Raw genomic sequence first — 56,403 nt, 5'->3', positions numbered from 1 at the left:
GACCGTGGACTTGTCCTTGCCCGCCTCGGTCTGCTCCTCGCTCGGCGCGGACGCGGCCGGCGCGGGCGTGGTCGGCGTGGGCGCCGTACCACCGGGCGCGGGCGCGGAACCGCCGCTGTCCTTGCCGAACACGACGTCCGAGCAGGTGTAGAAGGCCTCGGGGGAGTCCGAGCGCTGCCAGATCGAATAGATCAGGTGCCGCCCCGACCTGCCCGGCACGGTCCCGTCGAAGACGTACTCCCCGTTCACCAGCTTCGGGTCGGTGACCTTCGCGAACGGCCGCGCCTCCAGGTCCGACCACGTCAGCGGCCGCGAGGGGTCGTAGCCGTCCTTGGTGACGTACAGCTCGATGGAGCCCTTGTGCGGGGCGGTCGCCTTGTAGCGGAACGTGTGCTTGCCCGGGGTGAGCTTTGACGCCGGCCAGTCGGCGCGCGGCAGATCCAGGCCCTTGTACTTGTCCCGGCCCGCGCTGCACAGCTTGCCGTCCGTGATCAACTGCCGGTGGTTGCCCGCCGCGTTCGCGATGTTGACCTCGTTCCAGTCGTAGAACGCCTGCGCACCGCTCGCCGCCACCGCCGCCTTGCACGCCTGCGAGTCCGGGCTCTCCGGCCCCTCGGCGTAACAGGCGGACACCCGGCTCACCGGATCCGTCATCGACCCGTGCGCGACGGCGGACCCCGCGGCCAGCCCGGTCAGCGCCAGCGGCGCGATCCCGAGGGCGGCGACAGCGGCGGCCCTACCGGCCCTACCGGTCTTACGGCGAGCGGTCATGGCGACGAACTCCTTCAACAGCGGCGGCGTATGGGGGTGTTCCGGGCGGGGTCGACAGCGGCGGTGCAGCCCCCCGAATGAACGGCACCGACGCCTGGGACCCCGCCCCGGTGATCAGCAAGCTAGCCGCTCGGAAGGGCGAATTCCGCTGTTGGGAGCGGGTGATGGTGATCCTTATGCTCGCTTTAAGGCGGGGGTAAGAAGGGGCTCAGGAAGCAGCCGGTGCCCCGCTCGACCAGGGCACGGCCCCGCGTGCCGCCGCCGGTCAGCCGAGGCGGCGGTAGCGCCGCTCCGGCCGCCCCGTACCGCCGTACCGGAGCGTGACCTCCGCGCGGCCCGTTTCCGCGAAGTACTCGAGGTAGCGGCGGGCGCTCACGCGGGAGAGGGAGCCCGCCTCGGCGCACTCCGTCGCCGAGAGGCCCTCCGGGTGATCGCGCAGGATGCGGTCGACCAGGTCGGCCGTGTGGGCGGCCAGGCCCTTGGGGAGTTCGCGGGAGCCGGGCGGGCGGGTGCCGAAGAGCTGGTCGACGTCCTCCTGGCGGGCTTCGTCCAGGTCGTCGAGACGGGTGCGCAGGGAGACGACGTGGCGCAGCTGTTCCTGGAGCGCGGCCTGGCTGAACGGCTTGATCAGATAGTGCAGGGCGCCCGCGCGCAGCGCCGAGCGGACCGTGCCCGCGTCCCGGGCGGCCGTGATGAACAGGGCGTCGGCCGGCGGACGGTCCGCGTCGCGCTCCTCCGCCGCGCGGAGTTCGCGCAGGACGCTGATCCCGTCCATATCGGGCAGATAGATGTCGAGCAGCACCACATCGGGACGCAGCCGCTCGGCCGCGCGCAGCGCCTCGGCGCCGCTGTGCGCCACCCCGACGACCGTGAAACCGGCCATGGCCGACACATAGCGGCTGTGCAGCTTCGCGACCATGAAGTCGTCGTCCACCACCAGCACGTTCACCAGGAATCACCTCGCGAGGCCGGTCTGCTGCCGGGGGTCAGGGGGCCGGGGGCCGTCCCCGGGAAAGCGCGGTACGCCGACACGGTAGGGGGCGACCACAACGACCACAACGTCCGTTGATTCCGGAAGAGAGACAGCTTCTTGACGCGCAGGCAACATGTGGGCCACCTCACCCGTGCACTGCTCACACCGAAAGGCGGCCGACGTGCGTCTGCGCACTCCCCTCGCCCTGCTCGGGGCGGCGTTGCTGCTGCTCGTGGGGCCGCCGCTGCTCACCACGGGCAGCGGCGCCGACACCGGCACGCAGATACCGGGCCTGCGTTTCATGGTCCCCAACACGCCCGGCGGCGGTTACGACATCACGGCCCGTACGGCGGCCAAGAACGCCGAGGACGCCGGGCTCACCCACAACATCGAGGTCTTCAACCTCCCGGGCGCCGGCGGCACCGTCGGCCTCACCCGTCTGGTGAACGAGCACGGCAACGGCAAGCTCGCCATGTCCATGGGCCTCGGCGTCGTGGGCGCCGTCCACACCAACAAGTCCCCCAAGACCCTCGCCGACACCACCCCCATCGCCCGGCTCACCGAGGAGCAGGACATCGTGGTGGTCGGCAAGAACTCCCCGTACAAGACCATCCAGGACCTCCTGGAGGCCTGGAAGAAGGCCCCGGGCAAGCTGCCCGTCGGCGGCGGATCGTCGCCCGGTGGCCCCGACCACCTCGCCCCGATGCTGATGGCGCAGGCCGCCGGGATCGCGCCCGGAGCGGTCAACTACATCCCCTTCGACGGCGGCGGCGAGCTGCTCGCCTCGATCCTCGGCAACAAGGTCGCCTTCGGCGTCTCGGGCGTCGGCGAGTACCTCGACCAGATCACGTCGGGCGAGCTGCGGCTGCTGGCCGTGACCGGCCCGCAGCGGGTCCCCGGCCTGGACGCCCCCACGCTGCGCGAGGCCGGGCTCGACACCGACTTCACCAACTGGCGCGGCATCGTCGCCCCGCCCGGACTGTCCGACGCCGAACGCGACAAGCTCGTCGGACTCGTCCGGAAGCTCCACGACTCGAAGAAGTGGCAGGAGTCGATGCGGAAGAACAGCTGGGAGGACGCCTTCCTGCCCGGTGAGAAGTTCGGCGACTTCCTCACCGAACAGGACCAGCGCGTCGGCTCCGTACTGAAGGAGCTGGGACTTTGACTCCTCCCACTCGAGAGTGGGATTCCTGGCTCACACGGCTCAGACGTTCAGCGAACGACTGAGACTGACGCGATCAACACCAACCGGGTTGAGACCAGCCCGGGTTCGTCCACAAGCTACGGGACTTGACATGCGTGCTTGGCTCTCGCTACGCAATGCACGACTCTACCACTGGCTGCGCGAGCACTCCGAACTCGGCGTCGGAGTCCTGCTCCTCCTCATCGGCGTCCTCGTCCTGACCGACGCCCTCACCATGGACGTCGACCTCACCCAGCGCGGCCCGATCGGTCCCAGGACCGTCCCCGTCGTCGTCGGCACCGGCCTCGTGGTGGTGGCCGTCCTGCTCGCCGTCGACGTCCTGCGCGGCGGCCGCGGCGAAGCCGAGGGCGGCGAGGACATCGACCTGTCGGAGCCGGGCGACTGGCGCACGGTGCTGCTGCTCGCCGGAGTCTTCCTCGCGGGCGCCGTCCTCATCGGCCCGCTCGGCTTCCCCCTCGCCGGCGCGCTGCTCTTCTGGGGCTCCGCGTACGCGCTCGGCAGCCGCCACCACGACCGCGATCCGCTGATCGCCGCCGTGCTCTCCCTCGTCACCTACGTCGTCTTCAACAACCTGCTCGGGGTTCCGCTGCCGGGCGGCCCGCTGATGGGAGTGCTCTGATGGATTCCCTCACCTCCCTCCTCGACGGGTTCGGAACGGCCCTCACCCCCGTCAACCTGCTCTGGGCGGCGATCGGCGTCCTCCTCGGCACCGCCATCGGCGTCCTGCCCGGAATCGGCCCCGCGATGGCCGTCGCGCTGCTGCTGCCGGTGACGTACGGTCTGGAGCCGACCGGCGCGTTCATCATGTTCGCGGGCATCTACTACGGCGCGATGTTCGGCGGCTCGACCACCTCGATCCTGCTCAACACACCGGGGGAGAGCGCGGCCGTCGTCGCGGCCATGGAAGGCCACCCGATGGCCAAGGCCGGCCGCGGCGCCCAGGCGCTCGCCGCCGCCGCGGTCGGTCACTTCGCGGGCGGCATGATCGGCACGATCCTGCTCGTGGCACTCGCCCCGGCCATCGCCGAACTCGCCGTCGGCATCGGCGCGCCCGACTACTTCGCCATCATGGTGCTGGCGTTCATCGCCGTGACGTCCGTGCTGGGCTCGTCGCGGATCCGAGGCCTCGCCTCACTCCTCATCGGACTCACCATCGGCCTGGTCGGCCTGGACCAGATGACCGGCCAGCAGCGGCTCACCTTCGGATCCCTCCAACTCGCCGACGGCATCGACGTCGTCATCGTCGCCGTCGGACTCTTCGCCATCGGCGAGGCGCTGTGGGTCGCCGCCCATCTGCGGCGCACGACCGCGCAGGCGATCCCCGTCGGACGGCCGTGGCTCGGCCGGGAGGATGTGAGGCGCACCTGGAAGTCCTGGCTGCGCGGACCGGCCATCGGCTTCCCGTTCGGCGCGATCCCGGCCGGCGGCGCGGAGATCCCGACGTTCCTGTCGTACGTCACCGAGAAGCGGCTCTCCCGGCACAAGGACGAGTTCGGCAAGGGGGCGATCGAGGGCGTGGCCGGTCCGGAGTCGGCGGCGTCCGCCTCGGCCGCGGGCACGCTCGTCTCCATGCTCACCCTCGGCCTGCCGACCACCGCCGTCGCGGCCGTGATGCTCGCCGCCTTCCAGCAGTACGGCATCCAGCCCGGCCCGCTCCTGTTCGCACGCGAACCCGACCTGGTCTGGGGCCTCATCGCCTCGCTCTTCGTCGGCATGGTCCTGCTTCTCGCGCTCAACCTGCCGCTCGCCCCGCTCTGGGCGAAGCTGCTGCGCATTCCCCGGCCGTACCTCTACGCGGGGATCCTGTTCTTCGCGGCGGTCGGCGCGTACGCGGTGGGCGGGGAGACGCTGGACCTCGTCATCCTGCTGATCATCGGCCTGATCGGATTCGGAATGCGGCGCTACGGGCTTCCCGTGCTGCCCGCGGTGATCGGCGTCATCCTCGGCCCGGCCGCCGAACAGCAGCTGCGCCGCGCCCTGCAGATCAGCGACGGCTCGCCGGCCGGCCTGGTGAACACACCCTTCTCGGTGACGGTCTACGCCGTGATCGCGATCCTGCTGGCCTGGCCGCTGCTGAAGAAGGTGATCGTCCGCCGTCGTAACGTGTCGGCATGACACAGGACATCCGCCTCGCCATATCCCCCGACGTCCCCCGGGTGAAGGCCGTGACCGACGCGGCCTACCACCACTACATCGAACGGATCGGCCTCGTGCCGGCCCCGATGGAGGCGGACCACGCGGCGGACGTCGCCGCGGGGCGGGTGTTCGTCGCCGGTGACCCGGTGGTCGGCCTCGTGGTCCTCAGGACCGAGGCCGACCACCTCTATCTCGACAACATCGCCGTCCACCCCGACGCCCAGGGCACCGGGCTCGGCCGCCGTCTGCTCGCCTTCGTGGAGTCCCGCGCCCGCGAACTCGGACTCCCCGAGGTGCGGCTGCTCACCAACGCGATGATGTGGGAGAACCAGAAGATGTACGAGCGGTACGGCTACGAGGTCGTCGAACGCCGCAAGGAGGGCCCGTACGACCGCGTCCACTACCGCAAGCGGCCGGCGTGACCCTCCGTCCGCGACCGGACGGGACCTAGGGCGTGTTGCGAAAGTCCCTCCTGGCCCGCGACGCCTGGCACGCGCGCTCGCTGCGTTGTCGGAGTCATCCAAGTACGTCCAGTACGAGGATGATCCTCCGCCTTGCGATCGCACGCACCAGACGCCGCAGGCCCCGCCCTTCGGGCGGACGGAGCTACTTTCGCAACACGCCCTAGTCGCGGTCGCCGTCGAGAAGGCCGGCGAACCGGCCGTCGCGGGCGAGGAGCTCGAGGCCGTCCAGGGCGCGGACGGCCTCCTCGGCCGCCTGCGGGTCGGTGTCCGCGAGGCCGCTCGCCGCGAACTCGTCCTCGTCGAGACGGAGTATCTCCGTGGCGTCCGCCGACACCCACAGGTCGAGGTCCAGGTCCTCGACGGACAGTTCCGTTCCCCGGACGGCGGCGGGACGGGTGATGTCGCAGTACCAGCCCTTCAGCGTGCCGTCGCCCGTGCGCACCTCCTTCACGGCGTACCAGCGGTCCCGCCAGTAGTGCTCCGTGAAGACGTCACCGGGCTCGAAGCGGACGAACCCGAAGTCCCGTACGCCCTTGGCCGCCCAGGGCGCGCGGACGGTGATGCGGGTGCCGTCGTCGGAGACGACGTCCGCCGGGTAACGGATCTTCGTGCGGCCTGCCTTCAGCAGGACCACTTCAACCGAGGGTGTGGACATGACGTACCTCCGTGGCGCACATTTCGTAGCCGAACCATGTGTTGATCGCGAGCATCGGGCGGTTGCCCGTGTCGTTTCCGGTGAACGCCTCCGTGAAGCCGGCCGCTCGGGCGCGGTGCAGGGAGGCGTTCTTGGCGAGCTTGGCCAGGCCCCGGCCGCGGAAGGCGCGGGCGGTGCCCGTCATCACCGTTCCGTAGCGGGTCCCGCCGTCCGTACGGGCCGCGCTGAAGGCGGCGGGCCGGCCGTCCACCACGGCCACCGCGGTCAGTTCCGGGCTGAAGAGGGGATGGTTCCAGGTCTCGGTGAGCCACTGCTCGTAGTCCGTGCACTCCGTGTCGACATCGCCCGGCTCGTCCGCCGCCGTCTCCGCGTGCAGCGCGAACAGCGGCCGTGGGCCGTCCGCGAACGCCGAGCCGGGGACGAGCTCCACTCCGGCCGGCGGCCGCCGGAGCGGTGGCAGGGTGCCGCCCGCCAGGTCGAGGCGCAGGAAGTGGGCCGAGCGGCTCGGCCGGTAGCCGCGCCGTTCGGCGAAGGCCCGGTTCGCCGGATCGTCGAGCACCCAGGAGTACACGGCCGTGGCCCCGGCGCCCGCCAGGTGCTCCTCGGCGGCCCGGACGAGCAGGGATCCCGCGCCCTGCCGCAGCCGCTCGGGGTGGACGTAGACGTTGGCGTGACCGACCCGTGGTCCGGGGCTGTCGTAGGCGATCCCGGCCTCGGCGGTGCCGATGACCTCGCCGCCGTCCGCGACGGCGACCAGGAGTCGGTAGCGGGCGTCCGGATGGGCGTGGGCGGCGTCGAAGGCCACCGACGCGGCGCTGGTCAGCATGAAGGGCATGGCCACCTGCCGGACCCCCGCGAAGGCCGCCGCGTCCGAGGGCCGGAAATCACGCACCATCACTGTCACGTGAGGGCACGTTACGTGCTGCCGCGGCGCCGGTGCCTGCCATTTTCCGCCGGTCGGAGTGGGTGGTGGGGGACAATCGGGCCCGTGACCCTGAAGATCGTCATCGATACGGACTCCACCACCGCGCCCTTCGAACAGCTCCGCGCCCACGTCGCGGCGCAGGCCCGCTCGGGCGCGCTGCCCGTCGGCTACCGGCTGCCGACCGTCCGCGGCCTCGCGGAGGAACTGGGCCTCGCGGCCAACACCGTCGCCAAGGCGTACCGGGCGCTGGAGGCCGACGGCGTGATCGAGACCCGCGGCCGCCACGGCACCTTCGTCGCCGCCGCGGGCGACGCGGCCGAACGCCGGGCCGCGACCGCCGCCCAGGCGTACGCCGAGCAGGTCCACCGCCTCGGGCTGTCCCGCGCGGACGCCGACGCGGCGGTCGAGGACGCGCTGCGGGCGACGTACGGGGAGTGAGCACCGCCACCGCCGCGAGGCCCTGGGGAGTGTCTTCAAAGTAGCGTCGTCCGCCCGGAGGGCGGGCTCGGCGGCGTCTGGTGCTGGGGGCACCTCCCGTGCCCGGAGGGCTGCGGGGGAGTACGTGCCAGGCGTCGCCGGGCAGACGGGACTTTGAAGGCACGACCTAGAGGTAGAGCCCCGCGTCGGCGCCGTCCGGCTGGGCCGGGACCGAGGCCGGGGTCGTGCCGCGGCGCAGGGCGTACAGCTCCGCCAGCGTCGCGCCCTCGCGGCCCACGCCCTCCTCCGTGCCCAGCCAGGTCACCGCCTCCGCGCGGGTGAGGGCGCCGACCTCGATGCGGGCGAGGCAGCGGCCAGGCCGGACGACCGCGGGGTGCAGCCGCTCCAGGTCCTCGTTCGTCGTGACGCCCACGAGCACGTTGCGGCCCTGGCCCAGCAGTCCGTCCGTGAGGTTGAGCAGCCGGGACAGGGCCTGGCCCGCCGTGTGGCGTGCCTCGCCGCGGATGAGTTCGTCGCAGTCCTCCAGCAGGAGCAGCCGCCAGCGGCCGTTCGCGCTGCCGTCGTCCTCGCCGATCGCGATGTCCATCAGATAGCCGACGTCGTTGAACAGCCGTTCAGGGTCCAGGACGCAGTCGACCTGGCACCAGTCCCGCCACGACCGCGCCAGCGTCCGCAGCGCCGACGTCTTTCCCGTACCCGGCGGACCGTGCAGCAGGAGCAGCCGCCCCGCGATGTCCTCGGGCGTGATCTTCATCAGCCGGTCCATCGCATCGGCCACGGGCTCCGTGTAGTTGGGCCGCACCTCCTCCCACGTGCCCGCGCTGATCTGGCGGGTCGTGCGGTGCGGGCCGCGCCGCGGCGACACGTACCAGAAGCCCATCGTCACGTTCTCGGGCTGCGGCTCGGGGTCGTCCTGGGCGCCGTCCGTCGCCTGCCGGTGGATCTTCTCGGCGAGTTCGGACGTGACCGCGGTGACCGTCACGTCCGCGCCCCGGTTCCACCGGGAGACCAGCACGGTCCATCCGTCGCCCTCGGCGAGCGTCGCGCTGCGGTCGTCGTCACGCGCGGCGCGCAGCACGGTGGCGCCCGGCGGCAGCAGGGTGGCGCCGGACTTGACCCGGTCGATCGTCGAACTGTGCGAGTACGGCTGCTCGCCCGCCGCGAAGCGGCCGAGGAACAGCGCATCGACGACGTCCGCAGGTGAATCGCTGTCGTCGACGTTGAGCCGGATCGGCAGTGCGTCCTCAGGGTTGGCAGACATGGCGCCCATGATCCGGCACGAGGGCGCCATGCGCACGGTGTTTTGCGGGCCTCATGCCCGGATCAGCCGCACGGCCCCGCGAGCCCTTCGGACGATCGCGTATCCCCTCGTCAGGGCCCGGTCCTTGGCGAAGTTCCGAGCGAGCGCGCGGCCTTCGACAAGCCGCTCGAACTCCTCGATGCCGGTCGAGCGCCTGACCGTCACCCGTTCCAGCGCGTACGGCCCCTGGCGGCGGCGCGCCAGGGCGTTGCCGACGGCGAGCGACTGGGCGAAGCCCGCCGCCCGCACCACGTGCCGTACGCGCCGGCTGGAGTAGCCGTACGGATAGGCGAACGAGACCGGTGCCGCGCCCAGCTCGCCCGCGATGATCTCCTTGCAGCGCAGCGTCTCGTCGCGCAGCCGGACGTCGTCGAGCTGGTCCAGTTGCGGATGGGTGTGGCTGTGGCCGCCGATCTCCGTACCCGCCGCCGAGAGCTCCCGCACCTGGTCCCAGTCGAGCATGGTGTCCAGGGCGCCGCCCGTCTCGTGCTCCCCGCGCAGCCACCCGGTCGACACGAACACGGTCGAGGGGAAGCCGTGCTTGGCAAGGACGGGGAGGGCGTGGCGGTGCACGCCCTCGTAGCCGTCGTCGAAGGTGATCAGCACGGGGCGCGGCGGCAGCGGCTCACCCCGCCGCCACGCCCGCCCGAGCCGCGCCGTGGTGACGGGCGTGAACCCGCGCTCGCCGAGCACCTCCATCTGCTCGGCGAACGCCTCCGGAGACACGGACAGCCCGTACGCGGCGGGCGCGGGCCGGGGCCCGACCGCGTGGTACATCAGGATCGGCACGGCCGCCTGGTTCACCGCGGGTCACCTCCGCCGGCCGTGACCGGCCCCGCCGGGCCCGGCACGACGCGACGACCAGCGGCGGAGGTCCCTGCCCCGGGACCCCCGGCCGGCCCGGCCGGCCCGGCGGCCCCGTCGGAGTCCGGGCGCCCCGCAGCGGCGGGCGCCGAACGGCGCGGTGGCGTGCCGGTCGTGCGCGGTGGTGCGTACGCGGTGATCGGGGCGTGTGAGAACGCCACCCCGGAGCGCGTGCGGACGCTCGCCAGCGCGTACCCCGCGGCCGCCGTGGCCACCCCCGCCACGATCGCCCCGGCCCGCCCCGCCCCGCCCCGGCGGGCGAGGAGGGCGTCGCGCAGGCCGCGGGCCACACCCGCCGGGAGGACCCGGGTCGTGTACCGGCGCTCGGACTCCAGGCCCTTGTCGGCGCCCACGCTGCGGGCGACGAGAGCCTTGGAGAGGCCCTCGGCGTACGTGCGCGTACGGAAGTAGCCGAAGCGCTCCCGCCCTGCGGGGACCTTGTGGTGGATGACGGCGCGGTCGTCGATCAGCAGCACCGCGTGCGGGAGGGCCCGGCTGAGCCGGATGCACAACTCGGTCTCCTCGCAGCCCAGCGGGCGCTTGTCGCCGTCGCGCCCGATGCCGGTGGCGAAGCCGCCCGTCGCGTCGAACGCCGTGCGCCGGAACGAGGCGTTCCCACCGAGCACGTTACGCACGCGCACCCGGCCGGGCGGCAGGCCCCGGTACGTACATCCGACGACCCAGTCGAACTCCTCGGGGAACCAGGCGGGACGGCGGCCCGACGCCCAGGCGGGCAGCGTCCGGCCGCCCACCGCCATGACGCGCGGATCGTCGTAGCCCTCGTCGAAGTACCGCAGCCAGTCGCGCTCGGCGACGGCGTCGTCGTCGAGGAAGGCGACGATCTCGCCGCGCGCGGCGGCGATTCCGGTGTTGCGTCCGGCGGAGAGGCCGCGGGGGCCCGCGTTGGCGAGCACCCGCACGTCGTCCCCGTACGCCTTGAACTCGGTGCCGAGGCGTTCCCGCAGTGCCGGGTTGTGGTCGACCACGAGCAGGATCTCCAGGGGTGGGAGCGACTGCCGCCGTACCGAGTCGACCGCCGAGAGGATGTCGTCCCAGCGGTCCTCGGTGTAGACGCAGATCACCACGGAGTGGGTCCGTCGGCTCAAGAGACTTCTCCCCGTGGGGCCTTGAGGGTGAGCGGGGGCGTGCGGCGCGACGCGGTGCGGCGGCGGACGCCCTTCTCCTGCAGGATCACTCTGAGGACCCGCAGACCGTCCCGTACGGCGCTGAGGTTGCTGACGCCGTGGATGCGCAGGTACTCGTGGCTGGGCACTTCCTGGACCCGCAGTCCGGCCTTGACGACCCGGATGTTCATCAGGGTCTCGATCTCGAAGCCGGTGCAGTCCAGGGTGATTCTGTCGAGGCAGTGGCGCCAGAACGCGTTGTAGCCGTAGCAGAGGTCGGTGTAGCGGGCGCCGAACTTGGCGTTGACGACGGCGCACAGCATGCGGTTGCCGAGTTTGCGGATGGGCGTCATGTCGTCCGTGCCGCCGCCGTTGGCGAAGCGCGAGCCCTTGGCGAAGTCGGCGCCGCCGACGAGGGCGGACACGTAGCTGACGATCTCCTGGCCGTCGGCCGAGCCGTCCGCGTCGACCATGACGATGATGTCGCCGGTGCAGGCGGCGAATCCGCTGATGAGCGCGTCGCCCTTGCCCTTGCCGGCCTGCTTGACGACCTTGACGTCGGGCCACAGTTCTCGGGCGACATTCACGGTGTCGTCCGTGGAATTGCCGTCGACCAGGACGACTTCATGGATCCATTCCGGCAGCGTCTTGAAGACGTACGGAAGGTTTTCCGCCTCATTCATGGCGGGGATCACGACGCTGACCGGTGGCGTGATCGCGAGATGCGAGGAGATCGGACGGTACTGGGTCGGTATTCGACCCAGGGTGGCCGTGGCCACGGCTGTCGAGGTGGTCCCTGGGACCCCCGGGCGCAGGAACGAGTTCATGAGTCGGTTTCCCTCTCGTCCGGTGGACCGCCCGCCCCCGGGCAGTCCGGATGTGTGTCCGGTTCGAAAGGGGGGTTCTCACCCCGGCCATGACGGAATGGAACTCCGTGCAGGCTGCGTACGAGCTCGGTACAGGCCTCGTACTGCTGGGTGAGCTGGCATTGCTGACCGCGCGGCCCGCGACTCGGCCACACGTGCGTGACCGAGTACGGCACCCCCCTACCGCGCCCCGCCTCGGATTCCTCGCGACGTCGAGTGACCCCTCCCCTGGAGTCGCCGTTCATGAGGGACCGTTGCGGGTGGATGTACGACGGTATTGATGATTAGGACTGTATGGCAAGACCTGGAACGAGGCCCCGCATTTTTACTTCTTTTTCCCTCCCGGGAGGAAATGCGTAAGCCTGTTCCGTATTCCGATAAGAAAGAGAAAGAAAGTGACCACTGCGACGGATGTGACACCGAGTTCGATGGACCGGACATCCGTCATTCGCATGATCTGAGCTACGCAGAGGTCGACCATGAGCGCGCCGGCGGCCGACACGGTCAGCCGGGCGGGCCGCGCCATCGGGCGCAGCGCCACGGCGAGACCGGCGGCCGGTGCGACGACGAGATAGAAGAGCGCGAACGGCGCGCGCAGGGGTGAGTCGAGACCGCCGAGCGCGAGCGCCGCGCCCACGCCCGATACGGCCAGGGCCGCTCCGGCGAGCACCGGCGCCGCCACCTCCATGCGGAGCGCGTGCGGTCTGCGGGTCATCGTGGGCACCACCGACTTCCCCCAAGGCGCCGGATGGGCGGCCTTCATGCTGGGGCGGTGTCCGACGGACCGTCAAGAAGTGTGCGGCCGATCCCGTTTGTTCTTGGCATGGACACTTCCGGTGAAGTATGGGGAGTGCTACGACAGTTGAGGCAGAGATCCTGCTAAAGGGAGGTTCCATGAAACTGTCCCGAATCGTGGCGTTCTCATCCTCACTCCTCCTCGGCGCCGCCCTCGCGCTCACCGGAGCGGGCCAGGCGCAGGCCGCACAGTCCGCCGCCGCAGTGGACTATGTGGCCCTCGGTGACTCGTACTCCTCGGGCCTCGGCGCCGGTGCGTACATCAGCTCCAGCGGCAACTGCAAGCGCACCAACCGTGCCTATCCCGCCCTCTGGGCGGCCGCCAACTCCCCCTCCTCGTTCGCCTTCACCGCTTGCTCGGGCGCCCGAACGGGTGATGTGACGGCCAACCAGCTCACCCCCCTCAACTCCGCCACCGACCTCGTCTCCCTCACCATCGGCGGCAACGACGCCGGCTTCGCGGACGTGATGACCACCTGCGTCACCCAGTCCGAGAGCTCCTGCGTCGCCCGCGTCGAGGAAGCGAAGAGATTCGTCGACACGACCCTGCCCGGACGCCTCGACTCGGTGTACCGGGCGATCAGATCCAAGGCGTCGTCGGCGCACGTCGTCGTGCTCGGCTACCCCCGGTTCTACAAGCTCAGCGGCTCCTGCATCGCCGGCCTCTCGGAGCGGGAGCGTGCCGCGATCAACAGCGGCGCCGACCATCTCAACGCCGCCACCGCCAAGCGCGCCGCCGACCACGGATTCACCTTCGCCGATGTCGTCCCGCCCTTCACCGGGCACGAGATCTGCTCCGGGGCGGCGTGGCTGCACAGCCTCAACTGGCTGAACATCTCCGAGTCGTACCACCCCACCGCGTCCGGGCAGTCGGGCGGCTATCTGCCCGCGTTCAGGGCCGCGGCGTAGGCACGAGCGAATCGGTGGGGTAGGAGGGCCCGTCCGTCGGGGGCTCCTCCTCGCACGTCACCGAGAACTCCACCCAGTTCGACCGCGCCACGACCGGACTCCGGACCTCCAGCCGGATCCGGTCGTGGCGCGTCGCGTTCAGCTCGTACGTCAGCTCGGTGTGGTCGACCTCCTGGAGCGTGCCCTTCCCCGCCTCCGCGGCGGGGAAGCCGAGCGTCCGCCAGCCCGGGGCGGAGCTCTCGCCGCTCTCGGTCACCCAGCGGTATTCCACGGAGGCGGGCGTACGGCCCACCGTGACCGTCGCCGTGAAGGCGGGAGCCTCGGCCTCGGGCGGCGGGCAGGCGCCGCTGTAACTGTCCCGCACCCACTTCACGTACACCTGCACGCTCTGCGGGGGCGCCGGCGTGTGGCCGCCGGTGGGCGTGCTGCTCTGCTCAGGGCTCGGTGTGCCCGTCGTGCCGATGGTGCCCGTCGGGTCCGGTGTGCTCGGCGTGCTCGATGGGCTCGACGCGCTCGGCGTGTCGGCGGGCGCGCCGGCGCTGCTCCCCTTGCCTCCGCCTCCGCTGCCGCCGGCGTCGTCCGCGTTGTTCCGGTTCACCAGGGCGTAGGTGAGGCCGCCGATCGCGAGGACCAGCGCGGCCGATCCGGCGACCAGCGCGATCGCGGCGCGCCGGGGGCGCTCCTGCGGGACGGGCGTCGTCGGGGCGGCCGAGGCGACCGTCGGGTCGTACGCGCCGGACGCGCCGGACACGGACGGCGAGGGCACCGGCGGTTCGTACGCGCCCGACGGTGAGGGCGAGGGCGTCGGCGGCGGGGGAGCGGAAGCGGTACGCGGCGTGCCGCCCGCCCCCACGATCCGCAACTGCCGCTCGGCCTCATCGGCGGACAGCCGCTCCGCCGGATCCTTCCGCAGCAGCCCCGCGATCACCGGCTCCAGCGCGCCCGCCCGGCGAGGCGGCGGCAGCTCCTCGTCGACGACCGCGCGCAAGGTGCTCAGCGGAGTGTTCTGCCGGAACGGTGAGATGCCCTCCACGGCCGCGTACAGCAGCACCCCGAGCGACCAGAGGTCCGACTCGGGCCCGGGAGTGCGCCCGAGCGCCCGCTCCGGAGCCAGGAACTCCGGTGAGCCGACCAGTTCACCGGTCATCGTCAGATTCGAGGTGCCCTCCACCATCGCGATCCCGAAGTCCGTCAGGACGACCCGGCCGTCGTTGGCCAGCAGGACGTTCCCCGGCTTCACATCACGGTGCAGTACGCCCGCCCCGTGCGCGGCGCGCAGCGCGGCGAGGACCTCGGCGCCGATGTGTGCGGCGCGCCGCGGGGCCATCGGCCCCTCGGATTCGAGCGCGTCGGAGAGGGACAGCCCGCGGATCAGCTCCATCACGATCCACGGGCGGCCGTCCTGGGCGGCCACGTCGTAGACCGTGACCACGTTGCGGTGCGAGATCCTGGCCGCCGCCCAGCCCTCGCGCTCCAGGCGCGCGTACAGCCGCCGCACATCGCTGGTGCCGAGTTCGGCGGGCGCCCGGACCTCCTTGACCGCGACCTCACGGCCGAGGAGCTCGTCGCGGGCGCGCCACACGACGCCCATACCGCCTTCGCCCAGGTGGGCCAGCAGCCGGTACCGGCCCGCGACCAGCCCGTCGTCACCCCGCCCGCCGTCCGCAGTGCCCGGCACTTCGCTCATCGCGAGCCCCCCATCCGCAGCAGAGCGGCCATCACGGTGGAAACCACTCCAAGTTAGCTCAACTCAGAGCTCCTGCGGCCCCTCTGAACACCAATCCGCAGCCGAGTACGAAAACGGCCACGGCGGTGCTCAACGGAGCGACACGGTGCACGAGCCCGGCCAGCCGCCCCGCGCCGCGCCGCCGGGCCAGCCGCTCGGCCGTCCGAGCCCCGAGCCGCACGACGGCGAACCCGGCGGCGGCGAGCGTGAGCGCGAGCCCGGCGCCGTACGCGACGACGAGGAGCAACCCGAACCAGGCGTGCCCGAGCGCCGCGGCGCCGACCAGCACCACGACGGCGGACGGGCTCGGCACCAGCCCACCGGCGAACCCGAACAGCACGGTCCGCCGCAGCGTCCGGGCCCGCTCTCCGGGCTCGCCCCCGGCGCGCCGGCCGCCGCCGGGGCCGGGACCGAGGCCGGGGCCGTGCGTGTGCCGGTGGGTGTGCCCGTGGGCGTGCTCCCGCTCCGGCCCGGCCGCGGGCTCGTGGGGGTGCTCGTGCCCCCGGCCGGGCGCGGGCATGTCGGGGTGCTCGTGCGAGGGCTCATCGGCGCCGTGAGCGTAATCGTGACGGTGGACTTGCCCGTGCGCGTGCGCGTGCGTGTGTACGTGCCCGTGCCCGTGTACGTGTCCGCCGTTCGCCCAGGCCCGCCGGATGAGCAGGGCCCCCGCCACCGTGACCAGGGCACCGCTTGCCACACCCAGCCAGCCGACCACCGACGGCGTCACCGCCGAACCCGCCGCCACGAGCGCGCCCAGGACGAAGACTCCGAGGGTGTGGGTGACGGTCACGGAGGCGCCGAGGGCGAGGACGTCGCGAAGGGAGTGCCGGCCGCCCGCGGCCGCCGCCGCGGCCATCAGGGTCTTGCCGTGGCCGGGCGCGAGGGCGTGCAGCGCGCCGAGGGCGAGTGCCGTCACCAGTGCGAGCGCGACGAACGGCGGCGTGAGCTCGCGCCGTTCGACGAGCCCCGTCAGCGCCTGGGTCCAGCGGTCCGCGCCGCGCGGCAGCACCGACGCGGGCGCCGCCGGGGCCGGAGCCGCCCCCAGGGCGGGGCCGCCGGGGACGGCCGTCACCTTGGCCGTCGTCCGGCCCGGCGGTGACTCGAGCAGCCCCTCCGGGTACGCGGACAGCCTGCGCGAGACGGAGTCCACGGGCACGTCCGAGGAGGCCAGGGTCCTGCGGTCGCCGCGCGCCGTGATCTCCCGCCAGCCGGGGCCGCCGTCGGCGTCGGCGGCCCGGAAGTCGACCGACGTCCGGCCCTCCGGCAGCGGCGCGGTGAGCCCGCACTCCACCCGCAAAGTCGGCAGCCCCGCCTGCCCCGGCCGTACCTCGGCCCGTGCCCGCCCGGCCCGCAGCCGCACCGGCCGCCCGTCCACGCGTACCCGTGCCTCGCGCGCGACCGCCCCGCACCGCTCCCTCGCCCACGCTGCGATCCCGCCCGGCGGCAGCCCGTCCGGCCAGATCCTGGCGGTCGGGATCTCCGCCAGGTCCTCGACGTGATCGACCGCCAGCTCGCGTTCACCGAGGACGAGTCCGTCGTACCGGTTCACCGTGAAGTTGCCGAGAGGGTGCGCCGCTGCGGGCGACGCCCCGGCCGTGAGCAGGGCGGCGACGGCGAAGAGCACCGCGGTGACCCTGCGCCGCCACCTCATGGCCTCTCCAGCGCGTCGAGCGCCCGCCGCGCCTCGCGCGAACCGAGTGGTGAGAAGGCGGGGTTGAGCGCCAGCGCGCGGGACAGTGAGGCCCGCGCACCGGCCTTGTCGCCCACCGCCCGCTGGATCATGCCCCGGTGGTACAGGAACGTCGCGTTGCGATACCCGGTCGAGGTCGCCCGCCCGGCGTGGGCGAGCGCCTCCTTCGACCGTCCGGACCGGTGCAGGGCCCAGGCGAGGGCGTCCTCGGTGTGGACGGTCCTGCGGCGCTGCCACTCGGCCCGCGCGGCGCGCAGGGCCTCCGCGCGGTCGCCGTGGTCGGCGGCGGCGAGGGCGGTGTCCAGGTCGGGGTTGACGCCGCCCGCGCGGGCGAGGCCCGTCCAGGTGCCGACGACCGCGTACTGCTGCTCGGCGCGGCGCCGCTCACCGCCCGCCTCGTACAGCTCGCCCAGGGCGACGAGCCGCCCGGGCAGCGGTGACCTTTCGACGATCTCCTCGAACTCCCGTGTCGCACCCGCCGGATCACCCGTCCCGGCGAGCGCGCGGGCCCGGCACTCCCGTGCCTCCAGATTTCCGGGCTCGGCCCGCAGCGCGTGGGCGCAGTGCCGCAGCGCCTCCTCGTACGCGCCCTCGTTCCAGGCGAGTTGGCCGAGCGCGGTCGCCGTGTACGCGATGTCGGCGGGGCGGGCCGCCGAGCTCAACGCGAGTTCGAGGATCCGCCGCGCTTCTTTCGCGTCGCCCCGCAGCTCATGGACGTACGCGAAGCGCGTGAAGACCGGGATGCCGGGCCTTCGGGCATCCGCCTGCCGTGCCGCGCTCAACGCCTCGCCGTAGCGCCCGAGTTCGACAAGCGCGTCGATCCGTACGGCAAGGGCGCGTTCGCTGTACGGATTGACGGCGAGAGCCCGCTCCGCGTCCCGCAGCGCCGCCGGGAAGTCGTGCCGCGCGGCCGCGAGGGCACCGCGCCCGGCGAGCGCCTCGGGGTTGTCGTCCGCCTGCCGCAGCCGCAGGGAGCGGGCGAACGCGTCCTCCGCCCGCGTGTAGCGTGACGGATCGCCGCTGACTCTGGCCTCCTCCACGTATCCGGCCCCGAGCTCGGCCCAGGCGCCCGGATCCCTGCCCGCGGCCGCCGCCGGAGCGGCGGGGCCCTCGGGGCCCTCGGGGCCCTCGCCGCCCACGACCGCCCCGGCCGCCGTCAGCGCGAGCGCCAGCCCCGCCACCCCGGCCACGAGTCGCCACGCCGGCATCACAGCACCCCCCGGCCGCGCCGCCGCATACGCCACCACGCGAGGCCGAGGCCCACGAGCACGATCCCGGCCCCCGCCGCCGCCAGCGAGGCGGCCAGCAGGGTGCCGTCGCCGCCCGCCGCCGACGCGGTCAGTTCGGTGGCGCCGCCCTCCAGCTGACTCCGGCTGCCTCGGGCCGACGTGCCGTCCGAGCCGGACGTCGGCAGCGCCACATACGGGAACCGGTCTCCGAACTCCTGGTCGTTGGCGTCCACCGCGTCGCCCAAGTCGTTCTTCTGGCCCAGCAGTTCGCCCTCCACGACCTGGAGCGAGATGTCGATGACGTCGTCGGTCAGCCGCCGCCCGTTCGGGAACCCGGCGTTGTCCCCGTCCAGCACGCCCAGGCGCTTCGGCGCGGCGGACGGCGGGATCGCGGTGTTCAGGCGCAGGGCCTCCGCCGGGCGGACGTTCGGCGGCTGGTTGAGGTCCTTCACGCCGGTCAGGAACACGGACACCAGATCGTTCCGCGGCTCCGCCGGAGCCTTGATCTTGTAGATGCCCTCGATGAGCTTCGGCAGCTCCGGCCCGGTCACGAACGGGAGGAAGTCCGCGTCGTTCCACGGCGACGACGCGTTGAAGGAGTCCTTGGCCTTCAGCGGTACGACGACCTCGTTGACCAGCGGCATCCCGAGCCGCGACACCTGCGTCCAGCCGCCGCTCGCGTTCCTGCGGTGGGTGGTCGACCAGACGCCGATCACCGGCTGCCCGGCCGACTGCCGGATGTGGTCGGACGGCACCTGGAGCGCGATGGTGTTGACGTTGTACCCCTTGAGCGTGTCCCGGCCCACCTCGGAGAGATCACCTCCGTACAGCAGGTCGAAGACGCGGAGGTCGAGGAAGAACGGGTCGTCGGCCTGACCGGCGAACGCCGCGCCGCCGTCCGGGAGTTGACGGATCGCCTGCTCGCGCAGCTGCGCGCAGTCCGGCATGGACGCTTTGCCCACGTTCGAGGGGGCGACCGGCACATCCTCGGCGATCTTGGTGGTGGAGATCACATGCTGGTTCCGCAGCCGGAGCAGCTCGATGTCGTAGGTCTGCGTGATGTTGAGGTCCGGGTCGTCGAGAGCGGTCACCGGACCGGTGTTGTGGAGGAACGTGTCGCCGTTGCGTACGTGGTCCTCGAAGGTCCAGCGATAGAGCAGATCGCCCTGTGCGTCCCCGTCCGAATCGATGTGGATGTCGTAGCGGGCGTCATGGGCGAACCGGTAGAAGTTCGGCCCGCCCGCGGGCTCCTCGAACGGCAGCCAGTTGGCGACGATCGTGGTGGTGTCGGGCTTGTCGGGGCTGACAAAGGCGTACACATCGGTGTTGTCGTACTGCGGCTGCCCCGAGATCAGCGGGGCCTCGCGGTGGCTGGAGGCGTTCGCCGCCCCCGGCGCGAGAGAGGTGGTGACTCCGGCGGCCGCAAGCCCCCCGGCGGCCAGTGCGCCACAGATGAGCGCGCGAAGACTCGCGCGCCCCCGCGCGCTCCATTTCACAGTGGTCATCGCATCCGTCCTGTTCCTGAGCGAGGAATGACGAGGAATCCGGAACTGCCTGATGACCTGTGTTCGAAGCCGCTGGCGCGGTGGATTGGTCGTTGTCCAACTCGCCCTGGAATCAGATGGATTCGGAGAGTGACCGTCAACCCCCGTACAGGGGTGGTGAATCCCGCGCCGGGATACACGAGTGTCACTGCGGGGCGATAGGGTTAACCTGCCCGGGCTGGGTGCCCTCGTACGGGTGGGGAGTGACATGGAACAGATAACGGTGCGGAGCAGGCCGCGAGTGCCTGCGATCACATGCGGGAGCAGCGCGACCAGCTCGCGTCTCGACCGCCATCTCTCGGTGCTGGGCGGGCCTGCCGTTCCGCAGCGTGAGGCGGCCGAGGCGACATTGCTGATGCGTGAGCTGACAACCCGTAACGTGGCCCACACCCGCAGCAGCAAGAGCGCGCGCGTCTCGCTCTTCGCGCCGCTGCGAAGGCTGCGGCGCTCGCTGTTCGGCAGCCGCGGTCAGTAAGCCGGCGGGTTCGCCCGCCGGCGCCGCCGGGGTCGCGTGAATCCGTTCACGCGGACCCGTCCCCCCTGTTCGTCCGTCAGCCCGGGCCAAAGGCCCTTTCCCCTCGTCCGCCCCGCTCTTGAGCCGCTGAGGTACAGGTCTCCCCACCCCCCTCAGCGGCGCTCGTGCCGGGGCCGCTCCTGTCGCTGCGGCAGAGCCGGCAGCTTCGTCTCGTACAGCCACATCGTGAACAGCTTGTCCAGCGGCCGAGTGGAGTGCCGCTGGGCGAGCGCGATGAACTCCTCCGTGGTCACCAGACCGTGCCGGTGGGTCGCCGCCCACTCCCGCAGCAGCCGTACGAAAGCCGGGTGCCCGATCTCCGTACGCAGCGCGTGCAGGGTGAGCGCGCCCCGCTCGTAGACCCGGTCGTCGAACAGCCGCCGCAGGCCCGGATCCGCGATCCGTACGTCCTGCCGCATCAGCGCCAGCCGGGCCCGGGACCTGCTCGCCATCGCAGCCGCCGAAGGCCCGCCGGACAGCTCGGACCACAGCCACTCGGCGTACTTCGCGAAGCCCTCGTTGAGCCAGATGTGCCGCCAGTCGGCGACGGTCAGGCTGTTGCCGAACCACTGGTGGGCCAGCTCGTGCGCGACCAGGCGCTCGCTGCCCCGCCGGCCGTCGACATGGTTCGCCCCGAAGATCGAAAGGCCCTGGGCCTCGACGGGCACGTCCAGCTCCTCGTCGACCACGACGACCGCGTAGTCGTCGAAGGGGTAGGGGCCGAAGAGGTCCGTGAACACGGTCATCATCTGCGGCTGCCGGGCGAAGTCGCGCCCGAAACGCTCCAGCAGCGTGTGCGGCACGGCGGCCGGCTGCGGCACGGCACCCGCGCCCTCCACCTCGACCAGTTCGTACGGCCCGATCTGGACGGTCGCGAGATAGCTCGCCATCGGCGCGGGCTGCTCGTACACCCAGGTGGTGGTGGAGGCGCTGATCGTACGGGAGACGAGCGTGCCGTTCGCGACCACGGTGTACGGGGACGGCGCCGTCACCGCGATCCGGTAGGCGGCCTTGTCGTCAGGGCGGTCGTTGCACGGGAACCAGGAACGCGCGCCGCTCGGCTGCGAGGCCACCAGCGCGCCCTCGTCGAGCTGCTCCCAGCCCAGATCGCCCCAGTCGGGCGTGCGGACGGGGTGCGGGACGCCGGTGTAGCGCACCTCCACGGTGAAGGGCGCGCCTGGGGGCAGTGGCCGGGCCGGACGTATCCGCAGCTTGTCGGCGCGATGCGTGTAGCGGGCCGGGCGGACGCCGTCGACCAGGACCTTGGTGAGGCGGAACTGCCCGAGGTCGAGGACGACCTCGGGCAGCGCGCGCTCGGTGACGGCGCTGATCGTTGCCCGGCCGGCGAGTCGGCCGGTGTGCGGACGGTAGTCCAGCTCCAGGTCGTACTGGGTGGTCCGGTAGCCGCCGTCACCGAGCTGCGGAAGGTACGAATCCGTCACCGTGGTGGTTCCTTCGGTCGTGCCGTGCGTCGTGCGGTGGGTCCTGCCGTGCGCGGTGCCGTACGTCGTGCGGTACGGCCTGCCGTACGTCATGCCGTGCCTCGTGCCCTCCTCACCGCTTCCATGCCGCGATCGGGTTGCCCAGCCAGCGGGTGTCCGCGGGCACGCTCTCCCCGCGCATCACCAGGGACGCCGGGCCGACCGCCGCGCGGTCCCCGATCACCGCGCCGGGCAGCGCGATGCCGTGCGGGCCGAGCGTCGCGCCCGCCCCGAGGACGACATTGTCCATGCGCATGATCCGGTCGTGGAAGAGGTGTGTCTGCACGACGCAGCCGCGGTTGACGCTCGCGCCGCTGCCGACGGTGACGAGGTCGGCCTCGGGGAGCCAGTACGTCTCGCACCAGGCGCCGCGGCCGATACGGGCGCCGAGGCCGCGCAGCCACAGGTTCATCAGCGGAGTGCCGGTGCTCGCGCCGACCAGCCACGGCACGGCGAGCACCTCGACGAAGGTGTCGGCGAGCTCGTTGCGCCACACGAAGGACGACCACAGCGGGTGCTCGACCGCCGTGAACCGGCCGACCAGCAGCCACTTCATCGCGATCGCGACCAGGCAGGCCACGAGTCCCGCGGCCGCGAGCAGCGCGCCGCCGCAGAGCACGGCGAGCGCGAGGCCGAAACGGTTCGCCAGCAGATCGAAGCCCGCGAGGGCCAGCACGGCGAGAGCCACCGCGCACATGACCGGCACGATCCGGCAGAGCTCGACGCCCGCGCGTGCCCACTTCAGCCGGTGCGGCGGGGCGAAGGTGCGGCTGCGGTCGCCCTCCTCCACCGCGCGCGGCAGCTTCATCGGCGGCATTCCGAGCCAGGAGGAGCCCGGCTTGGCCCGCTTCGGGGTCGACGACAGTACGCCCACCAGACCGCGCTTCGGCACCCGGCGGCCGGCGGCCGTCATCCCGGAGTTGCCGAGGAACGCGCGCTTGCCGACACGGGCGCCGGCGATGCGCAGCCAGCCGCCGCCGAGCTCGTAACTCGCGACCATCGTGTCGTCGGCGAGGAACGCGCCGTCGCCCACCGTGGTCATCGCGGGCAGCGCGAGCACGGTCGACGCCTCGACCCCCCGGCCGACCTTCATGCCCAGCGCGCGCAGCCACACGGGCGTGAACAGGCTCGCGTACAGCGGGAAGAGATGCACCCGCGCCATGTCCATCAGCCGCTCGGTCGCCCACGCCTGCCAGGCGACCCGGCCGTGCACCGGGTGGTGGCCCTCGTGCAGCCCGAGGCCGAGGGCGCGTACGCCGACGAGGATCAGCAGCGCGTACGTGGCCATCGCGGCGGCCGTCGCGAGCGGCACGGCGGCGAGGGCGGCTGTGAGTGCCTCGCCGACGGTCGCGCTGCCGCGCAGGAACGCGCCCATGACCAGGAGGCCGGGCAGCGCCGCGAGGGCGGGCAGCAGGGTCAGGCCGAGGGAGGTGAGGGAGTACACGGCGGTCCAGCGGCGCCTGCGCACAGGGCGCCCAGCGGGGCGGCGCCGGCCCGCCCGGCCCTTACGGGTCGCCGGGACGCCCGCCCACCGCTCGCCCGCCGGGACCGTCCCGGTCACGCCGGACCCCGGGGCGACCTCGGAGCGCTTGCCGATCCGGGCGCCGGGGAAGAGCGTGCTCCGGGCGCCCACCGTGGCCCCCGCCCCGATCCGTACGGCCCCGACGCGCAGCCGGTCGCCGTCCAGCCAGTGCCCGGACAGGTCCACCTCCGGCTCGACGGCCGCGCCCCTGCCGAGCCGTAGCATGCCGGTCACCGGCGGCAGCGCGTGCAGATCGACGTCGTCGCCGACACGGGCGCCGAGCGCACGGGCGTAGTACGTCAGCCAGACACCGGCCAGGCTGGTCGCGCCACTCAGCTCGGCCAGGCGCTCGGCGGCCCACAGGCGCAGATGCGTGCGGCCGCCGCGCGGGTACGTTCCGGGGCGCACGCCGCGCAGCAGCATCCGCGCCCCGCCCGCCGCGATCACGATCCGTCCGGGCGGGCTGAGGAACAGCAGCCACCCGAGCCCCACCGCCCACCAGGAAACGGTGGGCGCCCAGGGCAGCCCGACGACGTTGTTGACGGCGGCGGCCACGACGCTCCACCGCAGCCCGGCGACGGTGAGCAGCGGCAGCAGGAGCAGCGTCTGCACGATCCCGGTGCGCGGCGCCACCGGCCGTACGGGGCGCGTCCTGGCGCCCCCGGCCGAAGCGGCCTCCAGCGTCCGGGCGAGTCCCGCGAGCGTCGGGTGCTGGTACACGTCGCCGACCGACCCGGTGCCGTACCGCTCCCTGACCCGCGACACGAGCTGAGCGGCGGCGAGGCTGCCCCCGCCGCTCGCGAAGAAGTCCGTGTCCGGCCCGGTGACCTGCGCCCCGAGGAGCTCGGCCCACTGCTGGGCGAGCCATGCCTCGGTCCCGGTCAGCTCCGCGGCGACGCCCGCCGGGTCCGGTCCGCTGTCCGGCAGCGGCCACGGCAGCGCGTTCCGGTCCACCTTGCCCGACGTCCGGGTCGGCAGATCGTCCACGACGGCGATGACGGGCACGAGCGCGGCGGGCAGCTCCTTGCGAAGCCGTGCCATGGCGTCGGCGACATCGAACGCGGCGTGACTCGGGGCGCTGCCCCCGATCTCGGGGGAGTCGGCCGGGCCGCCCTCGACGCCGAGCGCGTCCGCGACCTGGGCGCCGCACGTGGCGCCCGCGCCCCCGTCGCCGCCTGCGGCGACCGAGGCGCCGGAAGCCGACAGCGCGGGCGCATCGGCACTGGCACCGGCTCCGGCACCGGCTCCGGCACTGGCACCGGCTCCGGCACCGCCACCGGCTCTGGCAGTTGCACTGCCACCGGCACTGCAACTGCCTCTGGCTTCGCCGGCGACATCGGCACAGCCACCGGCGCCGGCTCTGGCGTCGCCACCAGCGTCACCTCCGGGTCCGGCACGGCAACCGTCACGGGCTCGGCTTTCGCCCCCGCCACCGGCTCCGGCACCGCCCCCGCCAGGCTGGGAAGCAGCGCTCACCCCGTCACCGTCGGGACGCCACCCATCCGCGGGTGCCTGACCGGTGTCGCGGGCCGGAACGACATAGCCGACCAGCACCTGGTGGCCCGCGGCCGTCGTGCGGACCGCCGCCGCCGCGCCCGCCACGCCCGGGAGGGACTGGAGGGCCGCGTCGATCTCGCCGAGTTCGATGCGGCGGCCGCCGAGCTTGATCTGTTCGTCCGCGCGCCCGAGGAAGAGGAGGCCGTCCGGCTCCGCGCGGACCAGGTCACCGCTGCGGTAGGCGCGGGGCCACCCGAGGGAGGGGAGCGGGGCGTACTTCTCGGCGTCCTTGGCGGGGTCCAGGTAGCGGGCGAGGCCGACGCCTCCGATCACCAGCTCGCCGGTCTCGCCCATCGCCACCATGGCGCCCTCGCGGTCGACGACCGCGAGCTCCCATCCGGCCAGGGGCAGGCCGATACGGACGGGGCCCTCGCCGGTCAGCGGGGCCGCGCAGGCGACGACCGTGGCCTCGGTGGGGCCGTAGGTGTTCCAGACCTCGCGGCCCGCGACGGCCGTGCGTTCGGCCAGCTCGGGCGGGCAGGCCTCGCCGCCGAAGATCAGCAGGCGTACCTCGTCGAGCGCTTCGGCGGGCCAGAGCGCGGCGAGCGTGGGAACCGTCGACACGACGGTGATGCGTTGTTCGACGAGCCAGGGGCCGAGGTCGAGACCCGCGCGGACGAGGGAACGGGGGGCGGGCACGAGGCAGGCGCCGTGGCGCCAGGCCAGCCACATCTCCTCGCAGGACGCGTCGAAGGCGACGGACAGCCCGGCGAGCACCCGGTCGCCGGGGCCGAGCGGCGCGTCCGGGAGGAAGAGCCGGGCCTCGGCGTCGACGAAGGCCGCCGCGCTGCGGTGGGTGACGGCGACGCCCTTGGGGGTGCCGGTGGAGCCGGAGGTGAAGATGATCCAGGCGTCGTCGCCGGGGGAGGGGCGGCGGCCTGTGTCGTCGCGGGGGGAGGGGTGGAAGCGCGTGTCGTCGCCGGGGCCGGGGCGGCGGCCCGTGTCGCAGCCGGGGGTGCCGTACGGCACGACGGCCCGCTCCGCGCCGATCACGGCGCTCACCGCCGCCTCCGTGAACACCAGCTCGGCGCGCTCTTCGGGATCCTCCGCGTCGACGGGGACGTACGCCGCGCCGGCCGCCAGTACCGCGAGGATCGAGACGTACAGATCGGCGGTCCCGGACGGGACGCGGACGCCGACCCGGTCGCCTATGCCTGTGCCCGCATCGGTGAGCCGCAGACGCAGCGCCTCGACCTCGGCGAGGAGCGCGCGGTACGTGAGGGGTGCGACGCCGTCGTCGACGGCGAGCGCGTCGGGGTGGCGGCCGGCGGTCGCGTCGAGGATGTCGAGCAGGGTCCGCTCGGGGGATGCACCCGGCCCGGCGAAGAGCGCCGGACGGAGCAGAGGGACCGGGCTCTGCGGGGCGACGGTCATACAGCCCACCGCTCGTCGGCCGACATGACGCAAGTCCGGTTCTTACGCATCTCTCACTCTCCGTCAGTCGTGTGGAGTGCGCCGCGAATCCTTGGTTCCACGCACGGCAAACGGGGAGTTTATCCAGCGTTCACTCGACTCGCCTGTTGTGACCGGCTTGGGTGGGGTAGTGCGCCGACCGGGTCCATCCGGGCATCGGCCCAGGTCCGGGTGCGATATGAGGGGAACTCAGCACCGCACCGGGCAAAGCCCCGTTGTGGCGAACGGCACGGACGAACCGGCCTAGGCCACTACCCTGTCCCCCCGCAACTCGGCCGTCTCCTCCGCCGTCAGCCCGGCCTCCCGCAACAGCGCGTCGGTGTGCTCGCCCAGTGCCGGAATCGCGCCCATCCGGGGCTCCGGGCCGCCCGGCAGCGTGATCGGGGGCAGCAGGGCCCGCAGCGGTCCGGCGGGGGACGCGACCTCCCGCCAGCGGGAGCGGGCGGCCAGCTGGGGGTGGTCCGCCAGGTCCGCGACCGTGTTGAGGCGGGCACAGGCGATACCCGCCTCCTCCAGTCGGGTGACGGCCTGCGCCGTACCCATCCCGGCCAGCGCCTCCGCGACCACCGCGTCGGTCTTCGCCCGGTTGGCCGTACGCGCCGCGTTGGTCGCGAAGGCGGGGTCGTCCGCCAGCTCCGGGCGCTCCAGCACCGACTGCGCCAGCCGCCGCCACTCGCGGTCGTTCTGCACCGACAGCAGCACCTGCCCGCCGTCCGCCGTCGGATACGCGTCGTACGGCGCGATGACGGCGTGCGCCACGCCCGTACGCGCCGGTGCCGCGCCCCCGTGCATCCCGTGGTGCAGCGGATGGCCCATCCACTCGGCGAGCGCCTCCAGCATGGAGATCTCCACCGGCCCGCCGAGCCCGGTCGTGCCCCGCCGCAGCAGCGCCGCGAGCACCCCCGAGAACGCGTACATCGCCGCCGCGACGTCCGCCGCCGGGATGCCCGCCTTCACCGGCTGCTCGGGAGTCCCGGTCACGGACACCAGCCCGGCCTCGCACTGGACGAGCATGTCGTACGCCCGCTTGTGGGCGTACGGCCCGTCCGCGCCGTACCCGGAGATGTCCACCGCGACCAGCCGCGGGTGCGCCGCGCACAGCGTGGCCGCGTCCAGCCCGAGCCGCTCGGCCGCCCCCGCCGCGAGGTTCTGCACGAACACGTCGGCCCCCGCGATCAGCCGCCGCACCACGGCGAGCCCGCGCGGATCCTTCAGATCGACCGCGAGGGACTCCTTGCCGCGGTTGCACCAGACGAAGTGCGAGGCCAGGCCCAGCGCCGCGGTGTCGTACCCCCGGGCGAAGTCGCCGCCGTCCAGCCGCTCGACCTTGATCACCCGCGCACCGAGATCCGCGAGCTGGCGCGTGGCGAACGGAGCCGACACGGCCTGCTCGACGGCGACGACGGTGATGCCTTCAAGGGGCAGGGGCTGCTGGCTCATGAGCGGTACCTAATCGTGTACGTACCACCTTTGTCACCCCTCCAAGCGCCGTCCCCGCCGTCACCCCTTGGAGTACCGGCGGACGGCGAGCGGCGCGCACACCGCGATCAGCAGCAGCGACCAGGCCAGCGCCCCGGCCACGGGATGCGCCACGGGCCACGCGGCGTCGGCCGGTACCGGCGCGTTCCCGAACAGGTCCCGGACCGCTGTCGTCACGGCGCTGATCGGGTTCCACTCCGCGACGGTCCGCAGCCATCCGGGCAGCCCGTCCGTGGGCAGGTACGCGTTCGACAGCAGCGGCAGCATGAAGGTCGCGCTGCCCAGCTGGCCGGCGGCCTCCTCGCTCTGCGAGGCCAGCCCCAGCAGGATGCCGACCCAGGTCGTCGCGAAGCGGAACAGCAGCAGCAGTCCGAAGGCTCCCGCCGCCTCCCACGCGGACCCCTCGATCCGCCACCCCATCGCGAGCCCGACGAGCAGCAGCGGCACCATCCCCACGGCCGACGTCACCAGATCGGCCGCCGCCTGCCCCAGCGGCACGGCCGTCCGGCTCATCGGCATGGTGCGGAACCGGTCCATGACGCCCCGGTGCGAGTCCTGGGCGGCGGCGAACATCCCGTTCATGATCCCGTTCCCGGCCGTCGCCACCAGCATCCCGGGTACCAGGAACGCGCGGTACTCCTCGCCCGGCATCGCCATCGCGCTGCCGAAGACGTAGCCGAAGAACAGCAGGAACACGATGGGCATGGTCTGCGTCATGACGACGATGGCGGGAGCCTGCTTGACGCGCTGCAGATGGCGTCCCAGCACCGCGGCCCCGTCGTGGACGATCGCGCTCATACGGCAAGCTCCTTCCGGTTGTCGGTGAGGCGCAGGAACACCTGGTCGAGCGTCGGTGGCCGCAGTGTGGCGTCGACGATGAGCACGCCGGCCGCGTCGAGTTCGCGGACCAGCCGGGGCAGGGTGAGCGTGGCGTCGTTGCTGACGGCCCCCACGGCCCGCCGCTCGGTATCCAGCGCCGGCTCCGCCCCGGTCAGCTGGTCGAGCACCGAGGCGGCCGCGCGCAGCCCCGCCGGATCCGCCACGACGACCTCGGCGTAGCTCCCGATCATGGCCTTGAGCTCACTCGGCGTGCCGCGGTGCGCGGCCCTGCCCTCGTCGATCAGCACGATGTCGTCGGCCAGTTGGTCGGCCTCCTCCAGGTACTGCGTGGTCAGCAGCACCGTGGTCCCGTCCGACGCCAGTTCCCTGACGGCGTCCCAGATCCCGTTCCGGCTGTGCGGATCGAGCCCGGTGGTCGGCTCGTCGAGGAACAGCACCTTGGGCGGTACGAGGAGACTCGCCGCCAGATCGAGCCGCCGCCGCATACCGCCGGAGTACGTCCGGGCCGGCCGGTCGGCGGCCTCCGTCAGCGCGAACCGCTCCAGCAGTTCGTCGGCGCGGGTCCGGGGCGCGCGCAGCAGTTTCGCGAACAGCCGCAGGTTCTGCGCCCCGGTCAGCTCGCCGTCGACGGAGGCGTACTGCCCGGTGACGCCGATCCCGCGCCGCACGCCCGCCGGGTCGCGCACCAGGTCGCAGCCCGCCACCCGCGCGCTTCCGGCGTCCGGCACCAGCAGCGTGGTGAGCACGCGCACGGCGGTCGTCTTGCCCGCCCCATTGGGCCCCAGCACCCCGCAGACGGATCCCTCGGGCACCGCGAGGTCCAGTCCGCGCAGCGCACGCACCTCGCCGAAGCGCTTCTCCAGCCCTTCACTAAGTACAGCGTACGTAGTCATGCTCCGCACCATACCCCACTACGTACGCCGTACGTAACTAAGATGGATGCCGAGGTGAGGATCAATGGGCCGAGCGGCCGAACCCGAAGTGATCTGGGCGCGCCCCGAGCGCACGGGCCGCGGCCCCAAACCGGCCTACACGCGCGCCGACATCACGGCGGCCGCGGTGGGCATCGCCGACGCCGACGGCGTCGACGCCGTCTCCATGCGCCGGATCGCGGCCGAACTCGGCTGCGGCACCATGTCGCTCTACAACTACGTGCCGCGCAAGGAAGACCTGTACGAGCTGATGGTCGACGCGGTCAGCGGCGAGTACGAACTGACCGCCCCCACCGGCGACTGGCGGGCCGACATGCTGGCCCTCGGCCGCCAGACCCGGGCGATCATCCACCGCCATCCCTGGCTGACCCGGGTCATGTCGACCCTCTACGGCTTCAGTCCGAACGCCCTGCGCTACCTGGAGCACTGCCTCGCCGTCCTGCAGGGGCTGGACGCGCCCCACGGCACCAAGATGCAACTCATCGCGATGGTCAACGGCACGGCCATGATGACGGTCGCCAACGAACTGGCCATGGCCGAGCGCAGCCGCTCGCTGCCCTGGAGCGAGGAGCGGGAGCAGGCGGTCCGCATGGCCTACCTGCTCCAGCAGGTCTCCACCGGGGCGTACCCCCACCTGGCGGCCGCACTGGCGGAAGGCGGCGCCCCGCCCGACGCGGACGAGGTCTTCGACCTCACGCTCCTGCGCGTGCTCGACTCCTTCGCCCCCTGATCCACAAGACACCCCTAAAGCAGGGCGAACTGCCCCTCGGGGCCCTCCTCGTGATGGTCGAGCACGGACGCGGGCCCCCGGGCGGCGGCGGGAATCACGGGCACGTCCAGGTCCTTCAGTTCCGTACGCGCCACCTCGTCGCCCAGCTCGTCCTGGGCGGACCGCAGTTCGCCGAGGAGGGCCAGTACGGTGATCAGTTCCAGCAGTTCCGAGGTCCACTCCTGTGGCCAGTCCACGGGCCGGACCGCCTCCAGCGTGCCGGGCTCCACCTCGGTGGTGCGCCGCTCGAACCACTGCTCCAGTACGCGTACACCGCCCACCCGGAAGTCCCACGCCGCCGCCGGGACCGGCGAGATCCGCCCCTCGCCGAGGAACAGCGCCTCCTCCTCGGCGTCGTACGCGAGCCCCGTCGGCCGGGCCGGAATCGCGGCCCGCACATAGGGCCGGCGGCCCCCGGGCAGCCGGGGCCGCTCGCCGCCCCGCGCGCCCCTCAGCTGGATCCCGACGATCCGCCGCCCCAGCTCCACCCCCCGGGCCCACACGTCCGGATCGGAGGTGAACGGCACGACGCACCCGTGCGCCGAGCCGTGCCCGACGGCGGCGACCCAGGCGAACACGTCCTCGGCGCCGATCGCGCCGGCCTCGCGCCCGTAACGGCGTATCAGCGCCTCGGTCACCCCCGGGGCGAGATTCGGTTCGAGCCCACCGGGGCGCCGGTACAGCGGCCGGATCCGCCCGGGGCGCCCGGTGGGGGAGCGCCCCTCGGGGAGGACCCCCGAGACGAGCACCACGGGCCCGTCCGCCCCCGGCACGTACCCCTGCTCGACGGCGAAGAGCTGCCGCTCGTCGGCGACGCGCCACAACTCCGGCCTGGCGGCGTCGATCAGCCGGTGATCGGGGATGATCCACTGTTCGTCGAACGCGCCGGGCGCGAACCGCACGGGCTGCGGGCATCTGCCGTCCTCGCGCGTGAACCGTACGGTCCCGGTGGACTGGCGCGGCAGGGCGGCGACGGCGGTGTGCAGACCGCGCGCCCGCGTCTCCCGGAACAGCGCCCGGCGCTCGCCCGCTCCGGACCGTACGAGAAGGTCCCAACGCGACCTGAGTGTGCGCGTATCGGGCGCAACCACCCAGCTCCGCCCCAGCCGCAACGGTCCGGTGGACCAGGGCATCAGGTCGTCCAGCAGCATGGCGCCGATTATTCCGCCTCGACGGTCATTCGGCCTCGACGGTCACCGAGAACGAGAAGCGGTCCCCCCGGTACCGGATCCGTGCCACATCCACGACCCGGCCGTCCTCGTCGTACGTCACCCCTGTGTAGTGCAGGATCGGCGACAGCAGCGGGACCTGGAGCAGCTCCGCCGTCTCGGGGTCCGCGAGCCGTGCCTCCACCGTGTCGGTGATGCGGCTGATCCGCACGCCCACCGCGTCCCGCAGCACCTTCGTCATCGGCCAGCGTTCCAGGTCGGTGACCTCCAGCCGCGCCGCGACGTCCGGACGTACGGCGTTCTCCGCCCAGTTCGTGGGCTCCCCGCTCTCGCCGTCGTGGCGCAGCCGCCGGTACATGACGACCTCGTCCTCACCGGGGAAGTACTCGGCGAGCTCACCGGGCACCGGGGAGCGCCCGTGGTCGAGAACGGTGGTCCGCTCGCCCGACTGCTGGGCGACGATCGCGTCGATCGAGCCGAGCAGCCGCCGTGGCGCACCGCGCCGCGCACCCGGCTCGATGAAGGTGCCGCGTCGCCGGTGCCGGCTGATCAGGCCCTCCGCCTCCAGCTCCTTCAGCGCCTGCCGCATGGTCAGCACGCTCACGCCGTAGTGGGCGGCGAGTTGCTCCTCCGTGGGCAGCCTCAGCGGATCGTGCGGCCGCCGCCCCAGTATGGAGGCGCGCAGCGACTGGGAGACCTGGTACCAGAGCGGCAGCTTGCGGTTCAGGACCAGGGAGTCGGGGGCGAAGGCGGTCACGGCATCTCCGTACTACGACCGGAAGTGGCGCTCAAGACCCTGCCACACGTCGTCGTACCCCCTCTGCAGGTGGTCGGCGTTCGCCGCCTGCTCCGTCAGGGTCATGGGATAGCGGGTCTCGAACATGAATGCGAGCCCGTCGTCGATCTTCTGCGGCTTCAGCTCGGCGGCGCTCGCCTTGTCGAAGGTCTCCCGGTCGGGCCCGTGCGCGGACATCATGTTGTGCAGCGAACCGCCGCCCGGGACGAAGCCCTCGGCCTTCGCGTCGTAGGCGCCCTCGATGAGCCCCATGTACTCGCTCATCACGTTCCGGTGGAAGTAGGGCGGGCGGAAGGTGTCCTCGCCGACCAGCCAGCGCGGCGCGAAGACCACGAAGTCCACGCCGGCCAGCCCCGGGGTGTCGCTCGGAGAGGTGAGCACGGTGAAGACGGACGGGTCCGGGTGGTCGTAGGAGATGGTCCCGATGACGTTGAAGGTGTGCAGGTCGTAGACGTACGGGACGTGGTTCCCGTGCCAGGCGACCACATCGAGCGGGGAGTGGTCGTACGTGGCCGACCACAGGTTCCCGCAGAACTTGCTGACGACCCCCACCGGGCCCTCGACGTCCTCGTACGCCGCCATGGGCGCGCGGAAGTCGCGGGCGTTGGCGAGCCCGTTGGCGCCGATGGGCCCCAGGTCCGGGAGCTGGAAGGGCTGCCCGTAGTTCTCGCACACATAGCCCCGGGCCGTCGCGTCGAGCAGCTCGACGCGGAACCGGACGCCGCGCGGGATCAGGGCGACCTCGCCGGGGCGGACGGCCAGGACGCCCAGTTCGGTGCGGAGCAGCAGTCCGCCGTGCTCGGGCACGATGAGCAGCTCGCCGTCGGCGTCGCTGAACACCCGCCGCTCCATCGGCGCGTTCGCGTGGTAGAGGTGCACGGCCATGCCGACGCGCTGCGTGGCGTCCCCGTTCCCGCCGAGGGTCCACAGCCCGGCCAGCCAGTCCGTGCCGGGCGCGGGCTCCGGGAGCGGATTCCAGCGCAGCCGGTTCGGGTCGGGCACGGTCTCGGTGAAGGGCGCGGTGCGTACGCCGCCGTTGTCGACGCGTACGAAGGGGGGATGCGCGGCCGACGGTCGGATCCGGTACAGCCACGAGCGCCGGTTGTGCGCGCGCGGCTCGGTGAACGCCGAGCCGCTCAGCTGCTCCGCGTACAGCCCGAGCGGTGCCCGCTGCGGAGAGTTGCGCCCGTGCGGCAGTGCGCCGGGCACGGCCTCCGAGCTGTGCTCGTTGCCGAACCCCGACAGGTATCCCAGCCGCTCGGCGGTCTTCCTGGCCTGTTCGACGCCGTACATGCCGCTCGTACCGTTCGTGCCGCTCGTCCCGCTCATCAATGTGCTCCCGATGCGTCCGCTGCGATGCCCAAGGAATCCTATGGTCGACAGTAGGATTGCGCGACCGTCCCGTCAACGGGGACTTGGGCGGCATGATGGAGCGATGCCCCCAGCCCACTCCCTCGGCCTCCGCCGTACTCCCGTGCAGCAGCGCAGCACCGAGCGGCTGACCCGGATCCTGGACGCCTGCGCGGAACTGCTCGACGAGACCGGCTACGAGGACCTGTCCACGCGCGCGGTCGCGGCCCGCGCCCAGGTTCCGATCGGCTCGGTCTACCGCTTCTTCGGCAACAAGCGGGCCATGGCCGAGGCCCTCGCGCACCGCAATCTGGACGGCTACGCGGGTCGGGTCGCCGCCCGTGTCGCCGCACTCCCCGCGGGCGACTGGCGCGGCGCGGTCGACGCCGTACTCGACGAGTACCTGGCCATGAAGCGGACCGTGCCCGGATTCGCGCTGATCGACTTCGGCTACCGGATCCCCGTCGCGGCACCCGCCTCCGGCGCCAACCACACGGTCGCCGACCGCCTCACCGAGCTCCTCGCCGGCCATCTGGGCCGCAGCGCCGACGCCCGACTGCGACGCACCACGCTCATCGCGGTCGAGGCCGCCGACGCGCTGCTGCAACTCGCCTTCCGGGTCGACCCGTCGGGGGACGCGGAGATCATCGCCGAGACCCGGGAGCTGCTGTACGCGTATCTCGCCCGCATTCTCGACTGACTTTTTGGGGGCTCGGTTCTCCCCCCTGCCTTCGGCGGGGGGACCCCCACCGGGGCGCTGAAGTCCCTGTCGACGGTCGATCGTGCTCGGTCCTTCGTTCCTCAGGACCTCCGCCCGCGCGGCGGTAGCCGCACATCGATCGCAGGCTCCCTTTCGGCAGTGACGCGCCCCTTCGGTTCACTCGCCCCGGGCGGCCCCCTCCCCGTTGTCCGTACCGGTCGGTATGCTCGGTCGTGCCCGCGCGCCGTCGCCCTGGGGAGGACGAATGTCCCGCACCGCCCTGCGCATCTGCCCGCTCTGCGAAGCCACCTGCGGACTGACCCTCACCATCGACGGAACCCGCGTCACCGCCGCACGGGGGGACCGCGACGACGTCTTCTCGCGCGGCTTCATCTGCCCCAAGGGCGCCTCCTTCGGCGAACTCGACGCCGATCCCGACCGGCTGCGCACCCCCCTCGTCCGCGACGCAGACGGTGAACTGCGCGAGGCCACCTGGGAGAAGGCCTTCGACACCGTCGCCGCGCGCATCCGCCCGGTGATCGAGGAGTACGGGGCGAACGCCGTCGGTGTCGTCCTCGGCAACCCGAACGTGCACACCATGGCCGGCGGCCTCTACCCGCCCGTCCTCCTGGCGGCGCTGCGCACCCGCAACCTGTTCACCGCCTCCACCCTCGACCAGATGCCCAAGCACGTCTCCAGCGGACTGCTCTTCGGCAGCGCGATCGCCATCCCCGTCCCCGACCTGGACCGCACGGACCACCTGCTGCTCCTCGGCGCCAACCCGCTCGACTCCAACGGCAGCCTGTGCACCGCGCCCGACTTCCCCGGCAAGCTCAAGGCCCTGCGCCGACGCGGCGGCACCCTCACCGTCGTCGACCCGCGCCGCACCCGCACCGCGCGGCTCGCCGACCGGCATGTCGCCATCCGCCCGGGAAGCGACGCGCTGCTGCTCGCCGCCCTCGCCCAGGTCCTGTTCGACGAGGGCCTCGCCGACCTCGGCGACCTCGCCCCGCACGTGGAGGGAGTCGGCGAACTCCGCGCCGCGCTCATGGAGTTCACCCCCGAAGCCGTCGCCGCCGCCTGCGACATGGAGGCCGACGAGATCCGCACGATCGCGCGCGAACTCGCCGCCGCCGAGACCGCGGCCGTGTACGGCCGCATCGGCAGCTGCACCGTCGAGTACGGCACCCTCGCCAACTGGCTCGTCGACGTCCTCAACATCCTCACCGGCAACCTCGACCGCCCCGGCGGCGCCCTCTTCCCGTACGCGGCCACCGACCGGGCGCCCCGCCCGGCCGGTCCCGGCAAGGGCTTCGCGCTCGGCCGCTGGACCAGCAGGGTCAGCGGTCACCCGGAGGCCAAGGGCGAACTGCCCATCGCCGCGCTCGCCGAGGAGATCGAGACCCCCGGCGACGGACGCGTCCGCGCGCTCATCGCGATCGCCGGCAATCCGGTGCTCTCCGCACCCGACGGCGACCGCCTCGACCGGGCGCTGAGCCAGGGCCTGGACTTCATGGTCAGCGTCGACCCGTATCTGAACGAGACCTCGCGCCACGCCGACGTCGTCCTGCCCCCGCCGCCGCCCTCCCGCAGCGCGCACTTCGACTTCGCCTTCAACGCCTTCGCCGTACGCAACCAGGCCCGCTACACGCCCGCCGCCGTGCCGCTGGACGCGGGCGCGATGGACGAGTGCGAGATCCACGCCCGGCTGATTCTCGCCGTGACCGGTATGCACGGAGCCGATCCGGCCGCGGTCGACGACATGGTCATCGAGCAGAGCCTCACCAGGGCCGTCGCCGATCCGCACGCGCCGGTCCACGGCCAGGACCCGAAGGAGCTGGCGGCGAACCTGACGGGGAGCAGCGGCCCCGAGCGGCGCCTCGACATGATGCTGCGCCTCGGCCCGTACGACCTCACCCTCGACCATCTGCTCGCCCACCCGCACGGCGTCGACCTCGGCCCGCTCCGGCCCCGCATCCCGCAGATCCTCAAGACCCGCAGCGGCCGCGTCGAACTCCTCCCCGCGCCCATCGCCGCCGACCTCCCGCGCCTGCGGTCGGCCCTCGCGCAGCGCACCGACCGGCTGGTCCTCGTGGGCCGCCGCCACCTGCGCTCCAACAACAGCTGGATGCACAACGTGCCGGCGCTGAACGGCGGCTCCAACCGCTGCACCCTCCAGATCCACCCCGCCGACGCCACCCGGCTCGGCCTCGCCGACGGAGCCACGGCCCGCGTCACGGCGGACGGCGGCGCGCTGGAGGTCCCGGTCGAGATCACCGACGCCGTACGGACCGGGGTGGTGAGCCTGCCGCACGGCTGGGGGCACGACCGCCCCGGTACGCGGATGTCGGTGGCGGCGGCCCGCCCCGGCGTCAACGTGAACCAGCTGCTCGACGGCTCCCGGCTCGACCCGCTGTCCGGCACGGCGGTGCTCAACGGCTTCCCCGTCGACGTATCCGCCGCTCGCTGACCGTCCGCTCGATGACCGTCCTGAGCTGGGGTTTTGCTCTTATTGCTCACGCGTCAACATCTTGTTAACGCCGATGAACGGAACCTAACGTCATCGCAACCGCCGCTCCGGTGGGAGTTCACGCGAGTTCGATGATGAACGTTAGGTATCCCCATGCTGACACTCCTGGGCTTCGCGATGATCGCGACCTTCCTGGTCCTGATCATGATGAAGAAGATGTCGCCGATCGCGGCGCTGGTCCTCATCCCCGCGCTCTTCTGCGTCTTCGTGGGGCAGGGGGCGAAGCTCGGCGACTACGTCCTCGAAGGCGTCGGCAACCTCGCGCCCACCGCCGCGATGCTGATGTTCGCCATCGTCTACTTCGGCGTGATGATCGACGTCGGGCTCTTCGACCCGATCGTCCGGGGCATCCTGCGCTTCTGCAAGGCCGACCCGATGCGGGTCGTGGTCGGTACGGCCCTGCTCGCCGCGATCGTCTCGCTGGACGGCGACGGCTCCACCACCTTCATGATCACGGTCTCGGCGATGTACCCGCTCTACAAGCGGCTCAACATGAGCCTGGTCGTGATGACGGGTGTCGCCGCCACCGCGAACGGCGTGATGAACACCCTCCCGTGGGGCGGCCCGACCGCCCGCGCCGCCACCGCGCTCAAGCTGGACGCCGGCGACATCTTCGTGCCGATGATCCCCGCGCTCGGCGTCGGGCTGCTGGCCGTCTTCGTCCTCGCGTACGTGCTCGGCCTGCGGGAGCGCAAGCGCATCGGATACCTGACGCTGGACGAGGCGCTGGAGCCGCGGACCGAGACCGTGCTGGTGCAGGCGGGCGGCGGCGCGGAGCGCACGACGGCGGCCACCGGGAGCACGGCCGGCGGCGGCGCCGGCGACGAGGGCTTCCAGGGCCTGGACCCCGAGCGCGAGACCCTGCGCCCCAAGCTGTACTGGTTCAACGCCGGGCTCACCGTCGCCCTGCTCACCGCGATGATCATGGAGCTGCTGCCGATCCCGGTGCTCTTCCTGCTCGGCGCGGCCCTCGCCCTCACCGTCAACTACCCGAAGATGGCCGACCAGAAGGCCCGTATCGCCGCCCACGCGGACAACGTCCTCAACGTCGCCGGCATGGTCTTCGCCGCCGCCGTCTTCACCGGCGTCCTCACCGGCACCGGCATGGTCAAGCACATGGCCGACTGGCTCGTCGGCACCATCCCCGACGGCATGGGCCCGCACATGGCGCTCGTCACCGGCCTGCTCAGCCTGCCGCTCACCTACTTCATGTCGAACGACGGCTTCTACTTCGGCGTCCTGCCCGTCCTCGCCGAAGCCGGCGCCGCCCACGGAGTCTCCCCGCTGGAGATCGCCCGCGCCTCGCTCGTCGGGCAGGCGCTGCACATGTCCAGCCCGCTCGTCCCCGCCGTGTACGTCCTGGTCGGCATGGCCAAGGTCGAGTTCGGCGACCACACCAGGTTTACGGTGAAGTGGGCCGCGCTCACCTCGCTGGTGGTGCTCGGCGCCGGAATCCTCTTCGGAATCATCTGAGCCGGAATCATCTGAGTCGGGATCGTCCGAGAATGAACCGGGCCTGGCTGCTCCGCCTCGTCATCGCCTTCAGCTTCGCGCAGGGGGCGGTGTCGATGGCGCGCCCCGCCGTCTCCTACCGGGCACTGGCCCTGGGCGCCGACGAGCGCGCGATCGGCGTCATCGCGGGCGTGTACGCGCTGCTTCCGCTGTTCGCCGCCGTACCGCTCGGCCGCCGCACGGACCACGGCCGGTGCGCGCCGCTCCTGCCCGTCGGGGTCGTCCTGATATCCGGCGGCTGCGCGCTGAGCGGCCTGGCCGGATCCCTGACCGCCATGGCCGTCTGGAGCGGGGTCATGGGCCTCGGCCACCTCTGCTTCGTGATCGGCGCGCAGTCGATCGTGGCCCGACAGTCGTCCCCCGCCGAACAGGACCGCAACTTCGGGCACTTCACCATCGGCGCCTCGCTCGGCCAGCTGATCGGCCCGGTCGCGGCGGGCGCGGTGATCGGCGGCGACATGGCCCGTACGAGCGGACTCGCGCTCCTCGTCGCGGCGGCCGTCGCGGCGGTGTCGTTCACCTCCCTGTGGCGCATCGAACACCGGGGTGCGTCCGCGCCCCGCACCGCACGCGCCGAGGTCCCCGTCCACCGCATCCTGCGCACCCGGGGCGTGCCCGCCGGAATCCTCATCAGCCTCGCCGTACTGTCCGCGACGGACATCCTCACCGCGTACCTCCCCGTCATCGGCGAGCACCGGGGCATCGCCCCCTCGGTCATCGGGCTCCTGCTCAGCCTGCGCGCCGCCGCGACGATCGCCTGCCGGCTGGTGATGGCCCCGATGATCCGCGTCGTCGGCCGCACCGCGCTGCTGACCGGCAGCTGTCTGCTCGCCGGTCTGCTGTGCGCGGGCGTCGCCCTGCCCGTTCCCGTCTGGGCGCTCGCCGTGATGCTGGCGGCGCTGGGCTTCTGTCTCGGAGTGGGCCAGCCGCTGTCCATGACCACCGTCGTCCGGGCGGCCCCCGCCGGGTCCCGCTCGACCGCTCTCGCGCTGCGGCTGACGGGCAACCGCCTCGGCCAGGTCGCGGCGCCCGCGTCGGCCGGTCTCGTCGCGGGTGTCGCGGGTACGGCGGCGCCGTTCGTGATGCTCGGGGCGCTGCTGCTCGGGGCGGCGACCCTAGGGGTGCGTACTCGTGGCACCGTGCCCTCCCGGACGGCTGTGACGGACGCATCAGCCGCAACTCCCCGGCGGCCCCTGGCACCAAAAAACTAACGGCGCTAGTTTGGTGCGCGGATCAGATGCGGACCACGATGCGGACTACTGTGCCGACTGACGGCAGCCCAGGCAGCCCAGCCGGCGCCCCAGGAGGAATGCGATGAAGGCCCACGACGGGATGTACATCGGCGGTCAGTGGCGGGACGCCGCCGGAGCGGACACCATCACGGTGGTGAACCCGGCGGACGAGCAGATCATCGGCCAGGTCCCGGCCGGTACGGCGGACGACGTGGACGCGGCCGTACGGGCCGCCCGCGCCGCGTTCCCGGCCTGGGCCGCCACGCCGCCGGCCGAGCGCGCCGCCAGGATCGCCGCCGTCCGCGACGCCCTGGCCGCCCGCGCCGACGAGATCGCCGCCACCGTCACCGCCGAGCTCGGCGCGCCGCCCAAGTTCGCCCAGGCGGTCCACACCGGGCTGCCGGTCGCCGTGGCCGGCTCGTACGCCGAACTGGCGGCCTCGTACGCCTTCGAGGAGAAGGTCGGCAACTCCACCGTGCTGCTGGAGCCGGTGGGCGTCGTCGGCGCGATCACCCCGTGGAACTACCCCCTCCACCAGATCGTCGCCAAGGTCGCCCCCGCCCTCGCCGCCGGCTGCACGATCGTCCTCAAGCCCGCCGAGGACACCCCGCTCACCGCCCAGCTGTTCGCCGAGGCCGTGGACGAAGCGGGCCTGCCCGCCGGGGTGTTCAACCTGGTCACCGGGCTCGGGGCGGTCGCCGGACAGGCGCTGGCCGAGCACCCGGGCGTGGACCTGGTCTCCTTCACCGGCTCCACCGCCGTCGGCCGGCGGATCGGCGCCACGGCGGGCGCCGCCGTCAAGCGCGTCGCCCTGGAGCTCGGCGGCAAGTCCGCCAACGTCATCCTCCCGAGCGCCGATCTGCCGAAGGCGGTCGCGGCCGGCATCGCCGACGTCATGCGCAACTCCGGCCAGTCGTGCAACGCGCAGACCCGGATGCTGGTGCACAAGGACCAGTACGACGAGGCCGTCGCCCTGGCCGTCGAAGCCGTCGCCGCGTACGTCCCCGGCGAGCGCATCGGCCCGCTCGTCAGCGCCAAGCAGCAGCAGCGGGTGCGCGGCTACATCGAGACCGGCGTCGCGGAGGGCGCGCGGATCGTCGCGGGCGGCCCCGAAGCCCCGCGCGAGACCGGCTACTACGTCGCACCGACGGTCTTCGCGGACGTCACCCCGGAGATGACGATCGCACAGGAGGAGATCTTCGGCCCGGTCGTCGCGATCCTCAGGTACGAGGACGTGGACGACGCCGTACGGATCGCCAACGACAGCGTCTACGGGCTCGGCGGCGCGGTGTGGGGCGAGCAGGAGGAGGCCGTGGCCGTGGCCCGCCGCATGGACACCGGCCAGGTCGACATCAACGGCGGCCGCTTCAACCTGCTGGCTCCCTTCGGCGGCTACAAGCGGTCGGGCGTCGGCCGCGAGCTCGGCGCGCACGGTCTCACCGAGTACCTTCAGACCAAGTCCCTCCAGTTCTGAGCCATTCCGAGGAGCCCACGACCGTGGTCCGTGCCGCCGTACTTCCCGCCATCGGTGCTCCGTTGGAGATCACCGGCATCGAACTGCCCGAACCAGGCCCCGGCCAGGTGAGGGTCCGCCTCGCCGCCGCCGGGGTCTGCCACTCCGACCTGTCCCTGTCCAACGGCACCATGCGCGTGCCCGTCCCCGCCGTGCTCGGCCACGAGGGCGCGGGCACGGTCGTCTCCGTCGGCGAGGGCGTCACCCATGTCGCCCCCGGGGACGCCGTGGTCCTCAACTGGGCGCCGTCCTGCGGGAAGTGCCCGCACTGCTCGATCGGCGAGGTGTGGCTCTGCGCCGACGCGCTCACCGGGGCGGGCAGCGTGTACGCCGTCTCCGAGGCCGGCACCGAGCTGCACCCCGGCCTCAACGTCGCCGCCTTCGCCGAGGAGACCGTCGTCGCGGCCAACTGCGTCCTGCCGGTGCCGGACGGCGTCCCGCTGGCCGACGCCGCGCTGCTCGGCTGCGCCGTCCTCACCGGCTACGGCGCGATCCATCACAGCGCCCGGGTCCGCGCGGGCGAGTCGGTCGTCGTCATCGGCGTCGGCGGGGTCGGTCTGGCCACCCTCCAGTCCGCCCGGATCGCCGGCGCGTCGACGATCATCGCGGTCGACGTGTCGGAGGAGAAGGAGGCCCTCGCGCGCCGGGCCGGAGCCACCGAGTACGTCGTCGCCTCCGACACCACCGCGCGGGAGATCCGGGGGCTCACGGGCGGGCTGGGCGCCGATGTGGCCGTCGAGTGCGTGGGCCGCGCCGCCACCATTCGTACCGCCTGGGACTCGACCAGGCGCGGCGGCCGCACCACGGTCGTCGGCATCGGCGGCAAGGACCAGCAGGTCACCTTCAACGCCCTGGAGATCTTCCACTGGGGCCGTACGCTCTCGGGCTGCGTGTACGGGAACTCGGACCCCGCGCGGGACCTCCCGGTGCTGGCCGAGCACGTCCGGGCGGGCCGGCTCGACCTGGGCGCGCTGGTCACGGAGCGGATCGGGCTCGACGGGATCCCGGCGGCGTTCGACAACATGCTGGCGGGCAGGGGTGGCAGGGCGCTGATCGTGTTCTAGTGGGGTGTCTTGTGGATCAGGCCCTGGCCGGACCCTCCCGGGCAGGGCCCCGGTCGTCTTCCGGAGGCTCCGCGTCCTCCTTGACATCCCGCGTCATCCTTCGCCGGACGGGTTCACACCGAACCCGTCCGGCGAACTGCTGCGCGAACCGTTGACGCCATACCCACCGGTCGGTACGTTCCCCGCACTCCTCGTCCCCGCACCCATCGGAGTGTGCACGCATGGACACGGCACAGGTCTCCGCCCCCGGCGGCGCCCCCACCGACCGCCACCGCCGCAGAGTCGCCACCGCGGCCGCCCTCGCCTCCGCCGTCGAGTGGTACGACTACTTCGTCTTCGGCATCGCCGCCGCCCTCGTCCTCGGCGATCTGTACTTCCCCGCGGGCAGCGCGTCCGCCGGTGTGCTCGCCGCGTTCGCCACCTTCGCGGTCGGCTTCCTCGCCCGCCCCATCGGCGGCGTCATCGCCGGCCAGCTCGGCGACCAGCGCGGCCGCAAGCCGATGCTCGTCCTCGCGCTCACGCTGATGGGCATCGCCACCACGGGCATCGGCCTCCTCCCGACGTACGAGACGATCGGCATCGCCGCTCCGCTGCTGCTCGTCCTGCTCCGCGTCATGCAGGGCATCGCCGTCGGCGCCCAGTGGGGCGGCGCCATGCTGATGGCCACCGAGTACGCCCCCGAGGGCAAGCGCGGGCTGTACGGCAGCCTCGTCCAGCTCGGCGTGCCGATCGGCGTGGTCACCGCCAACACCGTCTTCCTCGTCGCCGGTTCGCTCACCGACGACGCCACCTTCGCCTCCTGGGGCTGGCGGGTGCCGTTCCTCGTCGGCTTCCTGGTCCTCGCCCTTGCCTGGTACATCCACGCGCGGGTCGACGAGACGCCCGAGTTCCGCGCGGCCGAACGGGCCCTGGCCGAGCAGGAGAAGGCCGCCACCAGGTCCCCGCTCCGGACGATTCTGCGCCATCACCTCGGCACGGTGTTCCTCGCCGGTGGTTCCTTCGCGGTCAACACGGCGACCTTCTACATCATCGTCACCGGCGTGCTCGACTACTCGACCCGCGAACTCGGCATGGAGCGCAGCGCCGTGCTCACCGTCTCGCTCTGCGTCAGCCTCACCCAGCTCGCGCTGATACCCGCGTCCGCCGCCCTGTCCGACCGCGTCGGACGGCTGCGCGTCTACGCGTTCGGCGCGGTCGGGCTGCTGGTGTGGGCGGTACCGCTGTTCCTGCTCATCGACACCAAGTCGCTGCTGTGGCTGGCCGTCGGAACGTTCGTCACCAGCTGCTTCCTCAGCATCATGTACGGGCCCCAGGCGGCGCTCTTCGCCGAGCTGTTCACGGCCGAGACGCGCTACACCGGCGCCTCGCTCGGGTACCAGATCGCCGCGGTCCTCGGCGGCGGCCTGGCCCCGTTCATCATGGTGCTGCTGCTGGAGGCGACCGGCACGTCGATGGCCGTGTCCGGCTACATCGTCGGGCTCGCGGTCATCGCCCTCGTATCGATCAGGGTTCTCGCGAAGCGGGCGGCCGCCCGGACGTGACCTCCGCCGCTTCCGTGCCGCCGGTCCGGTCCTGCCCGGCCGGCGTGCGGGAGCGCGTACGGGAACGGGAGACCGCGACCCCCGCCAGGCACACCGCGCCGCCCAGCAGCGTCAGCCAGCCCGGCACCTCGTCCAGGAACAGCCAGGACATCAGCACCACCAGCGCGGGCACGGCGTACGTCGTCGCCCCCATCTTCCCGGCGGTCGTCCGGGCCAGGGCGTACGCCCACGTCGTGAACGCCAGCGCGGTCGGGAAAACGCCCAGATACACCATGTTGAGGGTCGCCGACAGCGGCGCGGCGGCGGCCTCCCGGACCAGCACCCCCGCGAACGGCAGACAGGCCACCGCGCCGATCACACAGCCCCACGTCGTCACCTGGAGCGCGGAGGCGTGCCGCAGCGCGGGCTTCTGGCCGACCACCCCGGCCGCGTACGACACCGCGGCCAGCAGACACAGCAGCACACCGAACACCGACGCCGAGCCGCCGCCGGACATCGAGAGGCCGACGACCGCCGCGCCCGCGAAGGACACCGCCATGCCCGCGAGCAGCCGCGGCGGCAGCCCCTCCTTCAGCAGCCATCCGGCGAGCAGGGCCATGACCAGCGGCCCGACATTGACGACCAGGGCCGCCGTGCCCGCGTCGACCTTCTGCTCGCCCCAGTTCAGGGCCACCATGTACACCCCGAACCACAGCAGCCCGGAGATCACGATCCCGGGCCAGGCCGCCCTGGGCGGCAGCCCCTCCCGGCGCACGGCACATATCGCGCCCAGCACCAGGGCCCCGGCCAGCAGCCGGCCGAGGGCGAGCGCGCCGGGGGAGTACTCCGCACCGGCGCTGCGGATCGAGACGAAGGCCGAGGCCCACAGGACCACGGTGGTCGAGGCCGCGGCGAAGGCGCGCCACTGGGTTGTCGTCATGCGGCGACCGTACGCCGCGGACTCTTCGGCTCCCACCGAAATATCCGTCGCCGGAACCTCCCTCACCGCAGTGCCTCCGCCCCGATGCCCAGCAGCTCGCCGAGGGCCCGCTCCCCGGCCTCGGTGACCTTCACCGCCCGCTCGGAGCCGATCCGTACGCACCAGCCGGAGTCCAGCGCGTGCCGGCACAGCTGAGCGCCCGCGACCCCGGCCAGGTGCGGCCGGCGTTCCGTCCAGTCCAGGCACGACCGGGCGAGCGGCCGCCGCCCGGCCCGCGGCAGGGCGATCCCGGCCGCCCGGAACCAGCCGAGCCCCGCGTCGGTCAGCGCGAAACCGGTGTCCTGGCGGAGCAGTCCGCGGGCCGTCATCGCCTCGGTGATCGCGATCCCGAGCCGTCCGGCGAGATGGTCGTAGCAGGTGCGCCCGCGCGCCATGGCGCTGCGCGCACTCGCCGCCCGCAGCGTGCGCGGCGGCTCGTCGGACCGGGCGGCGTGCGCGGCGAGCACCTCCACGAGGCGCGCGGCGGGCTCCCCGGCGAGTCGTACGTACCGATGTCTGCCCTGCCGCTCCTCGGCCAGCAGCCCGCCCGCGACGAGCTTGCCCAGATGCTCACTGGCGGTCGACGCCGCCACCCCGGCATGCCGGGCGAGCTCCCCGGCCGTCAGGGCCTGTCTTTCGGATCTTGCCGGGCTCGCGTGCCCTGGCACGCACTCCCCCAGAGCTTCGCCTGGGGGTGCCCCCAGCCGCGTTGTCGTCGGTCGCCATGGCTCCGCCATGTCTCCCTCCTCCGCCTTGCAGCTGCACGCACCAGACCCCGCTCGCTGATCCGGCCTGATCCAAAAGACAGGCCCTAGGCCCGCCCGTCGAGCAGCGCGAGGCAGAAGGCGGCACGGGTCTCGTCGGCGAGCAGTGCCGCGAGCGCGGCGACGTCCTTGGAAGCCATGCCTCCAGGGTGGCGCACTCACTGTTCGGCGGTGGCCGAAGCTTCCGTCCGTATCCCGGTCTCGTACTGCACCGCCAGACCGTCCAGCAGCGCCCGCAGCCCGGTCTCGAACGCCCCCTCGTCGACCTTCTCCTGCCGTTCGGCGAGGAGATGGGCCTGGCCGAGGTGCGGGTAGTCGGCCGGGTCGTACGCGGTCTCGTCGTCGACGAAGCCGAGGGCGAAGGAGCCGAGGGCCGAGCCCATCACGAAGTACCGCATCAGGGCGCCGATATGGGTGGCCTGGGCGGGCGGCCAGCCGGCCCGGACCATCGCGCCGAAGGCCGCGTCGGCGACCTTGAGGCCGGCCGGGCGGCGGCCGGGGCCCCGGGCGAGGACCGGGACGATGTGGGGGTGGGCGGCGAGGGCGGCGCGGTAGGAGACGGCCCAGTCGTGCAGGGCGGTGCGCCAGTCGCGGCTGTCGTCCTGGTCGAACATCGACAGATCGACCTGTGCGGAGATGGAGTCGGCGACCGCTTCGAGGATCTCGTCCTTGTTGCGGAAGTGGTTGTAGAGGGAGGGGCCGCTCACGCCCAGTTCGGCCGCCAGGCGGCGGGTGGAGACGGCGTCCAGGCCCTCCGCGTCCACGAGCGCGCTGGCCGCCCCGACGATGCGGTCCCGGCTGAGGAGGGGCTTGCGCGGTCTGGCCATGCGGCTCATAGTAGGCCCTGCCCGGCGGAAACTAGCGGTGGTAGTTTTATGGTGAAGGGGTGGCTCGTGGTGAACCTGGATCTCGACGAGGAGCAGACGGCCGTCCGGCAGCTCGCGCGCGACTTCGTCGGCCGCGAGATCGCCCCGCACGTCATCGACTGGGACCGGGCCGAGAATGTCGACAGATCGATAGTGAAGAAGCTCGGTGCGGTCGGCTTCCTCGGACTCACCATCGACGAGGAGTACGGCGGCTCGGGCGGCGACCACCTCGCGTACTGCCTGGTCACCGAGGAACTGGGGCGCGGCGACTCCTCGGTGCGGGGCATCGTCTCGGTCTCGCTCGGCCTGGTCGCCAAGACCATCGCGGCCTGGGGCCGTGCGGAGCAGAAGCGGTACTGGCTGCCGAGGCTGACCGCGGGCGAGGCCCTCGGCTGCTTCGGGCTCACCGAGCCCGGCACTGGCTCCGACGCGGGCAGCCTCGCCACCCGGGCCGTACGGGACGCGGACGGCGGCGCGTACGTCATCAACGGCTCCAAGATGTTCATCACCAACGGCACCTGGGCCGATGTCGTCCTGCTCTTCGCCCGCACCGGCGACGGCCCCGGCCACCGGGGCGTCTCCGCCTTCCTCGTGCCCACCGACACCCCCGGGCTGACCCGCCGCACCATCCACGGCAAGCTCGGCCTGCGCGGCCAGGCCACCGCCGAGCTCGTCCTCGAGGACGTCCGGGTGCCTGCCGACGCCATGCTCGGCCCCGAGGGCAAGGGCTTCTCGATCGCCATGTCCGCGCTCGCCAAGGGGCGGATGTCCGTGGCCGCCGGGTGTGTCGGTATCGCGCAGGCCGCGCTCGACGCCGCCGTCGGCTACGCGGGCGAGCGCGAGCAGTTCGGCAAGCCGATCGCCTCGTACCAGCTCGTGCAGGAGCTGATCAGCGACATCGCCGTGGACGTGGACGCGGCGCGGCTGCTGACCTGGCGGGTCGCCGATCTCGTCGACCGAGGCGAGGAGTTCGCCACGGCGGCCTCCAAGGCGAAGCTCTTCGCCTCCGAGGCGGCCGTCCGCGCCGCGAACAACGCTCTGCAGGTCTTCGGCGGCTACGGCTACATCGACGAGTACCCGGTCGGCAAGCTGCTGCGCGACGCGCGGGTGATGACCCTGTACGAGGGCACCAGCCAGATCCAGAAACTCATCATCGGCCGCGCGCTGACGGGGGTTTCGGCGTTCTGACGGCCGGCGGCGCGGGCCTCCGTGCGGCCCCGTGGGCGAGTGGGCCCGTCGGCGAGGTGGACCGTTCGTGACCTGGTCCCGTCCGTGAGGTGAGTACGTGACTGAGTACGGGAGCGGATATCGCCCCGTCCCCCTCCGGCGCATCCTTCCGGCATGAGCGATACACCGGTCAAACAGCAGAACACGGCGGCGTACTACGGCCAGGCCGTCGCCTCCTTCGCCATCGCGCTCGGTGCCGTGTCCCTCGGGATCTTCAACCTGGACGTCGACCCCTGGGTGCGCGCCTTCCTCGGCATCGCCGTCCTCTATCTCACGACCTCGGCGTTCACCCTGGCCAAGGTCGTCAGGGACCGGCAGGAGGCCGGTCAGATCGTCAGCCGGGTCGACCAGGCCCGCCTCGAGAAGCTCCTCGCCGAGCACGACCCGTTCCAGAAGCTGTGAGCCGACTCTAAGCGCTTGCTCAGGTTCGGGGTATGGTGTGCCTCCTGCCATGAGGAAGGGGCGAGCGATGAGTACGGCGGAGGAAACAGCCGGCGCCGAGGACATGCCGTGGGGTGAGGTCACCCCGGAGGCGGCCAGAAGGCTGCTCGTCGCCGCCGTCGAGGCCTTCGCCGAGCGCGGCTACCACGCGACCACGACCCGGGACATCGCGGGCCGTGCCGGAATGAGCCCGGCGGCACTCTACATCCACTACAAGACCAAGGAAGAGCTGCTCCACCGGATCAGCCGCATCGGCCACGACCGTGCGCTGGAGATCCTGGAGGGTGCGGCCGACGGCGGGGGTTCGGCGGCCGACCGGCTCGCCGAAGCCGTACGCTCCTTCGTCCGCTGGCACGCCGGACACCACATGACCGCGCGCGTGGTGCAGTACGAACTCGACGCGCTCGGCGACGACCACCGCACCGAGATCGTCGAGCTGCGGCGCAGGAGCGACGCGGCGGTGCGCCGGATCCTCAGCGAGGGCGTGGCGGCGGGGGAGTTCGACGTCCCGGACGTCCCCGGCACGACGCTGGCCGTGCTGTCGCTGTGCATCGACGTGGCGCGCTGGTTCAACACGCAAGGGCGCCGGACGCCGGACGAGGTCGGCGCGCTCTACGCCGACCTCGTCCTGCGGATGGTGGGAGCGGGCGCTCAGAAGAAGTAGCGGGACACCGACTCGGCGACGCACACCGGCTTGTCGGCGTCCTCGCGCTCGACCGTGATGACCGCCGTCACCTGCACGCCGCCGCCCGCCTCCTCGACGCTCGTCAGCACGCCGGTCGCGCGCAGCCGCGAGCCGACCGGCACGGGGGAGGGGAAACGGACCTTGTTGGTCCCGTAGTTGATGCCCATCTTCATGCCTTCGACCCGCATGATCTGCGGCACGAGGGTGGGCAGCAGCGACAGCGTGAGATAGCCGTGGGCGATCGTCTTCCCGAACGGACCCGCCGCCGCGCGCTCCGGGTCCACATGGATCCACTGGTGATCACCGGTGGCGTCGGCGAAGAGGTCGATCCGCTTCTGCTCGATCTCCAGCCAGTCGCTGTGACCCAGCTGCTCGCCGACCCCTGCGGCCAGTTCCTCGGCGGACGTGAAGATCCTCGGCTCTGCCATGTCCCTGCTCCCTGCCTCTCGCTCTCGCCACGCGCCATGTGTCTCGGACCCGCTACTTGTCTAAGCGCTTGCTCAGCATGGTGGGGCCGGGTGCTCCTGTCAACGGACGACCGCACGCGAACCTCGCGCAAGATCCCAGTAGGCTCGGGCGAATGCCCCAGATCACCGAGCAGATCACCGAGCAGATCACCGAGCAGATCACCGAGCAGATCACCGAGCAGATCGCCGAGCAGATCGCCGAGAAGGCGACCGGGAAGGCGACCGGGAAGTTTCCCGAAGAGCCTGCCCAGAAGGTCCACGCGCGCGGAGAGCTCACCGTCGGCCAGCTCTCCGCGCGCAGCGGAGCCGCGGTCTCCGCCCTCCACTTCTACGAGGCCAAGGGGCTGATCAGCAGCCGCAGGACCGCGGGCAACCAACGCCGTTACGGGCGTGACGCGCTGCGCCGCGTGGCCTTCGTACGCGCCGCGCAGCGGGTGGGCATCCCGCTCGCCACGATCCGCGACGCCCTCGCCGAACTGCCGGAGGAGCGCACCCCCAACCGGGCCGACTGGGCGCGGCTCTCGGAGAGGTGGCGCTCCGAACTCGACGAGCGCATCAAGCAGCTCGGGCGGCTGCGGGACCATCTGACCGACTGCATCGGCTGCGGCTGCCTCTCCATGGAGACCTGCGTCCTGTCCAACCCGGACGATGTCTTCGGTGAGCGCATGGCGGGCTCGCGGCTGATGCCGGAGCGCCGAGGTGCCCGGGAGGGCGGCGCCTGACGGCACGTCGCACGGGGGTGGTCAGCCGGACGTGGCGGCAGGCCCGCGGGAGGCGAAGGAGAACGCGAACGCGACGGCCAGCACGCACGCGGCGGTGACCAGCAGCACCACGGACGGCCGGACCCCTTCGTGGAGCATCCATCCGCCCATCAGACCGCCCCCGAACATGGCACCGATCGAGGCCGCGCGGCGCCCTTCATGGCGTGCTCCCGACGGGATACGGGTGTCGTGGCCGAGGGGCGAGCCACCGATGAGCGCCGTCAGCGTCCGTGTGACCACCGTGGTCGATACGTCGGGGACGCCCGCCCGTATCGTCGTGACATTGCGCAGGCCCATGGCCAGTGCCACCAGGGCGACCGCCGTGTAGTGCCGGCCGGTGAGCGGCTGGCCGGCGCGCTCGACTCCCCACTGTGCCACCAGCCCCGCGATTCCCAGCAGCACGGCTTCGAGGTACAGCGCGGTGAGCAACCACCGGTGACCGAGGACGTCCTCGTGCGATTCGAACCGCGCGCCCAGGAGGGCTCCGACGGTGAACCCGAGCAGCGAGGCCAGCGGCGCCGCCACGGACAGACCCATGAAGTCGGCGCCCCCGAGCGCGAAGGCAAGGAACAGCGTGTTGCCCGTCTGGACGGCGGTGAACGCCGGGCCGAGCGCGAGGAAGCTGACCGCCTCCACCATGCCCGTGACCAGGGTGAGTGCCACCATGGCAGAGGTCAGGGCGGATGCGCGCGTCGGTTTCACGCGCCGAGTCTCGGTGCGTCCGGGCCTCCGGACCGCCGATTGCGCCGACCGTGGGCGTGCGCCCGTGCGCCCGTGCGCCCGTGAGCGCGTGAGCCCGTGCGGCTGTTCAAGGCCCCACGGTTTTGCGGCCCTCCGGCCCCAAGGCTGTACGTCTCCGAAGTGCCCGGTGGCCCGCACCCCCGTGACGGGCCACCGGACGCCCCGCGCGCGGTCACTCGTACTCGGTGCCGCCCTTGCGGGTCAGATACGCCGGGCTGACCGACTTGGCTATCGCCCGGCCGCCCACGACGGGGCTGTAGCGCTCCGTCACGGGGCGGATCACCACGCCCTCGCGCAGATGCAGATCACGGCCCGACACCGTCTCGCGGCCGGTCGCGAACTCCAGCACCGTCTCCAGCGCGTAGGGGCCCTCGTAGAGCCGTGGCACCAGCGGCAGTTCACCCGCGAGCAGCTCGGCCGGGTCCAGCCAGCGCACCTGCCCGTCGATCTCGGCCGAGACGTCGAACACGGCGAAGCCGAGCTCCGTGGAGCGGGCGTTCGCCCCGTACGACAGGTCCTGCACCCCGGCTCCGTACACCTCGCCGAAGATGCCGACCCGGCTCGCCCCGAGCTTCTCGGCGAGCCGCGCCGCGACCGCCGGGACGCCGTGGCCGGTGATCGCACGCCAGTACAGATTGCGGGGGTCCTCCTTGAGCGCCAGGCCCTTGGCCCCGAATCCCTTCGACGACACCCGTACGATCCCCCGAGGCCCTTCGGGCACGGGAGGGGCCCCCAGGCCCTCGGCGACGTACGTCACCAGGCACGCCGTCCCGTGCAGTTTCTCCGTCAGGACGACGGGCTCGCCCGGCTCGAAGATGTCCGGATACCGCTGGAGGTTCTCGATGTCGACCCACGGCAGGAGATCCGGCGCGGACTCCACCTCGCCGCTCATGGTGGGCGGGATGGGCGGCGACCACTTCGTGATCCCGAGCAGCTCGGCGAAGTCCGTGCCGTCGGCCGCCGCGCGCTCCAGGTCGGTGCCGGCGAGCGCCTTGGGCCGGCACACGATGCCCTGCGACAGCTCTCCGCGCAGCCGCACCGCCTTGACCCGGTTCGACGCCTTCCCGCCCAGCCGGCCGGTCAGCCCGAACTCCTCGACCAGCGCGGCCGGCAGCACGGCCTGCTCCGGGATGTAGACGGCGATGTCGCCGGTGCGGTAGGCGCCCTTGGCGACGACGGCTCGGTACAGACCCACCTGGGCCAGCTCGAGCGCGTCCGCGTTCGGATGCTCATGGATCGTCAGTGGTTCGGCGGTGACGCGCAGTGTCGACATGTCAGGACTCCTCGGGTGTGACTCTCATCGCGGGCCCACTGTCGTCGCCCGGAATTGCGGTGGGCCAGCGATTTCCGCTCTGATAGCGTCGCCCCTCCGTCAGGTCCCGTGCCGCCGCCACCAACTGGGCGTTCGACCGAGCCGCCCGGCCGTCCGGCAGCACCAGCACATCCTCCAGACCGATCCGCACATCCAGCCCCAGCTCCGCGGCGAACCGCAGCACGGGCCACGCCCCGCCGTCCTCGCCGTGCGGCAGCACGGGGACGCCGCCCGGCACCCGCAGCCCGGCCAGGAGCGCCCGGGCCGAATCCGCCGCCGTGTTCGGGTCGGTGTCGGTCACCTCCGCCCGCACACGCAGCACCCGTGGCGCGAGCGGGGACTCGGCGAAGAGCCGGGGGCCCTGGGTCCCGGCCCGGAGACCGGCCTCCACCGCCACCCCGCGCTCCAGCAGCGCCGCGGCGACGGCTTCCGCGCCCGGCTCGTGCCAGTCGACCGAGGCGTGGTCGGGCAGCACCGTCCAGGCGCGGACGCGCTCCACCCGCCGCACGGGGTCCGGCTCGGACCTGGCACCGGCCGTCACCCCGACCGGCACGTCCACCGCGGCGCGTATCGCCTCGAGCACGGGGCCGACCACGCGCGGCGAGAGCGAGTCGCTCCCGCACGGCGTCTTCGGACGCACACGCACCTCGGCCGCGCCGGCGGCGACCGCCGCCGCGGCCGACTCGGCGAGCGCGCCGGGCGACATCGGCACCGCGGCCGAATCCCCCGCGCCACGGGTCCCGTTCAGACAGACCTGGATCATGTCTTCGATGGTGCCAGGCGCCACTGACAACGAGGCACCCGCCGCGGCTCGTTCGGCGCGGCGGGTCCCCGCGTGCTCGGGCCGGGGTCCTCCCACGCCCCCTGGGGTCCCTCCATGCCGCAGGGCACAGGGGTCGCAGGGGGAACCTCAGGCCACCGACGCCAGCTCCCGGCCGCGTATCCGCTTCGCGGTCCGCAGGGCCCGGCCCGTCAGTACCGGCTGGGGCACGACCACCCCGCAGCCCGTGCACACCGGGCCGACCCAGGGCTCGTGGTCCAGGTCCTGCCGCCACACGATCCGGCTCTCCGCACAGACCGGGCAGACCTCGCCGGGCGTACTCTCCAGCGCGCCGATCAGCCGCCGCAGCACTTCGTCCAGCGGGTCCGACGGATGTACCGACGGGTCGTCGCAGCGGGCGATCCCATGACCGCCCCAGGTGCGTCGGTGCCAGTCGTCGATCGTCCCGGGGCGGCGCAGCCCGTCGTGCTTCTCGCGCTTGCGGCGCTCCGCGAACTTCTCCTCGTACGCGAGCCACACGGCCCGCGCCTCCTCCAGCTCTTCGAGCGCGGCCACCAGCCGCGCCGGATCGGGCGCCCGGTCCTCGGGCTCCATGCTGTGCCTGGAGCACAGGTGATGCCAGGTCGCCCGGTGGCCATAAGGGGCAAACCTCTCCAGGCACTTGCGCAGTGAGTAACGCCGCAGCGCCAGATCGCATCGCGGGTCGCGCACCTGTCTCGCAAGACTCCGGAAACCGGCCATCGCACTGCCACCTCCGTCGCTCGTACTCCGTCGCTCGTACTTCCGCGTTGAGGAATGGACGTACGACTACCAGATCCGGCTCCCTCGAAAATGCGTTGGATTACCCCAGTGGCTGAATGATGCGCGTGTGCCGATTCGGAAAAAGTGACGGTTGTTCATCTTACCGACGGGTCATACCGCCAGTAACCTGCGCCGCACCAGTCCTCCCGAGGAGCACCCATGCGACGCACCGGACCCCCCACCGGACGATTCAGAACCGCCTGCGCGGTCCTCGCACTTGGCGCAACCCTGCTGGCCCCGCTGCCACAGGCCACCGCCGCCGACGAGCCCGCCCCACCCGTCACCGACCACTGCCTGAGCCAGGGCGTGAGCCAGTGCGCCGACATCCTGCCGCCCGGGCAGAACGGCAACGCCACGCTCGCGGCGATCCTCGCCCACCGCGTCCTCGGCACCCGCCCCGGCCACAGCTCCGACCAACTCGCCCGCTACGACTCCCTGGTCGGCGGCTACGGCGGCCTCACGGACGAGAAGCTCACCGACTTCTTCAACGACGCCTCCTTCGGCGTCCCCGCGGGTCAGGCCGAATCCGTCTCCTCACCGCGCGCGGACGTCACCATCACCCGGGACAAGAAGACCGGAGTCCCGCACATCAAGGGCACCACCCGGTACGGGACGGAGTTCGGCGCCGGATACGCCGCAGCCCAGGACCGGCTCTGGATGATGGACCTCTTCCGCCACATCGGACGCGGCGAACTGACCTCGTTCGCCGGCGGCGCCCTCGCCAACCAGGGCCTGGAGCAGCAGTTCTGGCCCCAGGCTCCGTACACCGAGGCCGACTACGAGGCCCAGATCGCGTACATCAGGACCCATGAGGGCGCCCGCGGCGAGCAGGCCATGGCCGACGCCCAGGCCTACGTCGACGGCATCAACGCCTACCGCGAGCAGTCCAAGAACGGCCGCTACTTCCCCGGCGAGTACGTCCTCACCGGACACGTCGACGCGATCACCAACATCGGCGAGATCGCACCCTTCAAGCTCACCGACCTGATCTCCATCGCCTCGGTCGTCGGCGGCCAGTTCGGCGGTGGCGGAGGCGGCGAGGTCCAGGCGGCACTGTCCCTCCTCGCGGCACAGCAGAAGTACGGCGTCGTCGAAGGCACCAAGGTCTGGGAGTCGTTCCGCCAGCGCAACGACCCCGAGGCCGTCCTCACGGTGCACGACGGCACCTCCTTCCCGTACGCGCAGAAGCCCGCGAACGCGCGCGGCACCGCACTGCCCGACCCCGGTTCGGTCAAGCCCGAGCAGCTCGTGTACGACCGCACCGGATCCGCCGGCACCAACACCAAGGCCCCCCTGCGCGTCCCCGGGCATCTCAAGCCCGCCCAGGGCATGTACGACCAGGGCGTCCTGCCACCCGGCTCGCTCGACCCGAAGCGCGGCATGTCCAACGCCCTGCTCGTCTCCGGCGCCCACACCGCGAGCGGAGACCCGGTGGCCGTCTTCGGCCCCCAGACCGGCTACTTCGCCCCCCAGCTGCTGATGCTCCAGGAACTCCAGGGCCCCGGCATCTCCGCCCGCGGCGTCTCCTTCGCCGGTGTCGGGATGTACGTCCAGATGGGCCGCGGCCAGGACTACGCCTGGTCCGCCACATCCGCCGGCCAGGACATCACCGACACCTACGCCGTCGAGCTGTGCCAGGACGACGTCCACTACCTCTACCGGGGCGTGTGCACCCCGATGGAGAAGCTGGAGAAGCGCAACTCCTGGAAGCCCACCGTCGCCGACGGAACCGCCGCCGGTTCCTACCGGATGCAGGTCTGGCGCACCAACTACGGCATCGTCACGCACCGCGCGACGGTCGGCGGCAAGCCCGTCGCGTACACCTCGCTGCGAACCACCTACCGCCACGAGGCCGACTCGATCATCGGCTTCCAGATGCTCAACGACCCCTCGTACGTGAAGGACGCCCAGAGCTTCCAGCGGGCCGTCCACCACATCGACTACGCCTTCAACTGGTTCTACGCGGACTCCCGCACCACCTCCTACTACAACAGCGGCATGAACCCGGTCCGCGCGTCCGGTGTCGACCCAGCCCTGCCGGTCAAGGCCGAGCCGGCCTACGAGTGGCAGGCCTACGACCCCGCCGCCAACACCGCCGCGTACACCCCCTTCGCCCAGCATCCGCGGTCCACCGGCCAGGACTACTACATCTCCTGGAACAACCGGCAGGCCAAGGACTACAACACCGCGGGCTTCGGCTTCGGCGCCGTCCACCGCGGCGACCTCCTCGACGACCGCGTCGCGAAACTCGTCGCGGACGGCGGCGTGACCCGGGCGTCCCTCACCCGGGCGATGGCCGAGGCAGGCGTCACCGATCTGCGCGGCGAGCAGCTGCTCCCCGAACTGCTCAAGGTCCTGCGCAGCGCCCCGGTCACCGACCCGCAGGTGAACGCCGCCGTGCAGAAGCTGGAGTCCTGGCGCGCCGCGGGCTCGCAGCGCAAGGAGACCGCTCCCGGCTCGCACACCTACGGACACGCCGACGCCGTACGGATCATGGACGCCTGGTGGCCGTTGCTGATCGAGGCCGAGTTCAAGCCCGGTCTCGGCGAGGACCTCTACCGTGCCCTCACCGCGGGCCTCCCGACCGACGAGTCACCGGCCGCGAACCACGGCCCGACCGGAGGACACGGCGGCTCCGCCTTCCAGTACGGCTGGTGGGGCTTCGCCGACAAGGACCTGCGCCAGGTCCTCGGCCAGCAGGTGGCCGGCCCGCTCGCCAGGACGTACTGCGGCAACGGCGCACTCGCCGCCTGCCGCGACGCGCTGCTCACCACCCTCAAGCAGGCCGCGGCCAAACCCGCCACCGAGGTCTACCCCGGTGACGGCAGCTGCGGCGCCGGCAACCAGTGGTGCGCGGACACGATCGTGCACCGCGCGCTCGGCGGTATCACCCACCCGTCGATCCACTGGCAGAACCGTCCCACCTATCAGCAGGTCGTCGAGTTCCCCTCGCACCGCTAGCGGGCGTCCGGGCCGTGGTCCTTCTTGCCCGACCAGCGGCTCGGCGCGCCGGGCAGCCGGGCGGCCTCGTGCGCGGCATCGTCGGACCAGCGCGCCCACGGGTGGTCCGAG

49 protein-coding genes (1 of these 49 only partly in view) are annotated in these 56,403 nt (G+C 72.4%); 20 read left to right on the top strand and 29 right to left on the bottom strand.

From position 1 onward, the window contains the following. Positions 1 to 771: the 5' portion of a lytic polysaccharide monooxygenase gene (locus tag ABT342_RS16515; RefSeq protein WP_351573337.1), read on the bottom strand. It extends 228 nt beyond the left edge of the window; 771 of the gene's 999 nt are visible here — the first part of the coding sequence; the start codon lies at positions 769 to 771; the stop codon falls past the left edge of the window. A gap of 265 nt (positions 772 to 1,036) precedes the next feature. Then, entirely contained in the window at positions 1,037 to 1,723 is a 687-nt protein-coding gene (locus tag ABT342_RS16510) for a response regulator (protein WP_351573546.1), read from the bottom strand. A gap of 202 nt (positions 1,724 to 1,925) precedes the next feature. Here ABT342_RS16510 and ABT342_RS16505 point away from each other — a divergent pair, with 202 nt between their 5' ends. The 4 genes from ABT342_RS16505 to ABT342_RS16490 all read left to right on the top strand — a co-directional run bounded on the left by ABT342_RS16505 (position 1,926) and on the right by ABT342_RS16490 (position 5,506). After that, positions 1,926 to 2,909, top strand: coding sequence for a Bug family tripartite tricarboxylate transporter substrate binding protein (locus ABT342_RS16505; RefSeq protein ID WP_351573334.1), 984 nt, complete (start codon positions 1,926 to 1,928; stop codon positions 2,907 to 2,909). A 130-nt stretch (positions 2,910 to 3,039) separates the two neighbouring features. Then, entirely contained in the window at positions 3,040 to 3,567 is a 528-nt protein-coding gene (locus tag ABT342_RS16500; protein WP_351573332.1) for a tripartite tricarboxylate transporter TctB family protein, read from the top strand. Next, complete coding sequence (locus ABT342_RS16495) at positions 3,567 to 5,063, top strand: tripartite tricarboxylate transporter permease (RefSeq protein ID WP_351573329.1); 1,497 nt, start codon at positions 3,567 to 3,569, stop codon at positions 5,061 to 5,063. The genes ABT342_RS16500 and ABT342_RS16495 overlap by 1 nt, the downstream gene beginning before the upstream one ends. Beyond that, positions 5,060 to 5,506 (top strand): GNAT family N-acetyltransferase, encoded by a 447-nt coding sequence (locus ABT342_RS16490; protein WP_351573326.1) that lies wholly within the window; start codon positions 5,060 to 5,062, stop codon positions 5,504 to 5,506. Before ABT342_RS16495 ends, ABT342_RS16490 begins: the two co-directional genes overlap by 4 nt. Before the next feature lie 202 nt (positions 5,507 to 5,708). On the opposite strand, the gene ABT342_RS16485 is transcribed toward ABT342_RS16490, so the two are convergent. Both ABT342_RS16485 and ABT342_RS16480 read right to left on the bottom strand, forming a co-directional pair. After that, a complete protein-coding gene (locus ABT342_RS16485) occupies positions 5,709 to 6,203 on the bottom strand; it encodes a ribonuclease FAU-1 family protein (protein WP_351573323.1) in 495 nt (164 codons plus the stop codon). After that, positions 6,184 to 7,107: a GNAT family N-acetyltransferase gene (locus ABT342_RS16480; RefSeq protein ID WP_351573320.1), complete on the bottom strand. Its 924-nt coding sequence runs from the start codon at positions 7,105 to 7,107 to the stop codon at positions 6,184 to 6,186. The genes ABT342_RS16485 and ABT342_RS16480 overlap by 20 nt, the downstream gene beginning before the upstream one ends. Before the next feature lie 84 nt (positions 7,108 to 7,191). Here ABT342_RS16480 and ABT342_RS16475 point away from each other — a divergent pair, with 84 nt between their 5' ends. After that, on the top strand, positions 7,192 to 7,566 hold the full coding sequence (locus ABT342_RS16475; protein ID WP_351573318.1) for a GntR family transcriptional regulator: 375 nt from the start codon (positions 7,192 to 7,194) through the stop codon (positions 7,564 to 7,566). 166 nt (positions 7,567 to 7,732) lie between these two features. Here the strand turns inward: ABT342_RS16475 and ABT342_RS16470 are convergent, their stop codons facing one another. From ABT342_RS16470 to ABT342_RS16450, 5 genes are all read right to left on the bottom strand, one after another. After that, the gene (locus ABT342_RS16470) at positions 7,733 to 8,827 is read right to left on the bottom strand and encodes a DUF5925 domain-containing protein (protein ID WP_351573315.1); all 1,095 of its coding nucleotides are present in this window, start codon (positions 8,825 to 8,827) and stop codon (positions 7,733 to 7,735) included. A 51-nt stretch (positions 8,828 to 8,878) separates the two neighbouring features. Further along, a complete protein-coding gene (locus ABT342_RS16465) occupies positions 8,879 to 9,670 on the bottom strand; it encodes a polysaccharide deacetylase family protein (protein WP_351573312.1) in 792 nt (263 codons plus the stop codon). After that, on the bottom strand, positions 9,667 to 10,836 hold the full coding sequence (locus tag ABT342_RS16460) for a glycosyltransferase family 2 protein (RefSeq protein ID WP_351573309.1): 1,170 nt from the start codon (positions 10,834 to 10,836) through the stop codon (positions 9,667 to 9,669). The genes ABT342_RS16465 and ABT342_RS16460 overlap by 4 nt, the downstream gene beginning before the upstream one ends. Further along, entirely contained in the window at positions 10,833 to 11,681 is an 849-nt protein-coding gene (locus ABT342_RS16455; RefSeq protein WP_351573306.1) for a glycosyltransferase family 2 protein, read from the bottom strand. Before ABT342_RS16455 ends, ABT342_RS16460 begins: the two co-directional genes overlap by 4 nt. A gap of 364 nt (positions 11,682 to 12,045) precedes the next feature. Beyond that, positions 12,046 to 12,435: a hypothetical protein gene (locus ABT342_RS16450; protein WP_351573303.1), complete on the bottom strand. Its 390-nt coding sequence runs from the start codon at positions 12,433 to 12,435 to the stop codon at positions 12,046 to 12,048. Between the two features lie 179 nt (positions 12,436 to 12,614). Between ABT342_RS16450 and ABT342_RS16445 the strand changes: the two genes are divergently transcribed. Next, positions 12,615 to 13,424, top strand: coding sequence for an SGNH/GDSL hydrolase family protein (locus tag ABT342_RS16445; protein ID WP_351573300.1), 810 nt, complete (start codon positions 12,615 to 12,617; stop codon positions 13,422 to 13,424). On the opposite strand, the gene ABT342_RS16440 is transcribed toward ABT342_RS16445, so the two are convergent. Genes ABT342_RS16440 through ABT342_RS16425 form a run of 4 tightly spaced genes read right to left on the bottom strand, consistent with a single transcriptional unit; the run spans position 13,408 to position 19,574 of the window. Further along, entirely contained in the window at positions 13,408 to 15,111 is a 1,704-nt protein-coding gene (locus tag ABT342_RS16440) for a serine/threonine-protein kinase (RefSeq protein ID WP_351573297.1), read from the bottom strand. The two genes, ABT342_RS16445 and ABT342_RS16440, sit on opposite strands and share 17 nt — an antisense overlap. A 58-nt stretch (positions 15,112 to 15,169) precedes the next feature. Next, entirely contained in the window at positions 15,170 to 16,801 is a 1,632-nt protein-coding gene (locus tag ABT342_RS16435; protein WP_351573294.1) for an urease accessory protein UreH domain-containing protein, read from the bottom strand. Further along, on the bottom strand, positions 16,798 to 18,048 hold the full coding sequence (locus ABT342_RS16430; protein WP_351573291.1) for a hypothetical protein: 1,251 nt from the start codon (positions 18,046 to 18,048) through the stop codon (positions 16,798 to 16,800). The genes ABT342_RS16435 and ABT342_RS16430 overlap by 4 nt, the downstream gene beginning before the upstream one ends. Further along, positions 18,048 to 19,574, bottom strand: a complete 1,527-nt coding sequence (locus tag ABT342_RS16425) for a DUF4331 domain-containing protein (RefSeq protein ID WP_351573288.1) — start codon at positions 19,572 to 19,574, stop codon at positions 18,048 to 18,050. The genes ABT342_RS16430 and ABT342_RS16425 overlap by 1 nt, the downstream gene beginning before the upstream one ends. 247 nt (positions 19,575 to 19,821) lie before the next feature. On the opposite strand from ABT342_RS16425, the gene ABT342_RS16420 reads away from it, so the two are divergent. Further along, positions 19,822 to 20,088: a hypothetical protein gene (locus ABT342_RS16420; protein ID WP_351573285.1), complete on the top strand. Its 267-nt coding sequence runs from the start codon at positions 19,822 to 19,824 to the stop codon at positions 20,086 to 20,088. Between the two features lie 152 nt (positions 20,089 to 20,240). Here the strand turns inward: ABT342_RS16420 and ABT342_RS16415 are convergent, their stop codons facing one another. From ABT342_RS16415 to ABT342_RS16395, 5 genes are all read right to left on the bottom strand, one after another. After that, on the bottom strand, positions 20,241 to 21,662 hold the full coding sequence (locus ABT342_RS16415; protein WP_351573282.1) for a M1 family metallopeptidase: 1,422 nt from the start codon (positions 21,660 to 21,662) through the stop codon (positions 20,241 to 20,243). A gap of 19 nt (positions 21,663 to 21,681) precedes the next feature. Next, positions 21,682 to 26,061 carry a Pls/PosA family non-ribosomal peptide synthetase gene (locus ABT342_RS16410; protein ID WP_351573279.1) on the bottom strand — a complete coding sequence of 1,460 codons (4,380 nt, stop codon included), beginning with the start codon at positions 26,059 to 26,061 and terminating at the stop codon, positions 21,682 to 21,684. 282 nt (positions 26,062 to 26,343) lie between these two features. Next, on the bottom strand, positions 26,344 to 27,540 hold the full coding sequence (locus ABT342_RS16405) for a CaiB/BaiF CoA transferase family protein (protein WP_351573277.1): 1,197 nt from the start codon (positions 27,538 to 27,540) through the stop codon (positions 26,344 to 26,346). Positions 27,541 to 27,600: 60 nt separating this feature from the next. Further along, on the bottom strand, positions 27,601 to 28,377 hold the full coding sequence (locus ABT342_RS16400; protein WP_351573275.1) for an ABC transporter permease: 777 nt from the start codon (positions 28,375 to 28,377) through the stop codon (positions 27,601 to 27,603). Next, positions 28,374 to 29,312: an ATP-binding cassette domain-containing protein gene (locus tag ABT342_RS16395; protein WP_351573273.1), complete on the bottom strand. Its 939-nt coding sequence runs from the start codon at positions 29,310 to 29,312 to the stop codon at positions 28,374 to 28,376. Before ABT342_RS16395 ends, ABT342_RS16400 begins: the two co-directional genes overlap by 4 nt. Positions 29,313 to 29,376: 64 nt before the next feature. On the opposite strand from ABT342_RS16395, the gene ABT342_RS16390 reads away from it, so the two are divergent. Then, positions 29,377 to 30,081 carry a TetR/AcrR family transcriptional regulator gene (locus ABT342_RS16390; RefSeq protein WP_351573270.1) on the top strand — a complete coding sequence of 235 codons (705 nt, stop codon included), beginning with the start codon at positions 29,377 to 29,379 and terminating at the stop codon, positions 30,079 to 30,081. Between the two features lie 14 nt (positions 30,082 to 30,095). On the opposite strand, the gene ABT342_RS16385 is transcribed toward ABT342_RS16390, so the two are convergent. The 3 genes from ABT342_RS16385 to hmgA are packed head-to-tail and all read right to left on the bottom strand — an operon-like array spanning position 30,096 to position 33,378. Continuing rightward, positions 30,096 to 31,271, bottom strand: coding sequence for a type ISP restriction/modification enzyme (locus ABT342_RS16385; RefSeq protein ID WP_351573267.1), 1,176 nt, complete (start codon positions 31,269 to 31,271; stop codon positions 30,096 to 30,098). Positions 31,272 to 31,296: 25 nt separating this feature from the next. Beyond that, complete coding sequence (locus ABT342_RS16380; RefSeq protein ID WP_351573264.1) at positions 31,297 to 32,046, bottom strand: GntR family transcriptional regulator; 750 nt, start codon at positions 32,044 to 32,046, stop codon at positions 31,297 to 31,299. Positions 32,047 to 32,058: 12 nt separating this feature from the next. Beyond that, complete coding sequence (gene hmgA / locus ABT342_RS16375) at positions 32,059 to 33,378, bottom strand: homogentisate 1,2-dioxygenase (protein WP_351573543.1); 1,320 nt, start codon at positions 33,376 to 33,378, stop codon at positions 32,059 to 32,061. 142 nt (positions 33,379 to 33,520) lie between these two features. Here hmgA and ABT342_RS16370 point away from each other — a divergent pair, with 142 nt between their 5' ends. The 7 genes from ABT342_RS16370 (at position 33,521) to ABT342_RS16340 (ending at position 43,527) form a co-directional block, all read left to right on the top strand. Continuing rightward, positions 33,521 to 34,135 carry a TetR/AcrR family transcriptional regulator gene (locus tag ABT342_RS16370; protein WP_351573261.1) on the top strand — a complete coding sequence of 205 codons (615 nt, stop codon included), beginning with the start codon at positions 33,521 to 33,523 and terminating at the stop codon, positions 34,133 to 34,135. 265 nt (positions 34,136 to 34,400) lie between these two features. Beyond that, complete coding sequence (locus ABT342_RS16365; RefSeq protein ID WP_351573258.1) at positions 34,401 to 36,605, top strand: molybdopterin oxidoreductase family protein; 2,205 nt, start codon at positions 34,401 to 34,403, stop codon at positions 36,603 to 36,605. Positions 36,606 to 36,758: 153 nt separating this feature from the next. After that, positions 36,759 to 38,138, top strand: coding sequence for a CitMHS family transporter (locus ABT342_RS16360; protein WP_351573255.1), 1,380 nt, complete (start codon positions 36,759 to 36,761; stop codon positions 38,136 to 38,138). 32 nt (positions 38,139 to 38,170) lie between these two features. Next, positions 38,171 to 39,388, top strand: a complete 1,218-nt coding sequence (locus ABT342_RS16355; RefSeq protein WP_351573252.1) for an MFS transporter — start codon at positions 38,171 to 38,173, stop codon at positions 39,386 to 39,388. A gap of 103 nt (positions 39,389 to 39,491) precedes the next feature. Continuing rightward, positions 39,492 to 40,883, top strand: a complete 1,392-nt coding sequence (locus tag ABT342_RS16350; RefSeq protein ID WP_351573251.1) for an aldehyde dehydrogenase family protein — start codon at positions 39,492 to 39,494, stop codon at positions 40,881 to 40,883. Positions 40,884 to 40,906: 23 nt separating this feature from the next. Continuing rightward, entirely contained in the window at positions 40,907 to 41,986 is a 1,080-nt protein-coding gene (locus ABT342_RS16345) for a Zn-dependent alcohol dehydrogenase (protein WP_351573249.1), read from the top strand. A gap of 221 nt (positions 41,987 to 42,207) precedes the next feature. Next, positions 42,208 to 43,527: an MFS transporter gene (locus tag ABT342_RS16340; protein ID WP_351573247.1), complete on the top strand. Its 1,320-nt coding sequence runs from the start codon at positions 42,208 to 42,210 to the stop codon at positions 43,525 to 43,527. Here the strand turns inward: ABT342_RS16340 and ABT342_RS16335 are convergent. The 3 genes from ABT342_RS16335 to ABT342_RS16325 all read right to left on the bottom strand — a co-directional run bounded on the left by ABT342_RS16335 (position 43,490) and on the right by ABT342_RS16325 (position 46,076). Continuing rightward, on the bottom strand, positions 43,490 to 44,446 hold the full coding sequence (locus ABT342_RS16335) for a DMT family transporter (RefSeq protein ID WP_351573244.1): 957 nt from the start codon (positions 44,444 to 44,446) through the stop codon (positions 43,490 to 43,492). The two genes, ABT342_RS16340 and ABT342_RS16335, sit on opposite strands and share 38 nt — an antisense overlap. Before the next feature lie 62 nt (positions 44,447 to 44,508). Then, on the bottom strand, positions 44,509 to 45,222 hold the full coding sequence (locus ABT342_RS16330) for an ArsR/SmtB family transcription factor (RefSeq protein WP_502965554.1): 714 nt from the start codon (positions 45,220 to 45,222) through the stop codon (positions 44,509 to 44,511). A 185-nt stretch (positions 45,223 to 45,407) separates the two neighbouring features. Continuing rightward, a complete protein-coding gene (locus ABT342_RS16325; RefSeq protein WP_351573241.1) occupies positions 45,408 to 46,076 on the bottom strand; it encodes a TetR/AcrR family transcriptional regulator in 669 nt (222 codons plus the stop codon). Positions 46,077 to 46,145: 69 nt separating this feature from the next. On the opposite strand from ABT342_RS16325, the gene ABT342_RS16320 reads away from it, so the two are divergent. The 3 genes from ABT342_RS16320 to ABT342_RS16310 all read left to right on the top strand — a co-directional run bounded on the left by ABT342_RS16320 (position 46,146) and on the right by ABT342_RS16310 (position 48,447). Continuing rightward, the gene (locus ABT342_RS16320) at positions 46,146 to 47,303 is read left to right on the top strand and encodes an acyl-CoA dehydrogenase family protein (RefSeq protein WP_351573540.1); all 1,158 of its coding nucleotides are present in this window, start codon (positions 46,146 to 46,148) and stop codon (positions 47,301 to 47,303) included. 153 nt (positions 47,304 to 47,456) lie between these two features. Next, positions 47,457 to 47,744, top strand: a complete 288-nt coding sequence (locus ABT342_RS16315) for a YiaA/YiaB family inner membrane protein (RefSeq protein WP_351573238.1) — start codon at positions 47,457 to 47,459, stop codon at positions 47,742 to 47,744. Between the two features lie 67 nt (positions 47,745 to 47,811). Continuing rightward, complete coding sequence (locus tag ABT342_RS16310; RefSeq protein WP_351573235.1) at positions 47,812 to 48,447, top strand: TetR/AcrR family transcriptional regulator; 636 nt, start codon at positions 47,812 to 47,814, stop codon at positions 48,445 to 48,447. Here the strand turns inward: ABT342_RS16310 and ABT342_RS16305 are convergent. Continuing rightward, positions 48,435 to 48,896: a MaoC family dehydratase gene (locus ABT342_RS16305; protein ID WP_351573232.1), complete on the bottom strand. Its 462-nt coding sequence runs from the start codon at positions 48,894 to 48,896 to the stop codon at positions 48,435 to 48,437. The two genes, ABT342_RS16310 and ABT342_RS16305, sit on opposite strands and share 13 nt — an antisense overlap. A gap of 233 nt (positions 48,897 to 49,129) precedes the next feature. Here ABT342_RS16305 and soxR point away from each other — a divergent pair, with 233 nt between their 5' ends. Continuing rightward, entirely contained in the window at positions 49,130 to 49,657 is a 528-nt protein-coding gene (gene soxR / locus ABT342_RS16300) for a redox-sensitive transcriptional activator SoxR (protein ID WP_351573537.1), read from the top strand. 21 nt (positions 49,658 to 49,678) lie between these two features. Here the strand turns inward: soxR and ABT342_RS16295 are convergent, their stop codons facing one another. The 4 genes from ABT342_RS16295 to ABT342_RS16280 form a co-directional block, all read right to left on the bottom strand. Beyond that, positions 49,679 to 50,398 carry a YoaK family protein gene (locus ABT342_RS16295; RefSeq protein WP_351573229.1) on the bottom strand — a complete coding sequence of 240 codons (720 nt, stop codon included), beginning with the start codon at positions 50,396 to 50,398 and terminating at the stop codon, positions 49,679 to 49,681. A gap of 211 nt (positions 50,399 to 50,609) precedes the next feature. Beyond that, positions 50,610 to 51,710, bottom strand: a complete 1,101-nt coding sequence (locus ABT342_RS16290; RefSeq protein ID WP_351573226.1) for an RNA ligase (ATP) — start codon at positions 51,708 to 51,710, stop codon at positions 50,610 to 50,612. A 1-nt stretch (position 51,711) separates the two neighbouring features. After that, positions 51,712 to 52,512 carry a 3-keto-5-aminohexanoate cleavage protein gene (locus tag ABT342_RS16285; RefSeq protein WP_351573223.1) on the bottom strand — a complete coding sequence of 267 codons (801 nt, stop codon included), beginning with the start codon at positions 52,510 to 52,512 and terminating at the stop codon, positions 51,712 to 51,714. 147 nt (positions 52,513 to 52,659) lie between these two features. Beyond that, positions 52,660 to 53,271, bottom strand: a complete 612-nt coding sequence (locus ABT342_RS16280; protein WP_351573220.1) for a hypothetical protein — start codon at positions 53,269 to 53,271, stop codon at positions 52,660 to 52,662. A 219-nt stretch (positions 53,272 to 53,490) separates the two neighbouring features. Here ABT342_RS16280 and ABT342_RS16275 point away from each other — a divergent pair, with 219 nt between their 5' ends. Next, entirely contained in the window at positions 53,491 to 56,292 is a 2,802-nt protein-coding gene (locus ABT342_RS16275) for a penicillin acylase family protein (protein WP_351573217.1), read from the top strand. The last annotated feature ends 111 nt before the right edge of the window (positions 56,293 to 56,403 follow it).

Source organism: Streptomyces sp. NPDC000410 (assembly GCF_040300305.1).
In the GTDB taxonomy this organism is placed as follows: domain Bacteria; phylum Actinomycetota; class Actinomycetes; order Streptomycetales; family Streptomycetaceae; genus Streptomyces.
The sequence above is the reverse complement of the archived record's forward strand: the minus strand, read 5'-3'. Positions and strand labels throughout refer to the sequence as shown.

Bases quoted from the DNA above. Each gene is read 5' to 3' on its own strand.
- ABT342_RS16500 (WP_351573332.1), top strand. From the start codon at position 3,040: ATGCGTGCTTGGCTCTCGCTACGCAATGCACGACTCTACCACTGGCTG.
- ABT342_RS16495 (WP_351573329.1), top strand. From the start codon at position 3,567: ATGGATTCCCTCACCTCCCTCCTCGACGGGTTCGGAACGGCCCTCACC.
- ABT342_RS16490 (WP_351573326.1), top strand. From the start codon at position 5,060: ATGACACAGGACATCCGCCTCGCCATATCCCCCGACGTCCCCCGGGTG.
- ABT342_RS16485 (WP_351573323.1), bottom strand. From the start codon at position 6,203: ATGTCCACACCCTCGGTTGAAGTGGTCCTGCTGAAGGCAGGCCGCACG.
- ABT342_RS16470 (WP_351573315.1), bottom strand. From the start codon at position 8,827: ATGTCTGCCAACCCTGAGGACGCACTGCCGATCCGGCTCAACGTCGAC.
- ABT342_RS16455 (WP_351573306.1), bottom strand. From the start codon at position 11,681: ATGAACTCGTTCCTGCGCCCGGGGGTCCCAGGGACCACCTCGACAGCC.
- ABT342_RS16450 (WP_351573303.1), bottom strand. From the start codon at position 12,435: ATGACCCGCAGACCGCACGCGCTCCGCATGGAGGTGGCGGCGCCGGTG.
- ABT342_RS16445 (WP_351573300.1), top strand. From the start codon at position 12,615: ATGAAACTGTCCCGAATCGTGGCGTTCTCATCCTCACTCCTCCTCGGC.
- ABT342_RS16440 (WP_351573297.1), bottom strand. From the start codon at position 15,111: ATGAGCGAAGTGCCGGGCACTGCGGACGGCGGGCGGGGTGACGACGGG.
- ABT342_RS16435 (WP_351573294.1), bottom strand. From the start codon at position 16,801: ATGAGGTGGCGGCGCAGGGTCACCGCGGTGCTCTTCGCCGTCGCCGCC.
- ABT342_RS16430 (WP_351573291.1), bottom strand. From the start codon at position 18,048: ATGCCGGCGTGGCGACTCGTGGCCGGGGTGGCGGGGCTGGCGCTCGCG.
- ABT342_RS16425 (WP_351573288.1), bottom strand. From the start codon at position 19,574: ATGACCACTGTGAAATGGAGCGCGCGGGGGCGCGCGAGTCTTCGCGCG.
- ABT342_RS16420 (WP_351573285.1), top strand. From the start codon at position 19,822: ATGGAACAGATAACGGTGCGGAGCAGGCCGCGAGTGCCTGCGATCACA.
- ABT342_RS16415 (WP_351573282.1), bottom strand. From the start codon at position 21,662: ATGACGTACGGCAGGCCGTACCGCACGACGTACGGCACCGCGCACGGC.
- ABT342_RS16410 (WP_351573279.1), bottom strand. From the start codon at position 26,061: ATGACCGTCGCCCCGCAGAGCCCGGTCCCTCTGCTCCGTCCGGCGCTC.
- ABT342_RS16405 (WP_351573277.1), bottom strand. From the start codon at position 27,540: ATGAGCCAGCAGCCCCTGCCCCTTGAAGGCATCACCGTCGTCGCCGTC.
- ABT342_RS16400 (WP_351573275.1), bottom strand. From the start codon at position 28,377: ATGAGCGCGATCGTCCACGACGGGGCCGCGGTGCTGGGACGCCATCTG.
- ABT342_RS16395 (WP_351573273.1), bottom strand. From the start codon at position 29,312: ATGACTACGTACGCTGTACTTAGTGAAGGGCTGGAGAAGCGCTTCGGC.
- ABT342_RS16390 (WP_351573270.1), top strand. From the start codon at position 29,377: ATGGGCCGAGCGGCCGAACCCGAAGTGATCTGGGCGCGCCCCGAGCGC.
- ABT342_RS16385 (WP_351573267.1), bottom strand. From the start codon at position 31,271: ATGCTGCTGGACGACCTGATGCCCTGGTCCACCGGACCGTTGCGGCTG.
- hmgA (WP_351573543.1), bottom strand. From the start codon at position 33,378: ATGTACGGCGTCGAACAGGCCAGGAAGACCGCCGAGCGGCTGGGATAC.
- ABT342_RS16370 (WP_351573261.1), top strand. From the start codon at position 33,521: ATGCCCCCAGCCCACTCCCTCGGCCTCCGCCGTACTCCCGTGCAGCAG.
- ABT342_RS16365 (WP_351573258.1), top strand. From the start codon at position 34,401: ATGTCCCGCACCGCCCTGCGCATCTGCCCGCTCTGCGAAGCCACCTGC.
- ABT342_RS16360 (WP_351573255.1), top strand. From the start codon at position 36,759: ATGCTGACACTCCTGGGCTTCGCGATGATCGCGACCTTCCTGGTCCTG.
- ABT342_RS16355 (WP_351573252.1), top strand. From the start codon at position 38,171: ATGAACCGGGCCTGGCTGCTCCGCCTCGTCATCGCCTTCAGCTTCGCG.
- ABT342_RS16350 (WP_351573251.1), top strand. From the start codon at position 39,492: ATGAAGGCCCACGACGGGATGTACATCGGCGGTCAGTGGCGGGACGCC.
- ABT342_RS16340 (WP_351573247.1), top strand. From the start codon at position 42,208: ATGGACACGGCACAGGTCTCCGCCCCCGGCGGCGCCCCCACCGACCGC.
- ABT342_RS16335 (WP_351573244.1), bottom strand. From the start codon at position 44,446: ATGACGACAACCCAGTGGCGCGCCTTCGCCGCGGCCTCGACCACCGTG.
- ABT342_RS16330 (WP_502965554.1), bottom strand. From the start codon at position 45,222: ATGGCGGAGCCATGGCGACCGACGACAACGCGGCTGGGGGCACCCCCA.
- ABT342_RS16325 (WP_351573241.1), bottom strand. From the start codon at position 46,076: ATGGCCAGACCGCGCAAGCCCCTCCTCAGCCGGGACCGCATCGTCGGG.
- ABT342_RS16315 (WP_351573238.1), top strand. From the start codon at position 47,457: ATGAGCGATACACCGGTCAAACAGCAGAACACGGCGGCGTACTACGGC.
- ABT342_RS16310 (WP_351573235.1), top strand. From the start codon at position 47,812: ATGAGTACGGCGGAGGAAACAGCCGGCGCCGAGGACATGCCGTGGGGT.
- ABT342_RS16305 (WP_351573232.1), bottom strand. From the start codon at position 48,896: ATGGCAGAGCCGAGGATCTTCACGTCCGCCGAGGAACTGGCCGCAGGG.
- ABT342_RS16290 (WP_351573226.1), bottom strand. From the start codon at position 51,710: ATGTCGACACTGCGCGTCACCGCCGAACCACTGACGATCCATGAGCAT.
- ABT342_RS16285 (WP_351573223.1), bottom strand. From the start codon at position 52,512: ATGATCCAGGTCTGTCTGAACGGGACCCGTGGCGCGGGGGATTCGGCC.
- ABT342_RS16280 (WP_351573220.1), bottom strand. From the start codon at position 53,271: ATGGCCGGTTTCCGGAGTCTTGCGAGACAGGTGCGCGACCCGCGATGC.
- ABT342_RS16275 (WP_351573217.1), top strand. From the start codon at position 53,491: ATGCGACGCACCGGACCCCCCACCGGACGATTCAGAACCGCCTGCGCG.